Genomic DNA, 57,671 nt, shown 5'->3' on the forward strand with positions numbered 1-57,671 from the left:
GCAGATAAATGGTCCTGCCCCCGCCGAAAACGCCCCTGTTCATCGATTAATGCTGGCACATCCTGACTCACTGGCGAGCCGCAGTCAAGCACCAGATGAATCCCTACTCCAAGCCCGGGATTCTCTTTTGCCAGCCCGGCAGCATGAGTGAATCCGGGCATATTGACCATCATGGTTGCAGACGTGACGATTCCTTCCCGGTGTGCTTCGATAATCCCGAGGTTCACCCCCTTGGAATAGCCAAAATCGTCAGCATTGACAATCAGTTTCATAAAGAGCCCCATCTCCTACCCATTTTTACATCGGCACTGCTTTATCTGTGCCTACTGCTGAAGAGCTGGATTGCTCCTCGCTCAGCTTTTGTTTGTCCCATATACGGAAGAACGGATAGTAGATCAACAGGGACACGATTAGGTTTACGAGCTGAAGGATACTTCCTGAAATTTTCCCACCCGTCGCCAAATAACCACTAATAATTAACGGGGTGGTCCAAGGAACCGCGACCCCGCTCGGCTTTGCTACCCATCCAAATGACATCGCCAAATAACTGATGATGACCAGCACAACTGGCGCCAAAACAAACGGAATGATCAAAATCGGGTTCATGACAATCGGCATACCAAACGTCACTGGCTCGTTGATATTAAACAAACCAGGGCCAATCGAGAGTCTGCTGATGTTTTTCATTTGCTCACTGCGCGCCCGCAGCAGCATCAAGATGACGAGAGCAAGTGTAGCGCCTGAACCTCCTGCATAAATCCACAGGTCAAAAAACTGTGTGGTGACAACGTTTGGCAGCTCCGCATTCGGATTAGCCTGGAACGCAGCCCTGTTTTGGTCCATCAAGGTTAGCCAGATCGGACTCATGATGCCGCCAACAATAGCTGCTCCGTGGAGACCCAGCGACCAGAGCAATTGAACCAGCAGCACGCAAACAATCGCGCCAATCATACTGCTGCCAAGAGCATTTAGTGGTCCAACAAGCAAATCTGCAACAATATTGTGGATGCTTTCAAAGGTGGTGTTTTCAATCACAATGCGGAGAAGCCAAACAACTAATAGCACGATAGATGCAGGGATCAAAGCAACAAACGAGCGGGAAACAGCGGGGGGAACACCATCTGGCATGGTGATCACAATCTTCTTCTGGATGATTTTGCGGTATATCTCTGTCGACAATACAGCCAGCAGCATCGCGACAAAGAGGCCTTGGCTGCCCATCAGCGTGACTGGAATCACACCGCCTACCTCCACTGCTGTGCTGGCACCTTCGGGGGTAAACAGCGTTTTATAGGGAGTTGCCAGCAGGAAGGATGCAACGGAAATAGCGCCTGCTGATAACGGGTCTACCCTGTATTTTTCTGCGAGCCTGTAGGCGACGCCAAAGCTGACAATTAACGCCATGATGTCAAAGGTAGCATTCACTGGGTACAATAGCTTGGTTAACCATTGATCACCGAAAATCCCGCTCATGAATTCGCTATAACCAGGTATGGGTATGAAGCCAATGATGAGAAACAGAGAACCGATAATTAACAAAGGCATGGTTAAAATGATCCCGTCACGAATAGCCTGCAAGTGCTTCTGTTCAGCTATCCGCCCGGCTACTGGCATGACGCGGTTTTCCAGGAATGAAATAAATCCCCCCATACATACCCTCCTCTACTTTTTCAACCGCAGCGCAAATTCCAGTACATTTTTTCCATTCAGCGTTCCGTAATCAATCGTACTAATTACATCGACGGGAATCCCTCTCGCATCCCCTTCCTTTTTCATTTCCGCTAGCTTGTAACGAACCTGGGGACCTATTAGCAGCACATCAGCCTGTTCAATGTTCTTCTTTACTTCATCTGCGGAAACGGCCCAGATCCGTGCGGCAATTCCTTTTTCTTTTGCAGCCTGCTCCATCTTTTGGACCAGCAGACTAGTGGACATCCCTGCAGCGCAGCAAAGCAAAATATTCAATCCATCTCCCCCCCTTTCACACGCTTGATGCCATATAGATATAGCAAGCGACGTGCCAAAACACCCTTTTTGTATGCGCTTTCATAAGGAAGTGCGTAGCACCGCGTTTTTCCAATTTGGTGTACAAAAGCTCTGTTTTAGTGTTTCGCTGACAATCCGCTAGTGTATCGCAATCACTTCCACTTTTTCAAAAAACAAAACACTATTTACGCTAGTGTTTTATTGTGTAGGAAGAAATTCATGATAAAGCAAACATCATCGTCTGTGATGGAAATTGCATACTTCTCTTGCAGAGGATGAAGCTCATGGCGGATCAAGCTGTAAAGCAGGCGGTTTTCGGCAAGAAAAGGCTCCTTTTCCTGATACACAACGGCATGTGTATGTGCCCGCAAACGATCTACGAGGCAGCACATGTGAAGATACGTGCCAATTCTTGTATCAAATATGAGCGTTGTATGCAAGCGCTCCTCCATGCGACTCACACACATCCTGACATCGCGCAAAACCTCTTTTCCCTCCACCTGACTCAGGTGCTCCTTCAGCGTCTCCTCCATCTTCACATAAGCCTCTTCCAGATCGATTGTCTGCTGAATGTCATGCAAGGCTTCCCCGTTCAAAACGTCGTCCATGCCGTAACAGCGCAGGTCCTTGTCCAGCACGTAATTGCTCACCACACAAAGCACTTCCCGCTCTGCCTTCATGTTTTTCAACTGCTTGCGGGCCTGGGCCTTGTCAATGAGCTGCAAGGGAATAAACTCTAGCAGCTGTTCATCATAGCGCAGACGTGATTCAAGCAGCTTTTTCAAAAAGAGTGCACTTCCTTCTCCTGTCAGGCAAGCAGCAACGATGACCATTTTGGGTGTCTCGGCACATGCGCTTTCCTTTGGCGGCTCTTCTCGCTGCTGCTGAAAAAGCGTCAAACTCGCCACATCGCGATACACATCCTCCAAAGACGCCCCCAGCATCGCTTTGCGAGTCGCCTCAATCACGTGTGGCGTACTGACCATAGGAATGACTCTGACCGGGATGCCGAGCTCTTTTGCGATCATTTCGCCAAAGCCAAGCAGCGAGCCCATATCAACGAGCAGAAGCAGGCCAGCCGTTCCACTGATCTGACGCGCGACCTTGATCGCTTGCTCCAGCACTATCATCGAATCAACTTCCAGCGGCAAATCAATCGCTTTGGCATAATCTGTGACCAAAAGCCTGTTCGTCACATCGACCATCGCTGTCGCCCCGCCACTACCGTGAGTAATGACCAGGACGCCAATCGTTTCCCGTTCCTCCTGCATACTCTCGTCATCGAGTACAAAAAACATGGTGAGGTAACCCGCTTCCGCAATCGGTAAATCCATGAGGATCGCTTCCTCGATCATACGAACGCATTCGAGCGCTACTGCAAACTCCTTTTTGTATTTGAGCCGTACGCCGTTGATATGTGGATTTACGATCTGTTTCCCCTGTGCCAGCCTCTCCTTGGAGGTTTGTATGTGCAGAGCCAAGCCAAAGATCACTTTTTGGCTCAAAATCTTCCCCAATTTTGCTTCCGCATACTCCACGATTTCTTCTACCAGGTGAATGATAATCGGATCGATAATTCGCGCCATATCATCCTTGTTAATCCGTTGATGTACGCCTTTGATAAACGGAGTAAAGTAATTTTCGATATCAAACTCCAGTTCCTCTTCGCTGACTCCCTGATTTTGCAATTCGTATATTTTTTGCTCGATTTTTTCGTAGACGCTATTTGACGTTACCTCTGGCTCTCTTCCCACCATCAAGCTATCCTCGGTAGGCAGGACAACAAAGCACTCGTTGTTCGTTCCAATCAATTCGTCCAAAGCAGACTTTTGTTCTTTTGCCAACAGCAGTCCCTGCTTCACATGATGGGGCATATCCTGGACGGTTACATGAAGCTGTTTTTTCTTCATGGAAATGAACTCTGCATACGCACTGGCACACGTAAGCTGAATATCTGTTTTTAGCTGCCCGATGTTATTGGGGCAATGGTAGGACAAAAACGCTTGAATGGCACTCGCAGAAATCGTAATTTCCCTGCCCAAGCGAAACGCTTCTTCCCGAAACAGCTTTATGACGAGTCCGAATCTCTCTTCGATGCGCCATTCCCTGAGGGAGGGAAGCCTGATAATCATCGGAATCCGTCTAATAAATGTTTTGAGCAGGCTGGACTCAGGATTTTCTGTCGTCGCCGAAATGATCTGCACCTGAGCCGTTCTCTCTATTTCTGTCTCCCCAACCCGTCGAAAGGTCCCCTTGTCCATAAAGGTGAAAAAAATCTCCTGTCCCTCTGCAGGCAGCCGGTGCACCTCATCAAGAAACAGAATACCGCCATCCGCCTTTTCCACGAGCCCTTTTCGATCATTTTCCGCTCCGGTATAAGCTCCTTTTTTCACGCCAAACAGCTGACTGATCAAAAGCTGCGGATTATTCGCATAGTCGGCGCAATTAAACACAACGAATGGCGCATTCTTGTCCAAGCGTCCAATATCAACAGCGAATTCATGGATAAGAACGGCAAACCCCGACTTTCCCACCCCCGTCTCCCCTAGAATCAGGCAGTGCATCCCTCGGGGAGGATACAATACTGCTGCTTTTGCCTGCTCGACCGGTGTTAACAGGCTTTTGTTTGTTTTCGCCAGCCTGTCCAGACTCGTCTGCTCAAGCAACAAGGAGTTTGTGGCTTCCTTTGCGAAAAAAAGCGTTGGCCGCCCTTCAGTTTTTTCGACTTTGCCATCCTTCCATAGACGATTCAGATCGCTACTGACATTCGCACGACTGAGGTCCAGCATTTCCGCCAGCTCTCCCGCACTTACTTTTTTACCGGAACCAATCTCCACCAATTTTTGAAAAACAAGTTCCAAACGCTTCATCCTATCACCTGCCATTGATTAGATAGAAGATTGCCGCGTGATTTGTTAGTTCGTTTTCAATTCAACAGACATTTGGAAAAACCTTCCTAATGAATAATATGACGATGATTCATAGGCAATCACGAAAAAAAGCCAGTACTCTTTTATAAAGAGACTGGCTTTGGCACCCTAAACGTTTACCTGCTGAATTGCCTTCCGCATATCTATCGTATTGGCACTCAAAACAGCTGAGGCCTCGTGGACCTGCTTCATCATTTCCAGCTGTTTACTTGTCATGGTCCGTATTTGCTCTGTCTGCTCGGTAACTCCACTTGCTACCTGCGCGATACTACCGAACTGTGCGACGACCTCCTCAGAGCCTGCTGACAGCTGCTCAGTCGTAGCGGAAACCTCCATGATCTGCTCACTCACGAGACGAAACGCCTTTACAGCATGCAGGAACGATTGCTCTGCCTCCTGGGACAGCTCAACACCTTCCTGGATCTCTTCAGTAACGACCTCCATCTCCCCGCTGATTTTCCCCGATTCCGTCCCTATGCTCTCGAGCAAAGCCGTAATCTGTAGCACAGAGGATGCCGAGGCGTCCGCCAGCTTGCTTACTTCCTTGGCGACAACCGTAAAGCCGAGACCATGCTCACCTGCTCTGGCGGCTTCAATCGAAGCATTCAGTGCGAGAATTTTGGTCTGCTCCGTAAAGTTCCGAATAGATGCAAGTACATTTTCAATTTCATCTGAATACGCTCTCAGCTGCTTCGCCATGCTCAAGGTATTCGCCGCAGAGGAGGATATATCACGCATTTGTTTATTCATTCGCTTCATCGCAGCATCGCCTGATTGGGCGATGTCAACGGCCTGAACTGCAGCATCTGATACAGTAGCCGAAGAACCTGCAATTCGCGATATGCCTTGCGCGATTTCTTCCATCGCAGCCACGCTATCATCTGCACTCTTCTTTTGAGAATTGGCGCCCTCGTAAATGACTTTTACCGTATCATTAATGGTTTGCCCCATCATCAGCATATTGTTTGCATTTGTGGCGAACTCTTTTGAGGAGACAACCAGCTGGTCAGAGGTCTTGTCCATATTTACTACCAATCCACGTACACGCGTATGCAAATTCTCGGACATAGACAGCATCGCCTTGTACACGGTACCAATCTCATCCTGTGAGCGAACCGGATGTGCACGCAAAATAACTCCTGCCTCTGCCAAATCACCCTCAGCCAGCCTCTCTGCACTAGCTCTCACCGTATGCAACGGACGCAACGCACGCTGGACGAACCAAATAATGGCGCCAATCGCCACTAACGTGATCACGAGCAGCATAGCGTAAAAAGGGAGGCTCTTCTTGATAACGTTGGCTGCAAGCTGCTCAAATACAGCAGCATCCGTATCGATTCCAAGTGCGCCCATGACTGCGCCGCTCGCATCCTTTACAGGGACATACGCCGACAAATAGGTTCCATACTCTGGATTTTCTATAATAGGAGAGCTTGCCTTGTGTCCAGCCATCACGGATTGCACGGCAGCAGGGGGCATGTCCGTCACTTCATCAACGGGAGAAGCGTCAGGGTCCTTCGGCGGGCGTCCATCAATCATAATTCTCGGCTCTTGTTTATCATCAAACCGCACGAAATACACATAGCGAGCTCCAATTTGTGTGCGGAAAACGTCGAGCTCTTTTCGCAGCGACCAGTATAGCTCTGTTTCCTGTGGTTCTTTTAAAAATTGAGCGTACCGATCTGTCTGCATTCCTGCTGCATAGCTTTCGGCAATACGCATATTGTAGCTGTTGATTCCGTCCTCGACAGCTGACCGCGTCTGAATCACTTGTGTTGCGATGTTACCGACAGCGATCAACATCAAAACGGCAATAATCACACATAAAATCCGAACAATCAAATGCTTCCTCATGAATCCCTTCATTCACTCGCTTCTCCTTTACACCTGTCGCAAATCAAACGCAATGAAAAACCAAATATTTCTACATACCCGAATACAATCATAGGTGATTTTTGTCGAGGAGAATAGATATGACTATTCAGAATATACACTACAGACACTGGGTTTTTGCATTTCCATTCATTGCTTCTGTTTTGTAAAGAATTAACGTTTTTCCTTGGTAGATGATGAAATATCCGTTTCCAAGTGCATCTGTACGGTATAATAGATCTATAATGCCTGACAGGAGAATGTACAGCCATGATGGTCTTTACACTGTTTACCATATGGGCACTGGGTCTTTTGGTCTTGTTTACTGATCCCAAACGAACCTCGATCCGCTGGGCATGTGCAACTGCCTTTGTGGGAGGTGGCGGCTTTCTCTCTGGAGTCATTGATGAGACTCTCATTCCTTTGTGGAAAGACACCCTTGCCCTGTACCCAGGCTCTGACCAGTTTTTACTGTTTCTGAGCTACAGTGCATCATTTTTTTGCCAAACGGGACTGCCTTATACCTTTTTGATGTTTGCGGTTCATTCGTCGGAGTGGTTGTCGCGCAGGGTGAAACAAATCATACAGTATTCGACCTTGCTGTTTCCACTTTTGATGCTTGTGATCACACCGATCTATCCCGTTCTTTCTTTTAACTACTGGATCATGGTCGCCTGGGTCATACCCTTTTTTCTGGTTTCGTGCACCCTGCTCATCGTACAATATCGACGCGAAAAGGACCCGCTTGTTAAGAAAAACAGCTTTTTTACCAATGTTTTGATTATTATTCCGCTTTTTTTCGTGTTTATTTTCATTTACGTCATGCGCATTCAAAATGATTACGAAGCGTGGCGTTACAACATGCTCGTCGTCGCCATCCAGTTCATTCTGATTGTTGCCATTAGTTTGAAATACGGGTTTCTCGGCGTACGACTCCGCGTGGAAAAAAAGCGTCTCGATAGTACGCTGCGCGCGCTGACATCCGGAGCGCAAATCATCAATCACACGATCAAAAACGAAGCAGGTAAAATCTCTTTGTACGCAGATCGCATCGAATCCTTTGCCGAGGAAACGAATCAGCCTTCGTTAAAAGAAGATGCACGCGTCCTTTTGCAATCATCCCAGCACATGCTCGACATGATGAATCGTATTCAGGGACAGCTGCGCGAAGTTGAGCTGCGAGAGACGAATTGTTCACCAAGTCAGGTGATTCGGCAGGTCATCTCGACACTAGCCCCTTATACAGATAAAAACAGAGTAAGTGTAGAAAACGAGCTGGACGAGACGCTGCAGCTGCACTGCGATTCTGTACAGCTGCGGGAGATCATCACCAATTTGTGCATGAACGCTCTGGAGGCTATGAAAAACGGTGGGACGCTGCGCTTGCAATTATTTCGCTCCAACAAGCACCTTGTGATCGCTGTTGCAGATACAGGAACAGGTATATCTAAAGAGAATCTGCCACATGTACTTGATCCTTTCTTTTCTACCAAAAGAACTGGGCAAAACTTTGGATTAGGACTATCTTATTGCTACAATGTCATGCAAAAGCATCAAGGACAGCTGGAAATCTACAGTGAGCCCGGCAAAGGAACTACCGTATTTTTGTTCTTCCCGAAAAAGCGTGTAGTACAAACCTAAATCACGAATGAAAGAGGTGGCTACACTTATGGCCTCGATTACTGTTTTTCTCGTAGAAGACGACCCTGTATGGCGAAAAGGTCTCGTCGATTTTCTCAATAAGCAGCCGGATATTTCCGTAGTCGGTGAAGCTGGCACGAAGGAAGAGGCTATCGAACGTTTTGCTCCAGGCAACGCCGATGTCGTGCTCATGGATATCAATCTGACGGAGAACAATTTGGACGGCATCGAAACCGCTGTTGCTTTTATGGAGCTCCAAGCCGACTGTAAAATCATCATGCTCACGTCGCTGACTGCTGAGGACGTCATTGTGGAGTCTTTTTCTGCTGGAGCCGTCAATTACATCAGCAAAACCAGCTTCAAGGAAATACCAGACGCGATTCGAGCTGCCCATAACCGAGTCTCCGCGATCCATCCTACCGCTGCCGCTGCCCTGCGCAACGAATTTTTACGGATGAAAAAAGAAGAGGACCAGAAGCTGCTGTCCCCCGCTGAAAAGGACATTTTGCAGCTCATCCACCAAGGACAAACTCAGACGCAGATTGAGCAATCACTGCACATCACCAAGCGCACCATCAAGAACCACATCAATCGCATCCTGAAAAAAATGGGCGTCAAAACAAGCAAGGAAGCAGCCGCAAAAGCCAGCCAAAAAAAGCTATTCTAGGTCTTATTACCAGGTACCAATGAATGTTGGTACTTTTTTTACTTCCTGCACTCTTTACAATGAGAGCTATAGAGCAACGCCATTATCTTTTGTAAAGGTGTGGTACACATGGTACTCATTCATACCTTCCTGAAAATGATTCTGATGCTTTGGTTCCGTCCTCGCATCAACGGTCTGCACAAACTCGATCTTACGCAGCCATCGCTGATTATCCCCAATCACGTCTCGCTAATGGATGCTGTTCTCTTGTCCTTTTGCTTGCCAAAAGGTGCTACGTTCGTAGTCAATACGACAATCGCCAAGCGGTTTGCCTTTTTCCTCCGCTTCCGAAAGCACATCGCGATTGACCCGCTCAACCCGTATTCGATTCGCCACATGCTGCGTGTCATCAGAAGCGGCGAGACACTGGTGATTTTCCCAGAGGGACGCATCACCACCACTGGCAGCATGATGAAAATCTACAGCGGCGTCGGTTATTTGGCACTGCGAACAGGTGTAAACGTGTATCCGGTAGCCATCCAAGGCTTGGAGCGCTCCATCTTTTCGTACATGAAAGGAAAGCTCACCCTCTCCTGGTTTCCCGAAGTAACCATGACAATCGGTAATCCTTTTACAATGGAACGCGATCCAAACCTGTCGATGCGTGCTCAAAAGGCAACAGCCAATGATCAGATTCTGCAAACCTTGCAAAACGAGCTGTTCCAAAGCCGCATGAAGCAAAACGTCAATCTGTTCGATGAAGTACTGGAGGCTGCCCGTCTCAACGGCGCAAAGCTCGAAATCGCCAAGGATTTGACCAGCGCCATCAATTACCGGACGCTTTTGATTGGCAGCTACCTACTCGGTAACAAATTGCAGTCCAGCCTTTTAGGTAAGCCTGTCGTTGGCGTATTTCTGCCTAACTCAGTCGGTCATCTCGTGACGTTATTATCCTTGTTCCGCATCGGCAAAACGCCAGCGATTCTCAACTTCTCGCTCGGAATTCGTTCCCTGCTGGATTGCTGTGAGACTGCCCAGATCGATACGATTCTGACATCACGAGTATTTATCGAAAAAGGAAAGCTGGAGCATATTATCGCTGGTCTAGAACCACATCTGAAAATCATCTATTTGGAGGATTTGAAAGCCTCCGCTACTGGCTTCGACAAGCTCGCGGCACTCACTCGCTACCTGCTCAAGCAAAAGGCTTCGCCTGCAAGCGACAACGAACTGATTCTGTTTACATCAGGCAGTGAAAGCAAGCCAAAGGGTGTCGTTTTGACACATACGAATCTGTACGCAAATATTCAGCAGGTGACTACGGTCATCGATATCACGACTCGCGACAAGTTTTTCAACGCTCTGCCGATGTTTCACAGCTTCGGCCTGACAGCGGGTACGCTTTTACCAGTCGTAAAAGGTGTTCCTGTCTATCTCTACCCCAGCCCGCTGCACTACAAAGCGATTTCGGAGCTGGTATACGATCAAAACGCAACCATTCTTTTCGGTACCTCGACCTTCATGGCGGGCTACGGTCGGATGGCGCATCCCTACAATTTTTACTCCTTACGCTATGTTTTCGCGGGTGCCGAAAAGCTCAAGGACGATGTACGCAAGCTGTGGATGGAAAAGTTCGGGGTACGGATTTTTGAAGGCTACGGGGCTACTGAAACGGCTCCAATCCTGTCACTGAATACTCCACTCGCCAATAAGCCAGGAACAGTCGGACGCCTGATGCCAGGCATGTCCTACAAGCTCGATGCAGTAAGCGGCATCGAGGAGGGCGGCGAGCTGCTCGTCAAAGGACCGAACGTCATGAAGGGCTACCTCATTCACGGCAAAGGATTTATCCCTGCTGAAGAGTGGTACCACACAGGAGACCTCGTTACGACTGACAAGGACGGCTTTATCAGCATCCAGTCTCGCTTGAAGCGCTTTGCCAAAATCGGCGGGGAAATGGTTTCGCTCAACCTGATTGAGGAGCTGGCGATGCAATGCTTTGGACACTCCGGCTTTGCAGCGATCACGGTAAACGATCCGCGTAAAGGCGAGCGCGTCCTCCTGTTTACGACAGATGAGACAGTAGCACTTAGCCAGCTGCGAGCATACTTGACCGAAAAGCAATACTCACCGCTGCTCATTCCAGGCACGATGCAGGTCATCAAGACTCTGCCTCTCCTCGGTAGCGGAAAAACGGATTACGTCACCCTGAAACAACTTGCTGAAAGTGGAGGAAAATGACGTGAAGATACAACTTAAGCCACTACAAGCCCTATATTTCACTCAGTTTCTATCAGCCTTTGCCGACAATATGATTTTGTTTGTGATCGCCAATTTGCTGCGGGAGAACGGTTTTTCTCCCGCCATGCTCGCACTTGTATCGATTTCATTCTTTCTTCCTTATATTTTTCTCGCTCCTTTGGTCGGTCCTTTTGCCGACAAGCATCCAAAATCATTTGTACTGGTGATTGGCAACCTGATCAAAGCGCTCGGTGTCCTGCTGTTGTTCGTCATTGACCACTCCAGCATCCTGCTGCTGATGCTCAGCTATTTTACTGTGGGAGTCGGAGCCGTTGTTTACTCCCCTGCCAAATACGGGATTTTGCCAGAGCTCACGCGTAATGAAGATGAGCTGTTTCACGCCAATGCCCGGATTGAAGCCTATACGATTTTTGCCATCCTGACTGGGATCGGCATCGGAGGGGCTGTCGCCTCTGGGACATCTCCTGCGCTCTCATCTGCGATTTGCCTGATCATCTATTTGCTTTCGCTCGCTATGACCTTCTTCATCCCACGAATGAGAGGCAATCTGTCGATTCGATATGGTGCCGAGGCGCGACGCTTTTTTATCGACTTCCAGCAGCTGCTGAATCGTCCTGACACAAGCTTTGCCCTGATTGGTACAGGGGCTTTCTGGATGAGCTCTGCTGTCCTGCGTGTGGCTGTGCTCGCCTGGATCCCGATCGCACTGGACATTAACCCACAGAGCTTTTCTGTATCTCTCATCCTGGCTACGACCTCAATTGGGATTATCGCCGGGGCATTCCTGGCTCCCAAGCTGATTCCACTGGCGCATTTTACTCGCTCGCTAACCTTTGGTTTCGGAATGTTTCTAATCATCGTGCTGTTCCCGTGGATTCATGTCACATTCATCGCGATTTGCTTGCTGCTGCTGGTTGGTTTTATGGGAGGCGTATTCATTATCCCGATGAATACCGTCTTGCAGGAGGAAGGCAAGAAAATGGTTGGCTCAGGGAAGACGATTGCGATTCAGAACTTTATTGAAAACCTCTTGATGGCTATTGGATCAGGCATCTACTACCTGATCGTGTATGTAGGGGTGTCCATCTCGGGAGCGATTGTCGGCCAAGGTCTGCTGCTTCTGGTGTTCCTCTTGTATTTGGTGAAGTATCGAAAGCGAATTACCGGTTGAAAAAAAGCCGTGACTGCGAGAGTCACGGCTTTTTTGTGTTCACTATAGTATTTAGGATGCGATAAGCTTACGGTTTAGGTGTTGCAGCTGCCGCAGCTTTTCTCGCTTGGTTCAGCTGCTTGTAGAATTCGCCTTTTGTTTTTACATTCGCGAATTTCGCTACATCTACCTTCGCTTTTTCGGAGAGGGCTGCAATTTCTTCTTTGGTGATAGCATCTTTCACATTGATCGATGCAATATTGGTGTACTTGCCATCTTCTGTTTTTGGCACGCTCAGGATGCCTGCATTGATCAGCTCTACTACATCGTTACGTTCTGGAGCTGTCGTATCTACCCCAATAATTTTCCAGTTGTTCTGTACTTTCGGTTCGTATACGCCTTTTTTCACTTCTTTCAGGTAAGCAATCGCACGGTTGCGGATTGTACCTGCTGTTTCACCAAACGCAGTATTGTCTTTGGAGGACCACAGCTGTTCAAACTTGCGTCCTTCCAGCGCGCCACCTTTTGCTTGCAGGGCTTCCATACGGTATGCGTTCATACCGAGCTTCAGCGTATCTTCTGCTTTGATCAAGGTTCCATCAAGCTTGCGCAGGTTGGTGATACGGCTGCCGTATGGCTTGGACAAATCAATTTCGTATTTCACGTTGCCGAAGAAATCGTTGGTGCTGTATTTGGAAGCACGGCGTTTGCTATCAAAGCTCACGGTCACATCACCAGGACGTGACGTGTTGAAATAGCCTACTGCCCATTCCATATAATCCTTCAGGTCTTTTCCTGTTACTTTGTAAACAGTGATTTCGCCGCCCGCATATTGATAGTTGTAGGCGATATCCTTTTTCTTGATCGGACCTACGTCGAGCTTTGCCTTGTCGTTGTCGATCTGATGAGCAACGACGTCAGCCTTGCTATAGTAAAGCATCACTTCATGGAAGAAATCAGATAAAGGCGTCTCCTGAATTTGGACCTGTGGAATTCCCTCAATCTCGTTTTTCGGCACCAGGTTCATGCCCTTCAGCTCTGCTACCACGATGTTGGCATCTGCACGTGCAAACTCGTGGAATGGCGTCAGCTTGGTTTCCAGCTCAGGATCGGATACAGCTGGCGTGCCATCTGCACCTTTGACAGGGAGAGCAGTCGCTTCTTTGCTAGCCAGCACGACTTTGCCATTTTTCTTTTCAAATGTCAGGTCAATGCGGGAGAGATGGGTACCGTACTTGTCCGGCTCGGTGATCAGTACACCGTTGATCTCCTCTTTTTTCACCAGCTTGTGCATATGCCCAGCAAAAATTGCGGTCAATTCTGGTACAGCGTTTGCGATATCTGCTACGCCTGTGCCTGGAATTCCGTTTTCATTTTCGATGCCCATGTGCATAACACCGATCATGACGTCTACTTTGCCTTGCAGCTCTTTTACAGCTTTTTTGGTTTCTTCTACCGGATTTTTGATCACGAGGCCATCCAGATGATCCGTTCCTTTTTCAAAGTCGGTAATCATCGGTGTGTTCATCCCGATCAGACCGATTTTGACGCCAGCGCGTTCAACAATCGTATAGGCTGGGAAGTAACGCTCGCCGTTTTCTTTATAGATGTTACCTGCGAGTACAGGCCCTTTATATTGACTGCTGATTTTGTCGAGTGTATCAAGTCCAAAGTTGAACTCATGGTTACCAAACGCCCAAGCATCGTAGCCCATTTCGTTCATCGCAACCATCATCGGAGATTGTGGCTGGTCATTGAACAGCTCAGCGGAGTTGTCTTGAATCGAGTCTCCTGCATCCACCAGCACGGTGTTCGGGTTCTCTTTGCGAATCTCTTTGATCATCGTGAACAGCTGCGTCAAGCTTCCGCTTTGATTCGGACCGTCCAAAGCGTAGTCCCACGGCATGAAGCGTCCGTGAATGTCAGATGTGCCCAAGAGTGTAATCTTGGTTGGTGCTTCTGCTGCTTTTGTCGGTGCTGGCGCCCCCATGACGCCGCTACCGAGTACCAACGCTGATAACGCGATGCTTGCCAGCGTTTTCCCCATACGTCCTCGTAGTTTTTTCATGTTTTCCCCTCTACTTGTCTCATTGTCAGTACCTTACGATTTGTTGCTTTTTTCTTTCTCTTTTTGCTAGAAACAACCCTCTCTTTCTACCAATATTACTCAACTATACCAGTCAATTTATCTGATCACCATTGAAAATTGGTACATATAGCCCTTTTCGTTTGAAAAAAAGCCGTGACGAGGAATCATCACGGCTTTACGGCAGCATAGCTTTGCAAACACTCCAGGAAGAGCTGACCATATTTATCGAATTTGGACTCCCCAACTCCTTTGATCTGAAGCATCGCTTGCTTGTCTGTCGGGCACAAGCTGCTCATTTCCTTTAAGGTGCTATCGTGGAAAATAACATACGGCGGCAGACCCTCGCGCTGTGAGATTTCTTTGCGCAGCGTACGCAATCTCTCAAACAGCTCGTCATCCTCAGTCAGCTGTACCGGGCGAATCACGATCTTTTGCACGACTCGCTCCTCGCCTTTGAGAACAGGCAATGCCCGCTCTCCCAGCTTCAGAATCGGATACTGGCTTTCCGTTACTTGCAGATAGCCTTCCGCGATCAACAGCTGGATCAGGTCGACGATTTCTTTTTCCTTGTATTCCTTCATCAAGCCGTACGTCGGCAATTCGTCAAAACGGAACTGTGTCACCTTTTTGTTTTTGGAGCCCTTGAGCACCTGCGCGACCAAGGCAGCACCGAAACGCTCTCTCATCCGTTTGACGCAGGAAAAAATCTTCTGCGCCTCCAGCGTGATATCGGAGAGCTCTGTTTCATCTGTGCAGTTTCCACATTGTCCACACGCTTGCGCATCCGTTTCACCGAAGTATTGGACAATGTATTGCTGCAGACAACGCGGCGTCCGGCAATAGTCGATCATCGCGTACAGCTTTTTGTACTCGTGCTCCTTGCGTTCTTCCAGCAATTGATTTTGCTCAATGAAAAACGTCTGGGTCTGAATATCCTGCGGCTGGAACAGCAGGATGCATTCGCTTGGCTCCCCATCACGTCCTGCGCGCCCTGCTTCCTGATAGTACGCCTCCAAATTTTTCGGCATGTTATAGTGAATGACATAACGGACGTTGGACTTGTCGATTCCCATCCCGAACGCATTGGTCGCAATCATCGTACGCACATCATCGTACAAAAACGCCTCTTGGTTATGCGCACGCTCCTCTTCTGTAAGCCCGGCATGATATTTGGTCACTTCAAATCCGCGTTTTTGCAGATCAGCATGAAGCGCATCCACGTCTTTTCGCGTAGCGGCATAAATGATTCCGGCCTGCTGTGCATTCGCACGCAAATACTGCTGGATAAACTCTCGTCTGTTCTCTCCTTTTCGCACGGACAAAAGCAGGTTGTCCCGGCCAAATCCAGTGATGAAAAGACGCTCATCCACTAGCTCCAGCTGTCTGCGAATATCTTCTGTGACCTCGGGTGTTGCAGTCGCCGTCAAAGCTGCGACAATCGGGCGCTTCGGCAATGAGCGTAAAAAGCGTGCGATCTCCAGGTAGCTCGGGCGGAAATCGTGGCCCCACTGAGAGACGCAGTGTGCTTCATCAACTGCTACAAAGGAAATCGGAACATCCTGAATCAAGGCTTGGAAGGCTTCTGATTCGAGCCGTTCCGGGGCAATGTACAAAAGCTTGTACTCTCCGCGCGCTGCCATCCGCAAGCGATCGCGCACCTCGCCATAATCGAGTGAGCTGTTAATTTGTGTAGCTGGTATACCCATGCTGATGAGGACGTCTACCTGGTCCTTCATCAACGAAATGAGTGGGGAAATGACAATCGTCACGCCGTCGTATAGCATCGCCGGGACCTGATAGCAGATGGATTTCCCGCCACCGGTCGGCATGATGCCCACAGTATCGTGACCCGTCAAAAGACTCTCAATGATCTTCTTTTGACCCTCTCGAAACGATGGGTAGCCATAATACCTTTGCAAGACTTCTACAGCTTTATTCAACAAAGAGAATTCACCTTCTCTTTCGAAATGTTTTTTCAATGGTTCTACTAGTGTAACCATAGGTGTTGGGACAAAACAAGGGGTCGTTCGGGGTGTAGTGGAGGAGGAAAAAGGAGAAAACGCTGGAGATTCTTGAAACACTTCGCTGGAGCCTAGACTGTCCGGCGTAATGAAAAAAGAGAAACCGCGTCCAAAAGTAGCCCCACTGAAAGAATCTCAGAGGTGGACGCTTAAGGGCGTGTTTCTCTTTTTTCGTTCCACCTTGGTTGGTGTTTCAAAGATCTCCAGCTTTTTTCTCCTTTTTCCTTGGCCAGCTTTTGCTTTTCACTCCTGGCGTTTTGGAAGTAATTGCAGGGAGTAGGGAGGCAAAACAAAAAAGCACCAATGGGGTGCTTTTTATCATAAATAGCATTCAGTTAGTGCGCTTCACTCATAAGTGTCCTTGATTTTCTTGATTTTCTTGATTTTCTTGACTTCCACCAGAACATCAGCCGATAAGACATGTACATGCCGTAGCCAAGAGCGCCTCCGGTTGTGTTTAGTAAAATATCGTCTACGTCAAAGATTCCGCAATTGGTGACGAGCTGGGTCGTTTCCAAGCCGAGGCTGAATAAAAAGGAAAGCAGGACGACCTTGCCAAGTGATTGAAGCTTTTTGGAGAAAAGAAGAGGTACCATAAAGCCAAATGGCATAAAGGCGATCACATTTCCCAAAAGATTGATCAAGCTGTGGACACTGCCGCTTTCCCGAATAGCCACGAGGTATTGCTCTATCTCGTGGAAGGGCACCAAATTCCCGCGGTATTGCAGTCTTTCCCAGATGGAGCTCGGATTGCTCACACTTTGCTGCCATTGACCGTAGATTAGCTCCAGCTCCATACTTCCAAATTTCAAAAGCAAAATTTTGATCACGAGATACAAATAAAGTGCGAACACCGCATATTTCAGCAGGGCTACCATCACGGCTGACGTTGAATGGCTCCTCACGTTAGTCATTCTTAAACCCCATCTCCAACAGTTTTTTGGTTTCTGTAAAACGTGCCGCTTCATCTTTTGTTCCCATTACAACAGAAATCAAACGTTTATTTCCTCGCTGAGCTGTTCCTGTGAAGCAATAACCCGCTCCGTCAGTAAAGCCTGTTTTTAGTCCGTCCAATCCGGCTACCTGCATCGCCTCGTCATTTGCATGCAGCATGAGGTTGGTATTCGAAACACGTTCTTTGGTAGAGGACAATTTTACATTTGGCTCTGAAGTCACCCTTACGATGTCGGGAAAATCATTGATGAGACGATACGCCAGCATACCTACGTCTCTCGCTGTCATCTCGTTTTGCCCATAGTCATAGGCAAGACCCGTAGCATTTACAAACTGGGACGACCTTAGGTTTAGTTCTACTGCCTTTAGATTCATTTGCTCTGCAAAAGCAGATGTACTCCCCGCCAAGTATTCTCCAATCGCCACAGCTGCATTGTTTGCCGAGCCGACTGCCATCGCCTCATACAGGTCTTTGAGGGGATACCTTTCCCCTTCAACAAGATTTACTCGGGAGCCCTCCGTTGTTGCGGCATTTTTGGAGATAGGAATCATATCTGTCCAATCCGCTCTCTGCTCCTTGATTGCTTCGAGCAGCAAGTACTCCGTCATCATTTTTGACATGCTTGCTACTGGATATAGTGTATCTGCATTTTTGGTATAGAGCACTTCACCTGTACGACTATCGAGCAGAATAGCTGCCCGTGCATCGAGGTCTACGTGATTATTTTCAGTGATTTCTACTTGCGGTTCGTTCTCCAAGTCGGCCCATGCCGATATTTCGTTATGAAAAAAGGCATATCCAATGACGGCAAACATCAAGAGTAGCAGCAGTGTTCCTCTGTTCAAAAAAAGCCCCTCCTTACCTCCATGAACCACATCTTTCGTTCATGCTGATAAGGATAGGCTTTTGGAATAAAAAAAATCAAAATGAAAGGTAAAGAAAAAGTAAAGGATTTATGAACTCTAAGCGTTTTTGATCGGAAGCCACACGGTAAAGGTCGTCCACTCTTTCGTGCTGTCGGCTGTAATGCTGCCTTGGTGCAGATCGATAATGCTTTTGGCGATGGCGAGTCCCAAGCCCGAGCCCCCTGTTTCCTGTGATCGGGACCCTTCTACCCGATAAAAACGCTCGAACAGATTGGGCAAGGATTCAGCGGGAATCGGTCTGCCGTTGTTAGCAACGGAAAAGACTACTCCCTGTTCATGAAGAAAGACGCGAATAATGATTTCGGTCCCGTCGCGTCCGTATTTCAAGGCGTTGGAAATGAGATTTTCCAGAACGCGTACCAGCTTGTCTGTATCCCCGACCATCTCGATTTTGTGGTCAGGCGTTTCCACGCGCATTACTAAGTCAGCCTCGTGTGCAGCTACACGAAAGCCTACCGCAACTTGCTCCACCAGCTCGACCAGGTCGAATTTGATTTTGCTTACATGGGCTCCGCGATTACGCATTTTGGTGTACTCAAACAAGTCATTGACCAGCACATTCATTTGCTTTGCTTTTTCATAGGCGATATGCGTGTATTGCTTGATTTGCTCTTCGTCACGGTATTTCTTTTGTTCAATCAAGCCCAAATATCCGATGATCGAGGTCAAGGGTGTACGCAGATCATGCGAAACATTAGTGACCAGCTCATCCTTGGACTGCTCCAGACGGCGCTCTTCCTCCATCGCATCGAGCGTGCTTTGGACTAAGGCATGGATACTATCCACTACATCTCCCAGGCTGCCGTTTGGTCTGATTGATATTTTGTGATGAAAGTTCCCTTTGGCAATGTAATGAAGCTCGGAAATAATTTGCTCCATTTGCTTTTGTTCCATATATTTGCGAATCCGCACGATGATCCACGCGATAAACAAACCTGCCGCAAGCAAAATAATCGGTATTTTAAAGGAGTCCGTGCCAAAATTGCGCCGCATCAGCCAAACGTAGTTCCTGATTTCCGGGATGTTGTACAGATAGTTATTAGCGAGGAAAGAAGCTAATTGGAAAACTGCATAGAAAATCAGGAGACCTAGTAACAGATCGACCAACATGCGCAGAAAATCCTTTATGTTAAGCTTCAATTTTGTAGCCTACCCCCCAGACCGTTTGAATCACCTTTTCCCCACTGGTCGCCTTCTCCAGCTTTTCTCGAAGATTGCTGATGTGAACCATCACGGTCTTATAGGAGACGTAATTTTCCATTTTCCAGCAGCGATCAAAAATCTCTTCAGAGCTGAATACTCGGTTGGGATGGCTCGCCAATAAAAACAGGACAGAAAACTCAAGGGCAGTCAATTTAATCGGAGTGCCATCCTTGGTTTGGACGACATGACTCTGCTTGTCGATGATGAGTGGACCTGCCTCGATCACATCTTCCTGTTTGTTTTGCTGGCTGTAATTTGCTCGGCGCAAAAGCGATTTGACCCGTGCGATTACTTCCAGCGGGTTAAAGGGCTTTGCTACATAATCATCCGCACCTGTCATCAGCCCCATGATTTTATCCATGTCATTCGTTTTGGCACTTGCCATCAGGATGGGGATCTGCGAGTTTTTCCGTACCCGCTTGGTTACCTCGATGCCATCAAGGTTAGGCATCATCACGTCGAGTATGACGAGGTCAATCGACTTTTGGGCGAGCCTCTCCAGAGCTTCCACACCGTCAAAAGCTTTTTCGATTTCGTACCCTTCGTTGAGCAAATAAATCGCCAAGAGGTCCACAATTTCTTTGTCATCATCCACAATCAGAATCCTCATCTCATTCACCCCCAAAGCATGCTGGTTGATAGACCCACTATAACAAAAAAAACTAAAGAAAACGTAAAGAGGGGGGGCGAGAAACAAAAACATCTCTTTGGGGGAGTGGTTGTCCAGCTGCAGTGGTGGGGAGGAAAAAGGAGAAAACGCTGCAGATTCTTGGGTCACTAGCTGGGGGCGTTACTGAACGGCTGCATGGAAAAAGAGAAACCGCGTCCAAAGTAGCCCACACTGCCCCAAAGATCTGCCGCTTATTTCTCCTTTTTCCTCGATGCCAGCTTTGGTGAGAAACCCGCGCTGTTTTTGTAGGTAATTCTAGATGGACGAAAAGAAAAAAAGGTGCGGGTCATCCTTTGTAGGAAGTTAAGGAATGAAGGGATTGTTCTTGATTACAGGATAGACAAAACCGATGGCTGGGAGACCATCGGTTTGTGGGTGGCGGCTTTGATCGGAACGTCTGCCGCTATTTCTTATTCTTTTGGATGGATCATTTGTTCTGGGCGGACTACTTCATCGAATTGTTCTTCGGTGAGCAGGTTGCTCTTGATTGCTGCTTCTTTGAGGGTGATGCCCTCTTTGTGAGCGAGCTTGGCTACTGCTGCTGCATTTTCGTAGCCGATGTGCGGGTTGAGTGCCGTCACGAGCATGAGGGAGTTGTTCAGGTTCTCTTTGATGACAGACAGGTTTGGCTCGATTCCGATGGCGCAATGGTCATTGAATGATTTCATCGCATCCGCAAGCAGTCTTGCCGATTGCAGGAAGTTGTAGATGATGACTGGCTTGAATACATTTAGCTCAAAGTTTCCTTGGCTCGTCGCGAAGCCGATAGCTGCATCATTGCCCATGACTTGGCAGGCAACCATCGTGATCGCTTCACTTTGGGTCGGGTTTACTTTTCCTGGCATAATCGAGCTGCCTGGCTCGTTCGCTGGGATGACGATCTCACCAATTCCGCAGCGCGGGCCACTCGCCAGCCATCTGACGTCATTGGCAATTTTCATCAAGTCGGCTGCCAGCGCCTTCAAAGCCCCATGAACATGAACGAGCTCATCGTGGCTAGTCAACGCATGGAACTTGTTTTGTGCGGTCACGAATTTTGTATTCGTCTCGTTGCTGATTTCTTCTGCGACCATTTCTCCGAAGCGAGGATGTGCATTGATTCCTGTTCCAACAGCAGTTCCGCCAATCGCCAGCTCGCGCAGATACTCGCTGCTTTCCTTGATCATCTTTTCCGTTTTTTCAAGCATGCGAACCCAGCCGCTGATTTCCTGTCCGAGGGTCAACGGCGTTGCATCTTGCAGGTGCGTGCGTCCAATTTTGATAATGTCCATGTACGCATCGCTCTTTTGCTTCAAGGTTTGGGCAAGCACCTGCAAAGCGGGCAGCACCTGGTCCTCGATGGCGACAAGTCCAGCCATGTGCATAGCAGTTGGGAACGTGTCATTAGAGCTTTGCGATTTATTCACATCATCATTGGCATGGATACGAGCTGCGCTACCCTTTTGCTCTAGCAGCTGGTTCGCACGGTGGGAGATGACTTCGTTGACGTTCATGTTCGACTGCGTCCCGCTGCCAGTCTGCCAAACTACGAGTGGGAAATGTTCATCCCACTTCCCAGCGATTACTTCGTCTGCCGCCGCTACGATAGCCTCCGCCTTGTCGTTATCCAGCTTGCCCAGCTTTTGGTTTGCACGAGCCGCGCTTTTCTTCAAAATCGCAAACATGCGAATGACCATTAGCGGCATTTTTTCATCGCCGATCTCAAAGTTTTGGAAGCTGCGCTGTGTTTGCGCACCCCACAATTTATCTGCCGGGACCTTTATTTCCCCCAGGGTGTCCTTTTCTATGCGAAATTCCATGACTGCTCCTCCTTTTTCGTCGTGTAGCTGCCTCTCTTATTCTTATGTAACCAGCTACAGCCATTATCTAACTGTAAACTTCGTCGATTCTTCCTTTATCTTGTCCATTTATTTCTGGTCGAACGGAAAACGTTTGGAATTACTTGCTTACAAACTCGATGATAATGATTTTCATTGCTATTATCAAGCGCCAACATGCCTCAAAGTGCTAGCACATCTTGAGTCGCAGGTAACGTATACTCAATCGCAAAGCAAAAAGACCGAAACGCCTTTTTCCAGGGCTCGTCTCGGTCTCTTCCTTCTGCCATTTATCTGCTTTCCACTTCTACAGAAACGACGTGATCTACTTCCTTTAACAAGCTGTAAATCTCCGTCGTATACGTATCCTCGGAGGCGGTAATCATCATCTCCAGCTTTTGTTGGTCACTTTCTACGTCTTTTACCTTTACCCGCTTCACTTGCATATCGAGATGCTTAATCTGCTTGAACACATCATCAAGGTTTCCCTCACCCTGAACCACAATTTTGATCGACAAATCGCGTTGACGCAACGAACGTGGACCAACCCATCTCAAAATAAGCGGGAACAGATTAATCGCTAAAATGATCAGGATTGTAGCGGTGAGTGCTTCAAAATAAAAGCCCGCTCCTACCGCAATGCCTAGCCCGGATGCCGCCCAAACCATTGAAGCAGTCGTCAAGCCAGAGATCACATCGTTGCTTCGACGCAAAATCACACCTGCTCCGAGGAAACCGACCCCGCTGACGATTTGTGCTGCCAGGCGCAACGGGTCCATATTGGTATGTCCGGGCAAGGAGAAGCGATTCACCGATTCTATCGATACAATCGTGATTAGACAGCTGGCTACAGAGATAACCATGCTTGTCTTTACACCTAACGGCTTATGCTTCAGCTGTCTGTCCACACCGATCAGCAGGCCGAGAAACATAGCCACCCCCAGCTTCATCAAAAAAACATATGACAATGATTTCTCCTCCCTTCCGCCAACCAATGTCAGCTTTTCTTCCATCACCTTTATTGAAAGTATATACGCTCTCCTCGAAAAATAGGAGAGAAATTTTTACATAGAGGCAAAAAGATCATTTCTTCTCCGCTGCAACGGTATCTTCGCTTATTGTAAGCCCGGCATTCCCTCTTCATGCAAAAAGCGGAAAACCCCTCTAACAAGGGATTTCCCGCATAGCCTTGGCTCTTTGTATTATCCTTGCGAATGAGCCTTGATCATTCGCTTTTGCAAGGAAAGCAAGCGTCCAAACAAGAAGATCGCACCTGCCGCCAAGCCCGTAATCAATCCAATCCAGTAACCGAAAGCGCCAAAAGACGTGAATTTCGCCAGCAGATACCCCAGCGGCAGCCCAATAACCCAGTAGGAAACGAGTGCCACGATAAAGGTGACGGTAACGTCCTTATAGCCGCGCAGTACCCCTTGAATCGGTGCTGCCACGGCATCGGAGATCAGGAACAAAATCGAGTATATCAAGAAATGCTGGGCCAGCTCCAAAACCTCGATATCTGTCGTATAGAATCCCGCCACCTGCTTGTTAAAGAGCAGCAATCCGAGACCAAACAAAAGTGCTAGCACGACTGCAATTCCAATCCCCATGTAGCTGTATTGGCGTGCATCACGGAAGCGCTTGGCACCGACCTCGAAGCCTACCACAATCGTCAATGCCATCGAAATACTGAGCGGCACCATGTAGATGAAGGAGGCAAAGTTCATCGCCGCCTGGTGAGCTGCAATCGTGATCGTGCTGTACTCACTCATAAACAATGTTACCGCAGCAAAAATACTGACCTCGAAAAAGATAGAAAAGCCGATGGGCAGTCCAAGCTTGAGCAGCTCTTTCCAGGCTGCCAAAGAGATGCGATACAGCTTCGTAAACACACCGAATTCCGCAAACGGATGCACACGCTTTACTACAAACAGACTGATTAAAAATATGCACCAGTACGTAATCGCTGAAGCGTAGCCAGCTCCGACCCCGCCGAGACGAGGCAAGCCAAAATTCCCAAAAATCAAAGCGTAGTTAAGCAGTACATTAATCGGCAAGGAGAACAGAGTGATGATCATTGTTACCCGGGTCTGTCCCAAAGCATCGATAAAACAGCGAATGACCGTGTAGAGAAACAGTGGAATAATCCCGATTGCAATCGCGTGCAGAAAGCCAATCGCAATCTCTCGTACATCCGGTTCCAGCTGCATCATGTTCATTACCGGATTTAATGCCATGCCACCAAAGATGATAACGGCAATCGCAATCGCAATTGCTACATACAATGCCTGAATGATTGTAAAAGGGACCTGATCTCTGCAGCCTGCCCCCAGCATTTGGGCTACCATCGGCATAACCGCCATCAATATCCCTGTCAGTCCTGACTGCACAGGCACCCATAGGCTAGCCCCAATCGCTACACCCGCCAAATCTGTCGGGCTTGCGTGTCCGGACATGATCGTATCGAAAAAGGTCATGGAGAAAAGCGCCAGCTGCGATATTAGGATCGGCAATAGGACAACCAGGAACTGCCGCCACTTTTCTTTTAATGAATAGGTCTCTAGCATGATTGCTCTTCCTCATTTACATAAGAATATCGGTGAAACGATTTGAAAAAAATTGCCAAATGACTCTCTTAGGAACTGTAGCACAAAAACATAGTATAGCAAATTGCATATTGCAGAATAAAGACAATCAAAGTGTTTTTTTCTTCCAACTGCCACCTGAAAAAAATCCTTGTTAAAATTTTTTATATATATTGACAACAAAGTGAGTAAAGGCGTATATTTTTAAACTATAAAAACCGACTATTTAAATTGGAATTATAAGCTTTAATTCCGACTTAACAACAAAAGGAGCGTAGAAGGTCATGGCACAGGCCCCCAAACATTTGAAAATCGGCGTTTTTCTCGCCGGGACCGGTCATCATGTCGCATCCTGGCGTCACCCTCATGCGCAAACAGATGGCAGCATGAATCTCGCCTATTTTCAGCAGTTAGCCAAGACAGCCGAACGCGGAAAGCTGGATATGCTGTTTCTCGCGGACAGCCTATCCATTAGTCCCGATTCCCATCCAAACGTTCTTGCACGCTTTGAGCCGTTTACCCTGTTGACTGCTCTTGCCGCCGTCACATCAAAAATCGGCTTGGCTGCTACTGCTTCCACTACTTATAGCGAGCCTTTTCATATCGCACGCCAGTTCGCTTCGCTCGATCACCTCAGCAATGGCCGGGCAGCGTGGAATGTCGTCACTTCCTCCATCGAATCCACAGCCTTGAACTTCAGCGGGGAAAAGCATCCTGAGCACAGCCTCCGCTATCAGCGCGCCGAGGAATTTGTCGAGGTCGTGAAAGGACTCTGGGATTCCTGGGAGGATGATGCTCTCATACGCCATCAGGAATCAGGTGTTTTTTTCGATCCGGCAAAGCTGCATAAATTGCAGCATCGCGGCGAATTTTTCTCCGTTCGCGGACCGTTAAACGTAGCAAGACCCCCTCAGGGACATCCCGTGATCATTCAGGCAGGCTCCTCTGAGCCCGGCCAGCATCTGGCAGCCCGAACAGCTGAGGTCATTTTCACGGCACAAAACAATCTTCCTGATGCGCAAGCTTTTTACCAAAGCGTAATGACAAAGGTCGTCTCCTACGGCCGCTCTTCGGATGAGGTGAGCATCATGCCAGGAATTTTCCCTATCCTGGGTCACACCGAGGAAGCTGCGCAGACCAAATTTCAAGAGCTGCAGGAGTTGATCCTGCCTTCTGTCGGGCTGAAAATTCTCTCCAGCTATTTGGGCGGCTTCGATTTGACGCCGTATCCGCTTGACGGTCCGCTGCCAGATATCGACATTCCCGAGACCAACGCCGTGAAAAGCCGCTTTGAGCTCGTGCTGAATCTGGCGCGGCGGGAAAAGCTGACCATCCGCCAGCTATATCAGTACATCGCCGGTTCACGTGGTCACCACATCTTTGTCGGCACACCAGCGCAGCTTGCTGACAAAATGGAGGAATGGTTTTTGCAAAAAGGTTGTGACGGCTTCAATCTGATGCCTCCACTACTGCCTGAGGGCTTGGATGTGTTTGTTGACGAGGTCGTACCGCTCCTCCAAGAACGCGGGCTATTTCGCACCGAATACGTGGGCAATACCTTGCGCGAACATCTGGGATTACAACGCCCCGCTAATCGTTATTCGAGCCAGCAAAGCGAAGGACATGTATCCATATAAAACCCTGCAATCTGTTAGGGGGTGCCGAAAAGTGCACCCTCTAAACTTGATTGCAGCAAGAAGTGCGAGGGAGACAACATGACAAGAACATTCCGTCTGGCTACAGCAGACGATGCAGAGGAGCTGCTCGCGCTGACGCTGCGTGCTTATGCTCCCATACGCGAGCTGGGCATCCATTTTGCCGCAGCCACAGCCGATCTGGCACTCGTCCAGAAAAACATTCACAACCACGCCTGTTATGTCCTGGAGGAAGACGGCCAGATTCAGGCAACTGTCTCACTGCGCATGCCCTGGGGGCCTCAGCCTGGACCATTCGGCCTTCCACATATCTGGTGGTTTGCCGTCGATCCCGCTATCAGCAAAAAAGGCATCGGTTCCGCTTTGCTAACGTGGGTAGAAGAGGTCATCGTCCGAGATACGTTGAAAGCTCCTGCCGTTTCGCTCGGTACAGCCGAGGAGCATCCGTGGCTGTCAGCCATATATGAACGCAGAGGCTATGTGCGAGCCGGTGAAGCCAATCTGGGCCGCGGCCATACGACGATTTATTTCCGCAAAGAGCTGCAAACACCACTGCCGTAGCTCATGCGACACATCAGTACAAAACAAATTAACCAACTAGGAGAATCGCATATGAAAAAGCACAAAGGAATACTCGCTATTACACTTGGTCTCTCACTCCTCCTCACTGCATGCGGCAATGGCGGCGATCAGGCTGCCTCGGGAGCTTCGGAAGAAAAGGTTTTACGCGTAGGCGCAACAGGACAGAGCTACCCATTCGCCTACAAAGAAGGAGAAAAATTGCAGGGCTTTGACGTCGATGTGGCGGAAGCAATCGCAGCGAAGCTCGGCTATAAAATTGAGTGGCATCTGGCTGAGTTCAGCGGCGTAATGGGTCAGCTGGAAACAGGCCGGATCGACACGGTCGCCAATCAGGTCGCTATGACCAATGAGCGTAAGGAAAAATTCAACTTTTCCCAAACCTACGCCTATGCCGGAACACAAATCATCGTAAAAAATGACAACAACGATATTCATTCCGTCAAGGATTTGAAAGGAAAAACAGTCGGAGCGGTACTCGGCTCGAACCATACAAAAAACCTGCAGAAGCAGGACCCGAACAATGAAATCAACATCCGCACCTACGAGACACAGGAAGGGACCCTCAACGACGTCGCCTACGGACGCATTGATGCCTACATCAATGGACGGAGCGTCCTGCTCGCCCAGATTGAAAAAACAGGGCTGCCGTTGAAGCTGGCCGGAGATCCGATCACTTATGAGGAAGTAGCCTTCCCGTTCCAGAAAGACGAAAAGCACGATCAACTGCGCGCGGAGTTTGACAAAGTGCTGACAGAGCTGCGTGACAATGGCACCTTGAAGCAGCTTTCGGAAAAATACTTCAAGGCTGATGTTACAGCGCCAATTCAGAAATAGGCGGTGTGTACGCGATGAATTTTGATGGGCAATACATGCTTGAGGTCTTTCCTACCTTGCTCAAATACTTGCCACTTACTTTGGTGATGGCAGTCGTCGCGATGATATTTGCCATCGCCATTGGGCTGGTGCTCGCTCTCATCACAAAAAACCGGGTTCCTATACTGCATCAGCTCGCCAATGTGTACATTTCCTTTTTCCGGGCAACGCCTACGCTCGTGCAGCTGTTTTTGATCTACTACGGCTTGCCGCAGTTGTTCCCGTCGTTCAGCGCATTGAATGCCCTGACGGCAGCCATTATCGGCCTGAGCATCAAAAACTCGGCCTATTTGGCAGAGATTTTCCGCGCGGCACTGGGCTCTGTCGACAATGGACAGCTAGAGGCGTGTCTGGCTGTCGGTATGACCAAAGCGCAGGCGTACCGCCGCATCATTCTCCCGCAAGCGACACGCAACGCGATCCCTGCTTCGGGCAATACGTTTATTGGGCTTGTGAAGGAAACCTCGCTGGCCTTTACACTCGGGGTCGCTGAGCTGTTCGCCCAAGGGAAAATGATGGCGTCTGCGTCATTGAAGTTTTTTGAAATTTACCTTGCCGTCGCAATTGTGTACTGGGCATTGACCATCGTCTACAGCCTTTTGCAGCAATGGCTGGAAAAACGACTGAGCAAGCCATATAAAAACTAACGAGGGATCGCCATGATTAACGTAACGAATCTGCGCAAGCAGTTTAAGGATCTGGTCGTACTCGACGGGATTAATATCGAAGTGAAGCAAGGAGAGGTCGTGGCCATTATCGGCCCATCCGGCTCAGGAAAATCAACGCTGCTGCGCTGTCTCAACCTGTTGGAGAGCCCTGACGCAGGAAGAATCGAAATCGGGCAAGCTGCACTGGACGCACAGAAATACTCGCGCAAGGAAGCACACCAACTTCGTCAGCAGACCGCGATGGTTTTTCAAAACTACAACTTGTTTAAAAACAGGACAGCATTGCAAAATGTCACGGAATCATTGATCATCACAAAAAAGATGAAGCAGAGCGAGGCAGACAAAATCGGCCTGGCACTTCTAGAGCAGGTCGGTCTGGCTCACAAGGCAGACAGCTACCCTATCACCTTGTCTGGGGGACAGCAGCAGCGCGTTGCCATCGCTCGCGCTCTCGCTGTTGACCCACATGCTATTTTGCTCGATGAGCCAACCTCCGCTCTCGATCCGGAGCTGGTAGCAGAGGTGCTGCAGGTCATCAAGGCGATTGCCGAAAAACGAACAACCATGCTGATCGTCACACATGAGATGGCCTTCGCCCGCCAGGTTGCAGACCGAATCATTTTCATGGCTGATGGAAAAATCGTCGAGCAAGGAACGCCTGAGGAAATCTTTGACCGTCCGCAAAACCAGCGTACGCAGCGGTTTTTGCAGCAAATAACCGCTCCGGTCACCTTTATCTCTTAAGCTGGGAAAGGGAGTGGCACATCGTGACCAATACAAATACGCACGCAGCACGAGACAGACGGCTGACAGAGGAGCTGGCGAATCTCGTCGTTTCTTCTCATCCTGAAAATGACGATGCGGCCATGGCAGCGGCCCGTTTGGGAATCTTGGATTATTTGGCAGCCAGCTTTGCTGCACGAGAGGATTTGGGGACGGTAAAGCTGTGGAAACTCGTCGATGCAGAAGGCGGCCTTGCCGAAGTGCCAGTAATCGGGCAACGGCGCAAGGCCAGCTTTCTTCAGGCCGCCTTGCTGAACGGCTACATCGGGCACGCTCTTGATTTTGATGATGTGCATTCCGATGTCCGGGGTCATCCCAGTACGGTGCTTTTGCCCGCGCTAATTTCCGTTGCCTCCACCTACCAGCTAAGCGGCCAGCGATTTCTCTCTGCCTATATCATAGGCGTCGAGGTCATGGCTCGGCTGGGACGTGCGATTGGGGACGCTCATTACATCAAGGGCTGGCACAATACCTCCACTCTGGGGGTCATCGCCGCAGCGGTTGCGGCAGGCTATGCAAAAGGCTTTTCCAGCGAACAACTCCAAAAAGCGATCGGCTTTGCCGCCACCCAGGCTAGCGGCCTTCGAACGCAATTCGGCACTGAAGCCAAGCCCCTGCATGCCGGACTCGCTGCCCAGTCCGCTTTGCTGGCAGTCAAGCTCGCGGAAGCAGACTTCGGAGGCAGCTTGCATGCATTGGATGGCGAATATGGCTTTTTGGCGGTCTACGGAGACTTGTCGCTGGCCACATCTGTTTTGCTCAAAGATTGGGGCGCTTCCTGGAGAATTGCTACTCCAGGGCTATGGTTTAAAATCTATCCGTTTTGCTCTGCTGCCCATCACGCGGCGGATGCAGCTGTCCGCTTGGCGGAACGTCACTCCATTGCTCCTGCAGAGGTGGAATCAGTCCGAATCGTGTTTCCTCCGGGAGGCGATGCAGCCCTCGTCGAAAGGCAGCCGCGCACAGGCGAACAGGGTCGCTTCAGCGTCGAGTACGTGGTCAGCCTCGCCCTGCACAGACGATCACTGTCTTTGGACAGCTTTACAGCAGCACCGATTCAGGAGGACATTCTCGCCTTTTTGCCGCGTACTCGGCGCGCCTACGACAGCCAAATCGCTCCTGCCCCGGAAGCAGTGCCAAAAGGTCGCTTTACAATTGTGGAAATCACTACAAAAAACGGACAGGTGTATCGCGAGCGGGTAGATCGCCCACGTGGTGCACCAGGAAATGCCCTCTCGGCAGCAGACGTGCAGCAAAAGCTTACCACTGTGCTGATAGACACTCCTGCGTTTGCCGAGCAGCTTGTGGATACGACCGCGTCTCTCGCAACAGAGGCAGATTTGACTCGCCTCCTGTCGCTATTGTCATAAATAGAATCATGAAAAAACCCGGGAACAGCAAATGTGCTCCCGGGTTTTGCTCTATCATCATTATGCTTCTACATCAAAAGCAGCGGCACGACTTTCCCCTCATTCACATCAATCAAACCCAAATCCGTCAGCTTCAATGCCGGGCTGACCGGCAACGAATGCGTGCTGATCGACATGATCGGATTGTAGTGATTGTAACCAAGGGATTCCATGGCTCTGCGCAGTTGTTCTACTTCTTTTGCCGTTTTTTCCAGCGGCTCCTCGGTCAGAATACCACCTACTGGCAAGTGCAGGCTGGCGATTACTTTTCCGTCGCAGACAACGTAGAAGCCGCCTTGGTTACGGATGACCTCGTTAGCTGCGATCATCATGTCGTGTGGATTGTGACCAACAACGAGCAGATTGTGGTTGTCATGCGAATAGCTGGTTGCAACTGCACCGCGCTTGATTGTATCTCCACTGATCAGTCCATAGCCGCGATTGCCGTTTTTTCCATAGCGCTCGATGACTGCAATGAGTCCATACGGGCTTTCTTCCCAGCACAGCTGTCCGTCCCGCACCTCGACAATGCCTCGGTGATCCTCGGTGAATGTGGAGCCGTTCTGCACCAGCATTACACGGCAAGGATAGCGATTGTCAGGAGCATCAGCAGCTACTTGGAAATCGGCTTCCGTGAGTGGCGACAACTGAATGCTTTGATAAAAATGCGCTGGGAACTGCTTCGGCTTCACCGCTTGGCTGTAATCCTCGCTGGCATCAAAAGCTTTCTTCCCGTTTTTGTACACCTGCTCAATTGTCAGCTCACGCAGCTCGGATACCAGCATGAAATCCGCAATTTTACCCGGGGCAATCGCTCCGCGGTCTGTCATTTGCATCCGTCTTGCAGGTGTAAATGTTCCGGCATAGATGGCGCGCTCCGGCGTCATACCCATTTGGATCGCCTTTTTCACGATATGGTTGAGATGACCGCGGTGGTAAAGAGAATCTGTCATGACGTCATCTGTCACAAAGCAAAAATGCTCAGAAACATCCTCGTTGATCAAATAGTTCATGACTTCCTCGGTCATCGACTTCTCTTGTATCTCCAGGAACATGCCTGCAGCAAATCTCGCTTCCATCCCTTCCAGCGTTTGATGGGTATGGTCAGAATCCACGCCTGCATAAATTACGCGATGCAAATCAAGATCGAGCAGCTTCGGAACATGCCCCTCAATGACAAGCTTTGGATACTCTTTGCGAATATGCTCCAGGATTTGATTTGTTTTACAGTCAGGGTCCTTGATGATATCGACATAGTTCATGATCTCGCCCAGACAGACGATCTCTTCCGAACGCAAAAGCTCGTCCATATCAGCAATCTCCACAGAACCCCCAGTTGTTTCCATCGAGGTCGCTGGCACAGAGCTAGGGATCGCATATTTCATATCCACAACACAATCCTGACTGGCGCGAATCATCTCTTTGATCCCTTCGATGCCAAATACATTCGCCATCTCGTGGGGCTCCGGCACAATGGTCGTCACCCCATTTTGGATCAAACCATAGGAAAAGGTCTCTGGCGTCACCATCGTGCTCTCGATGTGCAGATGGATGTCGACTAGACCGGGAATCATGTAGCGACCGCGACCAGCGAGAACCTCGCCCGCTTCAAAGGTCTCCGTATCACGCTCTCCAATATATAGGAATCTTCCGTCCAGCACAGCTACGTTTCCCTTGATGAACTTTTTAAAATAGCTGTTGTATACCTGAACGTCTTGAATCAGCAAATCGACTTTCACGAAAAACCCTCCTGTCTTTAGTCCACCAGTACCACTTTGTCTTTTGGAAATAGCAGATTGACCTTTTGGCCGCTCTTGTAGGGGGTCTCCATTTCCTGATTAACGGTGAAATCGCCAAGCTCGGTTTCTACTACGTATTGATAGCTGCGTCCGAGGAACGTGCTGACCTTTACGCTGCCCTTGAGCTTGTTCATGTTTTGATCGACAACCTCTTCCGTCGTTACCAGCAGATCGTCTGGACGCATCGCGCATTTTTTCCCTGCCGGATTCGCCGTTCCCGGATTTTTGGCCGCAACAAAGTGATGATCACCGACACGCAATCCGATCTCACCGTTTTGCTCTGTCCGCTCAGCAAAGTCGATGAAATTCGTGAAGCCGATAAAGCGCGCGATGAATTCCGTTTTCGGATATTTAAAAATTGTTGCAGGATCATCGAGCTGTTCAATGATGCCTTTGTTCATGATGGCTACTTGATCAGAGATAGAGAAGCACTCCTCCTGATCGTGGGATACGTAAACCGTCGTAATGCCCAGCTCCTGCTGAATACGGCGAATTTCCACGCGCATGTTGATTCGCAGGTTGGCGTCCAGATTACTCAGTGGCTCGTCGAACAACAAGAGGTCAGGCTGAATGACCAAAGCACGGGCAATCGCCACACGCTGTCTTTGTCCACCGGAGAGCTCCTTTGGAAATCTCTTTTCGAAGCCGCCCAGGCTCACGACATCCAAGATATGCTGTACGCGCTTCTTTACCTCTGTCTCGTCTACCTTGCGCAGGCGTAGACCAAACGCAACGTTGTCAAACACAGAAAGATGCGGAAACAGTGCATAGCTTTGGAATACAAATCCAAAGTTCCGTTTATTGACGGGCACGCGCGTATAATCCTTGCCGTCAAATAGGAAGCGTCCGTCCTTTGCTTCCAGAAAGCCAGCGATCAGGCGCAGTGTTGTCGTTTTCCCGCAACCACTTGGTCCGAGCAGGGAAATAAGCTGGCCTTTTTCGATATTTAAATTGAAGTTTTTCAAAATGTACTGATTGTCATAGGCAACCGATACGTTATCCAGCGTGAGCAATGCCATGGTTTGATGCCTCCGTTATCGTTTAGTAAAGTAGGAAAGCCCCATCAGACGTTCAATGATGAACATGAGTATTGCTGTGATGATCATGAGCAACACCGAAAGAGCAGCGATTGTAGGATCGAAGTTGTTTTCCACATACGTCAGCATCTGGATCGGCAGCGTACTAACCCCCGGTCCAGTCATGAATACGGAGATGTCTACGTTATTGAACGACTCCAGAAAAGCAATCAAAATAGCCGCGATAATGCCGGATCGAATGTTTGGCAATACCACCTTGAAAAACGTTGCGAAGCGCCCGGCACCCAGGCTGAGGGCCGCTTCTTCAATAGCGAAGTCAAAGTTGGACAAGCTCGATGCCACAACCCGAATAATAAATGGAAGCATCAAAACGGTATGTCCGACCAACAGACCTGCGTAAATCGGCAAATGATACACAATGATGACGTACTTGAGCATCGCAAAGCCCATAACGATTCCCGGGATCAATACCGGTGAAATGAACACAGCGTTTAGCGCTGCCTTGCCCTTGAAGGAAAATCTGCTCAATGCATAAGCAGCAGGGATACCCAGTGCAAGCGCCAGTAGATTGCCAAGCAACGACACGAACATGGAGGTTTTAAATGTCGTTAAAAACATCTCGACTTTGAAAATATTTTCATACCACCGCCACGAAAAGCCTTCCGGAGGGAATTTCAGAACCGTACCTGGCTCGAACGATGTAAACGATATAATAATGAGTGGCCCTAACAAAAACAGAAACACGAGAAGCGTAAACAGGGCCAACCCGCGATTTTTCTCCTGCATAGCTTCTACCCCTTCGGATTTAATTTCGTAGCCAATTTGTTCATTACATAGATCACGACAAAGGTAATGACAATCATGATCGTCGCGATGACGGATGCCATGTACCAGTCATTGAGTGTGATCGCATTTTGATAGAGGAATGTAGAGATCACTCGTTGTTTTCCTCCCAAAAGGGCAGGAGTCGTATAAGCAGTCAAGCTCCCCACGAATACGAGAATACTACCGATGATCAAGCCCGGAACACTCAGCGGCACAATCACCTTGCGAAACGCAGTAAATTTGGAGGCGCCCAAGCTCTCGGCTGCCTTAATCAAATCTGGGTCAATGTTTTCCATCACGCCAACCAGCGTAATAATAATTAACGGCAGGAACAAATGGATCAAACCGATCATCATCGCGGTCGGGGTGTACAATATTTCCAAAGGCTTATCAATCAATCCCATAGAGAGCAGGGAGCTGTTTAAAAGCCCTTTTTTTCCGAGAATAATCATCCAACTGAAAGAACGCACAACAGAGCTGGTCAACAGTGGAAAGATGGCGAGTGCAAGCAGGATGCCTTTTTTACGAGGCCCGAGCTTCGAAATATAATAAGCTGCGGGAAAACCTAACAGGATGCAAGCGATGGTCGTTACGATACTCACCTGCAGAGTCGTCAGCAAAATCTTCATAAAGTATTTGTCAGTCAGAAACTGGAGATATCCTTGCAGGGTAAAGCTTCCTTCTTGGTAAAAGGTAGACGCAATGGTGAGCACGATCGGAATGACCATGAACAGCGTCAAAAACAACACGCCAGGCAACAGCAATAAATAAAGACCCTTTTTTTTCATTCCATTAACTCCTGTTCACGGTATCGTCAGGCTTTCAGCGCGCGGATAAAACGTACAAAGAATGCATCGGCATCCACGTCCAGACAGACATTCATGTTTGGCTCTTTTTTCAAGCGGTTTTGGAAATCACACACAGTCTGCCCGTCACACAATTCGCTTCTCGTCTCGATATCGACATACAGCTTTTTCGTCGTCACCAAATCCTTGGACAAAGCGACCCCAACAGCCAATGGATCATGCATCGCACATGCCCGTACACCATTTCGTTCAAAATAGCTCTGTAAATAGTCGGAAGTGGTTTGCTTCACATAACGCCCAATCGGCGTGTCACCTAGCTCGCGAATATGCTCCTCGTTCAGCAGTACTTTTCTCGTCACGTCGAGTCCTACCAACGTCAGCTCAGGAAAGCCCGCATGAAAAACGACTTTGGCTGCCTCAGGGTCCACATACATGTTGTACTCGGCGACAGGAGTCACATTGCCATGTTCCTTGACTACCCCGCCCATAAAGATCACTTCTTTAACAAGCTCCACCAGCTCGGGACATTTTTTCACAGCCAACGCTAGATTGGTCAGCGGCCCAGTCATGACCAGCGTCACTTCACCCGGCTGCTTTTTCACCTGCTCAATGATGAAATCCGGTCCGAAGCCCTCTGATGGCTGCTTCGTGACGGCAACACCTCGCAGTGCGCCTCCCAGTCCGTCCTCGCCATGAACACTGTGCTCGAAAAATACAGGACGCATCAACGGCTGGGACGCACCCTTCACAACCGGGATCTGCTCCCCTACTTGCAGCAAGTCGAGGATTTTGCATGTATTTTCAGTAGCTTTCCCCAGAGAGACATTACCGTTAACAGTCGTAATTCCGACGAGCTCAAACTCGCCACTCTTTACTGCAAGCATGATCCCGAGAGCATCATCGATACCTGTATCGACATCAAGAATGATTTTTCGATTCATGGGTGGGCCTCCTCTCGCATCTGTTTTGAAAAAACAAGGGTATAAGCACATGGTTTATACCCTCGTTCATTTTTACTTTATTGAGTGATTTCACGGTTCCAACGGTCAATCCAAGCCTTGGAATTTTCGTTTACGAATTTCATATCCAGCTTTTGCAGCTTGTTGATTGTTTCTTCGCCATAGGTTACGCCTTTTGCTTCTTCATCTGTAAGCTTAACAGCCGTGTTAACTGGCGAATCTACTTTTGCTTTCGCTGCTTTTTCTTGTACGTCCTTGCTCAGTTGATAGTTGATGAAGTCTTCAGCCAGCTCTTTGTTTTTGCTGCCTTTTACGATGTTTACCGTATTCATTACTGCGTATCCACCGCTAGTTGGTGCTACAAACTTCGCTTCTGGAACTGCTGCCTGAATATCCTTGAAGTACATTTCCATGATCGGTCCAACTGCAATCTCTTCTTGGCTGAACATGTTTACGTACTCAGATGTTTTGTCGTAATACTTCACTACACCTTTGTTTACTTCTTTCATTTTGGCAAACGCTTGGTCTTCGTTAAATTCTTTGCTTCCAGCCACCTTCGAAGCGCTGTCGAGGATCATTGGGCCAGTTGTGGAGGTGATGCTTGGCAGTGTCAGCTTGCCTGCCAGCTCTGGGTTCCACAGGTCTTTCCAATCCTTGATTTCGGTTTTTACGATGTTTGGATTGTAGGCAATCCCGAATTGTCCAATCGTGTAGGCAGGGCCGTAGTCTTCACCCAGTGGAGCTTTGGCAATATCATAAATTTCGTTCAGGTTAGGGATGCGTGTACGATCGATTTTCTCGAATGCACCACTATCGATACCTTGTTGTGCATAATAGTCGGAAAGATAAATCAGATCGACATCAGAGCTGCCTTGACGGACTTTGTTGAGACGCTCTGCATTGTTCCCGATTTCCAGAACGATTTTGACGTTATGCTCTTTTTCGAACGGCTCATATACTTCTTTGCGGAAAAAGTCCTCGGAGAAACCCCATGTAGAAATAACCAGCTTGGTTGGCTCACCCTTTGCTGCTCCACCAGCAGCGCCTTGTTGTGGTTGTTCACTGCTGCCGCAGCCAGCCAGTGCCAGCGAGAGTGCAGAAAAGGATAGGATTCCTGTCAATAATTTTTTCATTTTAACTTCCTCCATTTCAGGTATCGCCTGAGTCTTATTCTTCCATTGGCTTAGGATTCAACGTTTCTCTGTTTTTATACAACCTTCAACCGTTGATAAACCCCCTACTGTTCCACCGTTCGCGTTTATCTATGCATCAACCACACCCTTATAAAGGTAATATTTGTTAAAAAGAAAAAAGAAAAGTACCCTTGATTAGAACATTTCATTCTAAACAAGAGCACTTTTCCTCGTAAACAAAGAGAAGCGACACCCGTTTTCGCCAAAGCTTATGGTCTTCTCTTAAGATAGATCAAAAGAGAAAATCCAAATCACTCTGTCAGGTATTCAGTTCTGGTTCTGTAAGAATAACATTCGTAATCGCCAGCTGTGTAGCAGCGTCGTAGTCTCGTAGTACAGCCTCTATGTTCAGACCCATTTCCTCTTCCAATCGCTCCCGCAGTCTTTTCTTATATAGAAGAGACATTCGGAAATCGACTTCGAGCTTCAGTGATGGGGCCTCACCCTCCAGCGCAGCAGAGCGGGGAGAACGGCGATGTTTGGCATAGAAGGTAATCATTTGGTTCTCAATCGTTACTCTCAGTAGAGTCGTTCCAAATCCGAACAACTCTTTTGCTATCTCATTATATATAGCAGATAGCTTTTTTCTGATTTCATTCGTATCCAATAGTGTCATAGCCATCACCTGCGGGAACATATATCAGGTATGTTTTTTTCTCATTATACATATGTTCTCGTCCTCTAGCAAGTAATCATTCGTATTTTGGCGAATTTAATCCCTTCACTTCGTTTTTCTTTGGGCAACTTCCGTCAAAATCGTATTGAAAATACTCGAATATAATTCTTTTAGATTTTCCTCTGTTTGCTCATCATTTTTAAAGCCATATTCAATTATTTTGTACTGCCCATTTTCGTTGATAAATCCAGTTGCATACATTCCTGAATTCGTTGATGGCGCTTTAGAATACGTTAATGTTTCCTCTATGAATGGATAATATGACTTCGTTGATCCAATGAAAAATACAGGGTATTTCAAGTTTTTATAAAGACCTGCAAATCTGGCGCTAGATGCTTCTTCGAGTGACTCTGGCATAATAAATAAAGCGTGAAATTCTGCATCAGAAGTACTACTCACCGCTCCAAGCTCTAGCTCAATGAATTCTATGTTTTTTTCATTAACCATAGGAGGATGCCCGACAACGCCAATTTTTATTGTTTGCTCATTTGGGTTAAGGACGGATTCATCAATGCTTGCACAGCCTGAAGTCAAAAAACAACATGATAAAAGTAGAGTAAAAAGATATTTGCACACCGATATCAGCCCTATATCTTTTTACATATAATACCATATTCTTCCCCTTTCCCTAAACATAGTAACATCTACTAAGTTTGATTAAATAATTGACATAGTGATTTCTCAGAAGTAAATAATTTTTTAAAAACATTTGACAGGTGTGAACAAGCAAGCTATAATCCAACTAACCGAATCAGATTTTATTGTTTTAATTGAATAAAACGTTCTCTTATGAAGAGAGGTGGAGGGACTGGCCCTATGATACCTCGGCAACCTATCTCGATAGATATGGTGCCAATTCCAGCGGAAAACATTCCGGAAGATAAGAGAGGTGTTCTACGACTGTTTCCCGATGACAGTTTCTAACCTCTTCTATTTTCTGAAGAGGTTTTTTTGCGCACTTGCGCAATACCAAGTTCTCTACCCTCTTTTCGGCTTTACTTTTCAAAATATATAAAAAACAAGGATTGGGGAGAAATTCATATGAAAAAGACAGGTCTGTTACTCACATCACTGCTACTCGCGGCATCACTCGTAACTGCTTGCGGGGGCAAACAAGAAGCTGCTCCTGCACCTGCAAATAGCGCTGCTGAGCAAACGAGCGTTAAGGTTGGTGTAACCGGGGGACCACACGAAGAAATCATGAACAAAGTAAAAGAAGTGGCAAAAACAAAAGGATTGGATGTAGAAGTTGTTGTCTTCAACGATTATGTACAGCCGAACCAAGCACTCGATAAAGGAAACCTGGACATCAACAGCTTTCAAACGATTCCTTTCCTCGATAAATTCAATCAAGACCATAAAACAAAGCTGACCATCATCGGTAAAACCGTGACATATCCAATGGGTCTCTACTCCACCAAGCATAAAAAAGTGGAAGACATCCCAGACGGCGGTGTTGTCGGCATCCAAAACGATCCTTCAAACCGCGCTCGTGCCTTGCAGCTTTATCAAGCGGCTGGTCTGATCAAATTGAAGGATGGCGTAGGCGACAATGCAACTCCTCTGGACATCGTAGAAAATCCGAAAAACCTGAAATTCAAAGAGCTCGAAGCAGCATTCCTTGCACGTTCCCTAAACAATGTTGAGCTCGCTTCGATCAACACCAACTTTGCGATGGAAGCAGGCTATTCCCCTAAAAAGGATGCAATCTTTGCCGAAACATCTGATTCGCCGTATGTAAATGTTCTCGTTGCCGATGACAAAAACAAAGACAATCCAGCTTACCAAAAGCTTGTTGATAGCTATCGTTCCGAAGAAGTAAAGAAATTCATCGAAGAACGATTTGAAGGTTCCGTGCTTCCTTCCTGGTAAAAATTAAGTAAGCAGCAAGGAGACGTTAAGAAATGATACAGCTAACCGACATTCATAAGTCATACAAAGTAGGCAATAAGCAGGTCGAGGCTTTGAAGGGCGTCTCATTGAACGTGGAAAAAGGGCAAATCTATGGTGTCATCGGCTTTAGCGGAGCGGGGAAAAGTACCCTGCTCCGTACCATTAATTTGCTGGAAAAGCCAACGAGCGGTTCTGTCATCGTAAATGGTCAAGATATGCTTTCTCTGAAAGAAAAAGAGCTGCGTCAGGCACGCAAAAAAATCGGCATTATTTTTCAGCATTTTAATTTGCTGTCATCTTACAACGTTTTCGACAATGTAGCTGAGATTTTACGTATGAACCGCGTTCCAAAGGATGTCATCAAGCAAAAGGTCGAGGATCTGCTCCGACTGGTGGGACTTGCGGACAAGGCGAACGCTTACCCTTCGCAGCTGTCAGGTGGACAAAAACAGCGTGTCGGCATCGCCCGCGCCCTGGCTACCGATCCGGAAATCTTGCTCTGTGACGAAGCGACATCGGCGCTCGATCCACAAACAACCGAATCAATTCTTGAGCTTCTGCTGGATATTAACAAGAAATTCAGCCTGACCATTGTCCTGATCACACACGAAATGCAGGTCATCAAAAAAATCTGCGATCATGTTGCCATCATGGAAAACGGTCACGTCATTGAACAAGGCTCGGTGCTCGATGTTTTTAGTAACCCACAGCAACCGACCACACGAAACTTTATCAAAACGATTTTTGATGATGAAGTCCCTGCGGAAATACTGTCCAAGATCAAGCAGACTGGACCTTCTGCCAACATCCTTCGCGTCGCTTTTCGTGGAGATGCGGCGCTTGATCCCGTTCTTGGAACGCTGTCTGCACGTTTCCCGGTAAGCACCAATTTATTGTACGGCTCGATAACTTCTATCAAAGGAACTGCCCTCGGCATTCTGCTTTTGCACATATCCGGTGAGCAGAAAGCTGTACAGGACGGCATCGCTTTCTTGCGTGAGTCCGTCTACAACGTAGAGATCGTGACACGAGAGGAGGTAACCCGGTAATGGATCGTTTGACAGAGATGATTCCTGTATTTGGTCAATCACTGCAAGAGACTGTCATCATGGTGGGCATCTCCTTGTTTATCGCTACGATCATCGGGATTCCACTCGGGATTCTGATTGTCATTACACAAGGCAATCATTTGTATCCCAACAAGTTTATTTATCACATGTTGAATACTCTGATCAATATCGTTCGTTCCTTGCCCTTCATCATCCTGATGGTCGCCATCATTCCTTTTACCGAGCTGGTTGTCGGTACCTCGATCGGAATCGAAGGAGCAATCGTCCCTCTCATCGTCTATACAGCGCCATACATCGCCCGCTTGATGGAAACGGCACTGCTCGATGTCGATCGTGGTGTGATTGAGGCGTATCGTGCGATGGGTGCATCTCGCTTACAAATCATCTCACGCATCATGCTTCGTGAAGCAAGACCTGGCATTGTCCTGTGTCTGACAATTGCCACGATCGGCTTGATCGGAGCCACCGCGATGGCAGGTGCAGTAGGGGCTGGTGGACTTGGAGACCTGGCACTGCGCTATGGCTACCAGCAGTGGGATATTGAAGTCATGATCATCACCGTCATTATTCTTGTTGTTCTGGTGCAAGTCATCCAATCGCTTGGCAACTGGGCAGCCCGCAAATTGAAAAAAAGTGCGTAACGGATAAAAACCTCTAACCATTCGTCGTGTTAGAGGTTTGTTCCTATTATTATAGAAGAAACACGACTGGACAGGAGGATCTCCCCATGACTACTATCCCCTCTTCGTTGCTTGAAGACTTGAGAGGTTTAACTGCTGAAGATCGTGCGACCGTGAATGAAACGACGCTGAAGCAGCACAGCAAAGACGAATCTCATCATGCACCTGTATTACCTGACATTGTTGTCTATCCTTCCTCTACACATGAGGTTGTCGCCATCATGAAATATGCTTACGAACACCTTATTCCAGTCGTTCCGTTTGGAGTGGGGTCTAGCCTGGAGGGACATTGCATACCGTTAAAAGGAGGCATCTCCCTAGACTTTTCACAAATGAACCAGATTATCGAAATCCGTCCTCAGGATTTTCTCGTGCGTGTCCAGCCTGGTGTGACTCGAAATCAGCTGAATCAGGCATTAAAAAAGCACGGCCTGTTCTTCCCTGTTGATCCCGGTGCAGACGCCACGATCGGCGGAATGACGGCAACAAATGCTAGTGGAACAACGAGTGTGCGCTATGGAATCATGCGTAGTCAGGTCCGTGATTTGGAGGTAGTTTTGGCTGACGGAACTGTTATTCATGCGGGTGGACTCTCTGCCAAGTCTTCTTCTGGCTATCATCTCACAGGACTGTTTGTTGGCTCAGAAGGCACGTTGGGGAGCTTTACGGAAATTACGTTGCGGGTATATGGAATCCCGGAGACGATTATTGCTGGTCGCGCTGTGTTCCCTACTGTGAAAGCTGCCGTAGATGGAGCTGTGTCCTTGCTTTCCGCAGGGCTCGCTATCGCGCGTGTCGAGCTGGTTGACAGTGCATCGATCAAACAAGTGAACCTGCACAGCGAAACCGACTATCCCGAGCAGCCGACCCTGTTCTTCGAATTCCATGGTAATGAAGCAGCTTTAGCGCAGGATGTTGCTTTTGCCCAGGAATTGCTGGAGGAGAATAAATGTGCGAGCTTCTTAGTCGAAACCGATTCCAAAAAACGGGCCAAGCTCTGGGAAGCACGGCACAATTTAGCGTATGCCTTCAAGCACGGCTTTCCAGGCAAAGACATGATGCTGACCGACGTATGCCTTCCTCTTTCTGAGCTGAGTGACGCTGTGGTTTATGCGCGAGAAACCATTGATAACAGCGGACTTGCAGGAGGAGTTTTGGGACATGTCGGTGACGGAAACTTCCACACCACTCTCATGTACAACAAGCAAGATCAGCGCGAAGTACGACTAGCGGAGGAAGTAAATGGACAGATTGTAGAATATGCCCTGCAAAAAGGTGGGACCTGCACAGGCGAGCACGGAATTGGCATTGGGAAAAAGAAGTATCTCCAGATGGAACACCCAGATACCCTGCCTTTCATGAAAGCGATCAAACAGCAGTTTGATCCAAAGGGAATTCTAAATCCAGGAAAATTGTTTGATTAATTTTTCCAGAAAACTTCCATTATAGCATTGTTCACGGAATGTTTGGTGGCAAAACAATTAATATTCGTGTACACTTATATCTAAGGACGAAAACAAGAGAGGGGCTACTCATTTAACATGAAAAAATTACTCATGCTGTTGGTTGCCGTAATGCTCGTACTTGCTCCAAGCGGATTTGCTGACCATGCCGATGCAAAAGGCTATAAATCCGGAAAAAAATCTTTTAACTCAAACACTGCTCCTACAAATACGCAAACACCTACCAAAGGCGATTCGAATGTAAATGCTTCTACAAATAAAGGTACTACCTCTACTCCTGCAACTACTGCTCCAACTAAAAGCGGTGGCTTCATGAGCGGCGGTTTCATGAAAGGTCTTTTGGTTGGTGGTTTGGCAGGTATGCTGTTCGGCGGACTGTTTGGTGACATGGGCGCCCTGGGTGCAATCTTTGGCTTCTTGATCAACATGCTGGCGATTGTCGCTGTGATCGTTTTGATCCGCAAAATCTTCGTGTACTTCAAAACCCAACGTGAGAAGAAACAGGAACTGAACACATGGAAAAGATAACAATCTCTGAACAAGTATTAATCAATGCGATCTGCTTGCATGTTGCGAGCAAAAAACAAATTCAGCCACAGGATGTTTCCGTAGAGCTCATGTGGGATGAGGAGTTTGGATTCTCCGCTGAAGTATACGCGATGGATCGCAAGCAAGTTTTTATCGAGATTAATTTGATCGAGGCGATTCGCTTCTATCTGGAAACACAGATGCAGCGCAACCCTTATTCGGCCGGAATTGAGCTGGTTCTGGATGACGAAGAAGGCATCCTCGCTTATGTAACGTACCAAAGCTAGTAGGATCTGTACACCAATAGCCAATGTGCTTACTTGATGAGCATGTTGGCTATTTTTTACCTATTCTGTGTGACGTAGCCAACGACTTTTTTTCAACAGAAGCAACTTGGGCACAATACAAATAACCAAAAACAAAAAGAGTACTTGTTGGTACCCTTGTTGTTCAACTCTTCATTTTAGCCTATCTTTAACTGGCCTGATTCACAACATTACCGAGTAGCTGGTAAAGTTTACTGATCTCAGGTATTTCAGACATGGAAACGATTCTCCACTCTGGACTGATTAACACGCCTGTTGGCAATGCGTTCACTCGATACGCTTGAAACAAATCGCCTGCTTTTAAAAAAGGATAGTTCTTGACCAAATCTTCTTTTGGTCCCAGTGATGCTGTAGATACAACAAATAACCGCAAATTTTTTTCAGCGAAATCGATTTGCGGCAGTTGTCTTAGAATCTTTTCACAGATTCCGCACGTTTCGCTAATAAACAAGAGCAACGTGTACTTATTGTCATTTTTCTCCAAGCTTTGCATGACACCATACTGATCTTTTTCCCAAAACATCGGAGCTTTATCCCCCGCTTGAAGTGCTGCTGATTCAAATTTGCCCTCCGCTTTTGCCCGAAAGCCATTCAAAAATTGCACAACCAATTTTGCAAAGACAACAAACAGGGCTAGCTGTAATAGAATCACAATCCACAGCAACAGATTTGAAATGAGCAAAGCTTTTTCCATATGGCTACCTCCTATTCAATTAGTGTGTAGTAGATTCTTTATCTGTTTCCGTAATTGAACCATCTCGTTTACAAAGATCAGTACCAGGAGAATCGCATAACAACTGATTACTTTCCAGATTGCATAGACGCTAAAAGTCTTTTCTACTGTTTGGGAAGTGAAATACACCTCCAAACTAAATTGCGCGGCTCCGTACGACGCAGCATATAGGGCACCACAAAGTAAAAAAAGATTCCGCGCAACCAACCACCAAGATAACATATGGTCTCCAGCCATTCCGCCGCAACCGCATGAAATATGATTTCGTCCACGTAGTAGATTGACAGTGATGGCGATCGAGTACATGAGCAGCAAGATTCCTGCACCGAAAGCTGCATACGTAAGCCCGAATAACAACCCTATCCCGACGAGAATTTCTAACCAAACCTCCGCCCTTGCAAAAAACGGGACAAGTCTCTTAGGAAGGATCCGGTATTGTTCTACTGTTAGTTGATGATGAAACATCTTGTTCCACTTGGAAAATCCTGCACTCAAAAAAAGAGTCGACAAACCAATCCGGATAAATAGACCTAGCTCTTCCATGCTACCACCTCTTTGCTCTCCTCCGAAAACCACCTGGCTTGTGATTGATACATGCTAAAATACTCTTTCCCTAGAGCCATCAGCTCCTGATGGGTACCCACTTCGACGATTTCTCCCTCTTTCACTACAATGATCCGGTCAGCCATTTTGGCTGCCGCCATTCTGTGAGAGATGTAAATCGCTGTCTTGCCTTTCGTCAACGATTCGAAGTTTTGAAATACCTCTAATTCAGTTTTTGGGTCAAGGGCAGCTGTTGGCTCATCCAAAACAATGACCTCCCCTTTGCGGAAAAGCCCTCGTGCCAACGCTATCTTTTGCCACTGTCCTCCCGACAGATCTTCTCCGTCATACAGCATTTTCCCTAAAAACGTGTTGTATCCATCCGGAAGTTTTTCTGCGAATAGAGCGACGCCACTTTCTTTCGCTGCCTGCTCCATGCGCGTCCAATTTTCGACTTCGGAAATATCTCCAAAAACAATGTTATCTTTCAGCGTAAACTGATATCGCATAAAATCCTGGAAAATGACGGTAAAATCCTTTTTCAACACTTCCTGATCGATCTCAGAAATATCGTTACCGTTGTAATAGATCTGACCTTGATCTGGCTTGTACAGTCCCAGCAGACATTTGACAATCGTTGTTTTTCCAGAGCCGTTTTCTCCTACGATCGCCACCTTTTCATGAGGCAGGATATGAAAAGAAACGTTCTCAAGCGCCTTTTTATGGCTTTTGGGATACGAGAAAGAAACGTTGGCAAAGACAATCCCTTGATGTGGAATTAGCTGCATAGATTGTTCTTGAGCCGAAACTTTTGTTTTGTCTCGTTCTTCCTCCAATTCGATAAAACGGTAAAAATCACGTAAAAACAGACGCTTTTCAAAGAAATTGGATACTTCCTGTGAAACCTGTTGGATCGCAACTTGAACTCCCTGCACAGCCTGACTGAGAGAAACAAAATCTCCAATTTGGAGCTTGGACGACACAGCTAACCAGATCATAATCATTGCCGAAAATATATAAAATAACGCGGACAGCGCTTCTATACACGCTTCCAAGATGCTTCTTTTTTTGAGGAGTGCAAGGGATGCCTTTGAATTCTTCAGAAACTGTGTCGACCACCTGTTTAGCAAAACATCGTTTAGCCCAAACAAACGGATCTCTTTTCCCGATTGCTTATCAGTTAACAAACCAGATATGTAACTCGTCTCTCTTGCCGTAGGGGCCAGACGATAATGTACATGAAATGATTCGGCTCCCAATTTGACTTGCAGCCGAAAAAGAGAAAGTGTGGGCAATAAGGCAACAACAACCAGACTCCAGTGAAACGAAAACAAAAACCCCATATAAGAAAGCGAATGTAGTACGGATCGTCCTATGCCCATTGCATTACGAATCGGGGCAAGAAAGCTGCTACTAGATGACCCCATAATGCGTTGAAGGTGATTATGTATTTCCGGGTCTTCCATGAAATGGTATGAGAGACCTGAACTCTTGGCCAATATTTGCTTTTGTAAATGATGGTCGAGAGTAATCTCAAATTTTTTGTTGATATAACTGTTCACCTTTGTGGCGAAGCTGTAAAAAACAACCAGTAGAAACTGGAGCAACAAAAGGACCATTGCTGTACCATATTTCCCGTCAGCAGATGAGATGAGTCTGGTAATCTCGTTGATTAGTTCCATGGTGAGCCATAATATAAATAGCGGTTGAACTCCACTTATGATGGTAAAGAAGCCGGTGTAGAACAACCAGGGCTTCCCTTTCTGCCAGACTACTTTTAAAGCTAGCAACAAGTACCGCTTTTCCATCCTGTACCTCCTAATCATATGCAAGGAAAAACTTGTCTGGCGGTTGTGACTACATCATTTACGATAGGGTAAAATCATTGCTTACGATGAAGGAAAGGGAGGCCATATTGGACCTCCCATTGCTTAAAGGTTTGCTCTTTATGTGCAGCAACCATATTCGTAAGAAATACATTCTACGCCATTCTTATATTCATGGCGAACATTCTCATATTTGTATTTTGTACCAGTATCGTAGCAAGTAGCTTGTACGCAATAGTCTTTGTGAGAATTACCACAAACATAGCCGGCAGCATTGACTCCAAAAAATTTACCCAACGTGTTTAGCATCTTTTTCACCTCCTTTCAAGAACGCTTCCATTCTCCAGATATGTATCGTAGCTTCATCGATGTTGCCATGATCGTCAACTCGGAGTATACACGGAAGTATTTTAATCTCCAGTTCATCGATTATAGACGGATCGATGACTTCAATATCAAATGACGAGGCATAACGTTTGAGAAAATAATCGATGTGTTCTTCTGATTCATTCAAAAGCAGACATTTCAGATATTCTGGCTTAGCCCCGTGCGTAAGTTTCTGTGTGATTTCCTCCATCGTTTCATAACAACTCCCACAAGAAGGAGTTACCAGAAGCAAGAACCGTATGGGGGGCTGAAGAAAAATCGTGGGAAGATATGAGCCAATGTTTTGCCCGACTAGATGATCGAGAGGATATAGATTCGGCCTATTTAAACTTTCGAGGTTGTTCAATGATATTTTCAGAGTTCCCAATCTTTTCAGAACCACAACGAGAAGGATTGCAGCAATCACAGTGAATGAAATCGAGTAGGACAGAGTAATGACCATTTCAGCACGCACCCATCTTCTTTTATGGATAAACCGGCGGAAAAGAAAGTCACTTACATTTGATGGAATAAAAACCATTTTCTGATGGATTAAATATAGTCTATAACGAGGGCTAGGTATATGAAATTGACACGAAATGTGTAATTTCTTGCTTGAAAGAACTCCAAAGAGAATGAATGAACAGAACATTTGGCAAAATTAGACAGTTACCTTTATATTTCGTATAATGTATTTCGTAATCCAATAATGGAAAAAAAATCAATATGCGAGGGACTGCCTATGTACATCTACTCATTGGTTTTCTTACCTGAGGCTATTGTCAATTGGTATCTTTTCCTGACAATAGTTGGATTGAAATGGAGATCACATGGTACAAGAAATCTGTTTATATGTCTTTTGATCAGCCTACCAGCCTATGCAACGTTTACCTTCATATCCTCTTTTCCTTTACAAATGTTTGTAAATATTATCATTTCATTTTTCATTATCAAAACTCTCGGTCCGTTTTCCTGGAGAGGCAGTATGATCGTTACCTTATTCTATTCCGTACTTATCTTGGCAAAAGAAGAGTTCCTTTTATGCTTTCTAGACTTTATTTCTATCATGTCTATCGAGAACCTAATGGATCAATTACATAACCTAGAGAAAATCGTTACTATCCATACTCTATTGAATGCTTTTACCTATTTTCTAGGATTATTTCTTTCTAATACGCCTCTCTTTTTGTCACAGTGGATATATCATCAACATCAAGAGTATAAAAGCTTGTCAGAGAAGTTTTGTATTTTGTTCTTAGTTCTATTTTTAATCTTTTTGTGTGCCAACATACAATTTCTTCAAATGGATCCGGGATTGTATAGAGCCGTAAGCTTCACTTTCTTTTTGATTTTGCTTATCGGAATCGCCCTACTTCTCTTCTTTACAAAAAGGATGGAGAAACAAAACGTTACATTGGTGGAAGATGTCTATGTGGAGAAAATGAACAATCTGATCAATCTTATCCGTTCTCAAAGACATGATCATATTAATCAAATCTATGTTCTCTCCCATCTCTTGCAAGCCAAAAGGTTTGAGGAAGCCGTTGAATACCTTGGAGAATATTGTTCAGAAATTCGCCTTACGCAAAATCTATTAAATATAAATCATCTTCCATTGGCCTGTCTTCTTCAATCGAAAGCTGAAATTGCGATTCAAAGTCGTATCCAAATTGAATTCGATGTTCATACGATGATTCCCAAGATAAGTATGAAGTCTTATGAATTGATTCAGGTCATCGGAAACTTACTGGATAATGCGATCGAGGAAGAAAAAAAGGAGCTGGAAGCGAAGAGATATATCAAGTTTTCAGTGGAGCGTATGTTACATACCATGTTGGTTTTTAAAGTACAAAACGCGAATTCGTATATTCCTGAAGAGATAAAAGATACGATTTTTCATGAGGGATGTTCCTCAAAAGAAAATCATACAGGAATTGGCTTATCGATTGTAAAGAGACTAATTTCAAAATATAAAGGTCACATTGAAGTGGAAAGTGCAGAAAATGAAGGAACAACCTTTTATTTATTTTTGCCAGTAGCCATGTAATGGAGGATACCTATGTCTCTAAAAGTCGTAGTAGCAGATGATGATCGAAAAATTCGCAGGGAATTAGTTGCTTTTTTGAATGACAATTTGATGAATGTAGTAGCAGAAGCACCAACAGGCAAGCTCGCGAAAGAATGTGTTCAAAGGCTTAGACCGGATGTACTGTTTATTGATATCGACATGCCTGACGGTGATGGCTTTACCATTGCCAAACAGTTGCGCCATCTGTTCCCCCATCTTTGCATCGTGTTCATTACCGTTTATACAGACTTTGGTTCACAATCGTATGATGTAGAAGCGACAGACTATCTGATCAAACCATTCGATGAGGACCGCCTGTATAAATGTCTTAAGAAAATAGAAAAGAGCCTATTGAAAGATTCCGTAAATCAAGCAGATACTCATCGGTTAGGGATCAAGACAAACAAGGGCGTCGAGTTGATCGATCAAAGCCAGATAGGATTCATTTCGGCGGATTCCAAGAAGTCTACAATATATTTGAGAAGTAGTCAGAAAAAGGTCATACAAGCACATGAACAACTAAAGACGCTAGAAGAACGTGTGAGTAGCTCGCATTTTTTCCGATCCCACAGAAGCTTTTTGATCAATATCAACCATGTCAAGTCAATCTATCCGTCTGGTCAAACGTATATTGTTACCTTTGAGGGCTTGCAGGAGGTTGCTTATGTTAGTCGTAATTTGATTACGCAATTATACAAGCGAATCAATTTTCATATATAAGTAGGAATTAGGATTTTGCTCAAATGTACTAGGGTTCACCTGAAATTAAGCTAGAAAGTTTTTTAGAAAAAGCATGGATTATGTTCCATGCTATTTTAATTACTCAGTAAGCACTACACGGCTCGTTCTCCTGTTAATTGGATGATATGTGTACGCCAAAAAATTTAACTCTATACCCTTGCGAGTCTTGAATAAATTACCCTTTTCGTTATATACTTAATTGAAAATGATTATCATTTTCTAACGATACTTTTTCACCATACATACCTTCCTATAAAGGAGTTGACCTGTTGTGGAACGCTTATATACGCAAAAGCTGGATATTGGTTACGGCGAGCTTTCCATCGTAAAGGATTTGAACATCAGTATTCCATCTGGAAAGATTACAGCACTCGTCGGTGCGAACGGCTCTGGGAAGTCGACGATCCTCAAAACACTGGCTCGCATCATGAAGCCTACTGGCGGGCAAGTATTCTTGGACGGAAAATCGATTCATCAGCAATCGACAAAAGACGTTGCCAAGCAGCTGGCAATTCTCCCGCAAAACCCTACTGCGCCCGATGGACTAACCGTATCTGAGCTGGTAACGTATGGCCGCTTTCCGCATCAAAAAGGCTTCGGCTCTTTGACCAAGGAAGATAAAGAGATCGTACAATGGGCGATTGCCATGACTGGGATGGTCGATTTCTATGATCGCCCTGTCGATCAATTGTCTGGTGGTCAGCGTCAGCGCGCATGGATTGCGATGGCACTCGCCCAAGGCACTGATATTTTATTTTTGGATGAACCGACTACGTTCCTCGATATGGCACATCAGCTCGAGGTTCTGAAATTGCTGCAAAAGCTGAATGAAGAAGAGAAGCGTACCATCGTCATGGTCGTTCATGACCTGAATCATGCGACCCGCTATGCCCAGCACATGGTCGCCATCTCTCGTGGTACTGTCGTAGCGGAAGGAAGTCCTACCGAGGTCATGACTCCTGATATGCTGCGCAAAGTGTTCAATATTGAAGCAGACATTTTGCATGACCCGCGTACAGGTGTACCGCTTTGCCTCCCGTTTGAATTGACAAGCGCCATTGAGCAAGAGCAGCCAAGCACGAGCCCTGTCAGCGCTCCTGCTGAAGCCGTACAAGTAGAAGAACGTAGATTGGTCGGCACTCGCTAATCTGCGTTTTGCTCGAACCTCACCGGAACAGAAAAAACCATTCCCAAGCAAGCAGTGAAGGGAATGGTTTTTCGTGCTTGTAAAAACAAACAGCCCAGGCAAATGCTTCGCCCTGAGCTGCTCTATACTACCTATATCTCTTTTGCTTGACCTCTTACCACTTGATGTCTTTCAATACTTCGTCTGCCATGTTCGCAGTAGAAACCAATCCGCCGCCAGACAGGTACCAGTAGTTTGAATCGAGGTAAATGATGTTGCCGTTTTTGAATGCTTTTGTGTTTTTCACCAGGTCGTTTTCAATCACTTTTTTAGCAGGAGAAACGGCATCTTTATTTGTAGCAACTGCTCCATCACGGTCTACCACAAAGAGGTAATCCGGATCTTTTTCTGCTACGTATTCGAACGATACGCTTTGACCATGAGTGGATACTTCGATGTTTTTATCTACAGGGGTGAAACCAAACACGTCATGCAGAATACCAAAACGGGAGCCTGCACCGTAAGCACTGATTTTACCCTCGTTTGCCAGGACAATCAAAGCATTTTTACCGCTTGCTGTCGCTTTTTCGTTCAGCTGCTTGATGGAGTCATTGATTTTAGCCAATTCTTCATCCACTTGTGCTTCTTTTCCGAAGATGGTGCCAAGCGTTTTCATGTTTTCAGTGAAGGATTCCATATACTTGGAAGTATCTACACCCAAGAAGATCGTTGGAGCGATTTTGTTCAGCTCTTCATAAGCATCTTGCTGTCTGCCAGAAATGAAGATAACATCTGGTTTCATCGCATTGATTTTTTCAAAGTCTGGCTCTTTCAGGCCACCAATGTTTTTATATTTTGCATCCTTGAATTTCGCGAGGTAAGGAGGAACGCTTGCTTGTGCAACACCTGTTACTTCAATACCCAATTTATCCAAGGAATCCAGAACGCCGTAGTCAAAAGCTACAACTGTTTGTGGGTTCTTTTTCAATTTTGCTTCGCCCAATTTATGCTTAATTGTAATTTCTTCTGATTCCTTCGCCGCTTCCGGTGCTTTTGTAGCATCTGTGGAAGCTCCAGCTCCTGAAGTTTGAGTAGCGGGTGCCGCACTATTTGATCCGCAAGCTGCAGTGAATACCGCCAGCAGCACTGCCATGAACAGCATGATAAATTTCTTGTTCACTTCTATCACCTCTATATATATTTTTAAATATCTAAAATTATTGATAGCTCGCTTGTAGATGATTTCCCCCTGCTTGCCATCAAAATAATTTTAACGAAAGGAAGTTGGTGCTTACGCGTAGTACACGCATATTTTATTTTCATCAATGTCTTCAATCTGGATGTCCATATCGTAGACGTCTTTGAGAATCGAGGAGTTAATAATTTCCTCTGTAGGACCTTCCTTCACGACCTTGCCGTCCTTTAGCGCTACGATAAAATCCGAGTAGCAGGAAGCAAAGTTGATATCGTGGATAACGATCACCACTGTCTTGCCCATTTCATCTACCAGTCTTCTCAGCACCTTCATGATCTGAACAGAATGCTTCATATCGAGGTTATTGAGCGGCTCATCCAACAGGACGTACTCGGTGTTTTGAGCGACAACCATCGCGATGTAGGCACGTTGTCTCTGCCCACCACTCAGCTGATCTAAATACTTGTGCTGAATGTCCTCCAGCTCCAAATAGCGGATTGCCTCGTCAACGTACTGCCAATCCTCTTTTGACAGGTTCCCTTGCGAATACGGGAAGCGACCAAAGCTGACCAGCTCACGAATCGTCAACCGAACCGTAATATGGTTGGATTGCTTGAGGATCGAGATTTTTTTAGCCAGCTCGTTGCTCTTGCACTGACTAATCTCCTGTCCCTCAAGAAAAATCTCTCCCTGATCCTTCGTCAAAAGGCGACTGATCATGGACAGCAGGGTACTCTTCCCGGCCCCATTGGGTCCGATGAAGGACGTGATTTTTCCCTTGGTGATTTTCACAGAGACATTTTCCACGACGTATTTGCTACCATACTGTTTTGAGACATTCCGGACTTCTACCACGATTTATTCTCCTTTAACAGAAGATAGATGAAGTAAACTCCACCGATAAAGTTGACGATGACACTGAGTGTAGTGGAGAACGTGAACACACGCTCTACAACCAACAGACCACCTACCAAAGCCACAATACTGATTAAGGATGACCCTGCCAGCAAGTATTTATGCTGATACGTCTTCATAAACTGATGAGCCAGGTTGGCGACGAGGAGTCCCAGGAACGTAATCGGTCCTACCAATGCAGTCGCAATCGATACGAGCAAAGCGATGACGATCAGGAAACGCTTGACGACGAAATCGTAATCGATCCCAAGGTTGACGGCTTGATCACGCCCGAGCGCCAGTACATCCAGGTATTTCATATAGCGCCAGAAGTAAATCGTGATTGCAATCACCAGGATAAAGCTGATGACTAACAGGTCGGTGTTCACATTGTTAAAGCTGGCGAACATTTTATCTTGAACGACCTGGAATTCATTCGGATCAATCAACACCTGCATAAACGTAGCGAGACTGTTAAACAGCGTGCCAAAAATGATCCCGATTAAAAGCAGAAAGTATATATTTTGTCCTTCTCTCTTGAACAGGAACTTGTATAGCAACATGGCAAACAGCACCATCACGCCCGCAGAGATCAGGAAGTTGATATTTTTGTTCAACAGCGTAATGTGGGTGGAACCAAATGCGAATATGACGAAGGTTTGGATGAACATGTACAAGGAATCCAAGCCTATGATGCTGGGCGTCAAAATCCGGTTGTTGGTAATCGTCTGGAATACCATCGTTGAGAAAGCGATGATCGTCCCAGTCAAAACAATGGCGAGAATTTTCTTCAAACGCCGAGGCAATACATAATCCCAGTTGCCACCGGCATCAATCAGCATAAATATGGCTATTAGAGCAATGGCGACAATCGCCAGGACACCAAGCTTAGCTTTCATCGTTCATATGCCTTTCTTCTCATGAGTAAGAACACGAATATTCCGCTACCGACTACCCCTACCATCAAGCCAATCGAGATTTCATACGGGAAGATGATGAGGCGTCCCAGAATATCACAGCACAGTACAAACACAGCACCCAGCAAAGCAGTATGAGACAAGCTCTTCTTCAGGTTATCCCCCAAATACAAGGTTACGATATTAGGAATGATCAAGCCGAGAAACGGAATCGTCCCGACCGTCAAAATCACGACGGAAGAAACCATAGCGACGATGACCAAGCCTATATTGACGACCTGCTTGTAGTTCAACCCCAGATTGATGGCGAACTCCTCACCCATCCCTGCAATCGTAAACTTGTTGGCAAACAAATACGCGATAATCACCAGCGGGATGCTTATGTACAAAAGCTCATAGCTGCCTTTCATAATGGAGGAAAAATCACCGTGAAGCCAAGCAGACATGTTCTGGATGAGGTCGTATTTATAGGCAAAAAACGTAGTAATCGAGCCTACGATATTACCAAACATCAAACCTACTAGCGGAATGAAAATGGAATCCTTGAATTTAATCCTGTCGAGGATCTTCATAAAAATGAAGGTTCCAAGTAGTGCGAATACAAAAGCCACAAGCAGCTTCACCAGTGGACTGGCATCGTAGAATACCATCAGTGAAACCAGAATCCCGAATCGGACGGAGTCCTCTGTACCTGCCGTGGTAGGTGAAACGAATTTATTCCGTGTCAGCTGCTGCATGATCAGACCTACGACACTCATGCTGATCCCAGCAATGATGATACTGATCAAACGAGGAATCCTGCTGATCCACATCACCTGTACCTTGTCGTCTGACAGATTGAACAGCTCCCAAGGCGAGATGTCCTTCACACCGATAAACAATGACGCTATTGATAGCAAAATAAGTGCTATGACCAAATATCTCTTTTTCATCGCTTCCCTACTCTTCCTTTGATCCGGAGGAATACTGTCTTGGTTTATTCTTATTAGTAATAAGGAGATTCATTCTCAGTAATAAAGAGATTCATTCTCAATTACGCTTACAGATGTTATATTAGCACTTCTTTATTGGAGATTAAAGACTTTTTTATTAGTCGGCTAAATTTCTTTCGATTGCAAAAAGTAAGACAGCATATTGACAGCAATACGATATATCGTTTACATTGAATTCGATATATCGTATTGAGAGGTGGAATGTTATGCGTAATCATTTTCGGTCTCCATTTTCAGATGAGTATCGGCGCTCCTATGACCCGTATCACCCCGGCCAATCGCATGAAAAAGACGACAGCTACTATCGTCATGGCGGGCGAGGCGGACGCGGGAAACGTTTTTTTGGCAGAGGCGATGTGAAGTATGCGTTATTGGAGCTGCTAGCTACCGAGCCTATGCATGGCTATCAGATGATGAAGGGGCTAGAGGAAAAAACCGGCGGGCTGTATTCTCCAAGTCCAGGGTCGATTTACCCGACTCTGCAAATGTTAGAGGATCGTGAGCTCGTCAGCTCAGAAGTAGTCAGTGGCAAGAAGACGTATACCATTACTAGAGCTGGCCTTGTCTTTTTGCAGGAAAGACAAGCAGAAGAAAAACACGAAGTCACTCAGGAACAGATGCCTGCTGATCTTAGCGCAAGCAATCTCGAGCTCCAACAAGAGCTGAACGAATTGGTAGAAACCATGAAGGATTTGCAAAAGAAAGCAGAGAATGATCCGGTGCAGCTCTCACGACTGATCTTTTTTGTGAAAAAGGTTCGCCATAAGCTGGAAGGCCACTTCGGAGAGGATGCTCAGCGATGAGAAGCTATAAGCCGCCTGGATCGAACCGTATTTTAACAGATGAGCGCGCTTCAGCCCGTTCCGTCTGGAGCATGTACCAGCGATTGTTTACTCATGCACGTGAGCAATGGCAAAAGATGCTCCTAGCACTCGTCGCGATTATCGTCATTTCGCTGCTGGAATTCGCGATTCCCCAGCTGACAGCTTATACGATAGATCACGCCATTCCCGATAAACGCTACGGTGAGCTGCTGTGGATTGGAGCGGGTATTTTAGGAGCCGCACTTTTTCTTGGTCTGTTTACCTACCTAAGCAGCTATTTGCTCTCCTACATCGGTCAGCATACGATCAATCGGCTGCGCAACGAGCTGTACCAGCATCTTCAAAAGCAGGACATGGCGTTTTTTGATAAAAACCGGACAGGTGATTTGATGTCCCGCATCACAGGCGATGTCAGCATCCTGCAACAGCTCGTCTCCTCTGGCATGCTGCAAATGGTCACGGAGCTGGTTACGTTTTTCGCCATCGCCATCTATATGCTGTACGTGAATCCGCAATTGACGCTTTTGATGCTATGTACGTTCCCCCTCCTGTTTTTCTTCACCCGCAAGGTCGGCAAGCGAATGCGCTCTTCCTTTCGCGCCGTACAGGAATCATCAGCGGATGTGAACAATCATCTGGTCGAAAACTTGTCCAGTGTACGGCTCATGAAGGCATACGCTACAGAGCCATACGAAGCCCAGCAGTTCCAGCAGCGCAGTATACGAAATATGCAGGCGAGTCTGACTGCTACTCGTATCAGCGCTATGTTCAGTCCCGCGATTGATTTGTTAAATTACATCGGGATGGCTGTCGTACTTCTATTTGGTGCCTGGCAGGCCATGTCGGGTGCTCTGTCGATTGGAGCTATCGTTGCTTTTCTCTCTTATTTGCGACTGCTGCAAACCCCTGTGCGTCAGCTTAGTCGGATGATTAACATGATTCAGCAGTCAGCGGCAGCTTATGATCGCATATCCGAAATACTGGACACCAAGCCAAGCATCACGGAAAAAGAAGATGCGATCACACTTCCTCCCTTGCGTGGTCAAATTGAATTTTCTCACGTAACCTTTGGCTATCAGCCTGAACTACCTGTCCTGAACGATTTTACACTGCGGATTGCCCCAGGTTCCGTGACCGCACTCGTTGGTTCATCAGGTGCCGGGAAGTCAACTGTCGCCCATTTAATCTCCCGTTTTTACGATGTACAGGATGGGCAAGTTCAAGTGGACGGCTTTGATGTAAAGGATCTCAAAATCGCATCCCTGCGCAGTCAGTTCGGCATCGTATCGCAGGATATCATTTTGCTTACCGGGACGATTCGTGACAATATCGCCTACGGCAGACCTGACGCGACTGATCAGGAAATCGAGGCTGCAGCCCGCGCCGCAAACGCTCACGACTTTATCATCGCTTTTCCGGACGGATATCAATCAGCAGTAGGAGAACGTGGCGTAAAGCTGTCAGGTGGACA

The 57,671-nt window shown here is 47.0% G+C and carries 51 protein-coding genes and 1 riboswitch (2 of these 52 running past the window's edge); of the genes, 21 read left to right on the forward strand and 30 right to left on the reverse strand.

Annotated elements, in window-relative coordinates; all coding sequences use genetic code 11:
- From chbG to C3B52_RS03965, 5 genes are all read right to left on the reverse strand, one after another.
- Window positions 1-272, reverse strand: partial view of a chitin disaccharide deacetylase gene (chbG, locus tag C3B52_RS03945; protein ID WP_103104799.1) — the 5' end (the start) only. The gene continues 481 nt to the left of window position 1, outside the view; the window shows 272 of its 753 coding nt (coding positions 1-272); it begins with the start codon at window positions 270-272; the stop codon falls past the left edge of the window.
- Window positions 273-297: 25 nt separating this feature from the next.
- Window positions 298-1,650, reverse strand: a complete 1,353-nt coding sequence (celB, locus tag C3B52_RS03950; RefSeq protein WP_103104800.1) for a PTS cellobiose transporter subunit IIC — start codon at window positions 1,648-1,650, stop codon at window positions 298-300.
- A 12-nt stretch (window positions 1,651-1,662) separates the two neighbouring features.
- Window positions 1,663-1,965: a PTS sugar transporter subunit IIB gene (locus C3B52_RS03955; protein ID WP_103104801.1), complete on the reverse strand. Its 303-nt coding sequence runs from the start codon at window positions 1,963-1,965 to the stop codon at window positions 1,663-1,665.
- A 206-nt stretch (window positions 1,966-2,171) separates the two neighbouring features.
- Window positions 2,172-4,856 (reverse strand): sigma-54-dependent transcriptional regulator, encoded by a 2,685-nt coding sequence (locus C3B52_RS03960; RefSeq protein ID WP_103104802.1) that lies wholly within the window; start codon window positions 4,854-4,856, stop codon window positions 2,172-2,174.
- 168 nt (window positions 4,857-5,024) lie between these two features.
- Window positions 5,025-6,782 (reverse strand): methyl-accepting chemotaxis protein, encoded by a 1,758-nt coding sequence (locus C3B52_RS03965; RefSeq protein ID WP_103104803.1) that lies wholly within the window; start codon window positions 6,780-6,782, stop codon window positions 5,025-5,027.
- 276 nt (window positions 6,783-7,058) lie between these two features.
- Here C3B52_RS03965 and C3B52_RS03970 point away from each other — a divergent pair, with 276 nt between their 5' ends.
- From C3B52_RS03970 to lplT, 4 genes are all read left to right on the forward strand, one after another.
- On the forward strand, window positions 7,059-8,429 hold the full coding sequence (locus C3B52_RS03970) for a sensor histidine kinase (RefSeq protein WP_103104804.1): 1,371 nt from the start codon (window positions 7,059-7,061) through the stop codon (window positions 8,427-8,429).
- Window positions 8,430-8,457: 28 nt separating this feature from the next.
- Complete coding sequence (locus tag C3B52_RS03975; protein ID WP_103104805.1) at window positions 8,458-9,096, forward strand: response regulator; 639 nt, start codon at window positions 8,458-8,460, stop codon at window positions 9,094-9,096.
- 108 nt (window positions 9,097-9,204) lie between these two features.
- Window positions 9,205-11,316 (forward strand): AMP-binding protein, encoded by a 2,112-nt coding sequence (locus tag C3B52_RS03980; RefSeq protein WP_103104806.1) that lies wholly within the window; start codon window positions 9,205-9,207, stop codon window positions 11,314-11,316.
- Between the two features lies 1 nt (window position 11,317).
- Window positions 11,318-12,508 carry a lysophospholipid transporter LplT gene (gene lplT, locus C3B52_RS03985; RefSeq protein WP_103104807.1) on the forward strand — a complete coding sequence of 397 codons (1,191 nt, stop codon included), beginning with the start codon at window positions 11,318-11,320 and terminating at the stop codon, window positions 12,506-12,508.
- A 67-nt stretch (window positions 12,509-12,575) separates the two neighbouring features.
- Here the strand turns inward: lplT and C3B52_RS03990 are convergent, their stop codons facing one another.
- From C3B52_RS03990 to C3B52_RS04030, 9 genes are all read right to left on the reverse strand, one after another.
- Window positions 12,576-14,555 carry a bifunctional metallophosphatase/5'-nucleotidase gene (locus C3B52_RS03990; RefSeq protein WP_103104808.1) on the reverse strand — a complete coding sequence of 660 codons (1,980 nt, stop codon included), beginning with the start codon at window positions 14,553-14,555 and terminating at the stop codon, window positions 12,576-12,578.
- Between the two features lie 188 nt (window positions 14,556-14,743).
- Window positions 14,744-16,519, reverse strand: coding sequence for a DNA helicase RecQ (gene recQ, locus C3B52_RS03995; protein ID WP_103104809.1), 1,776 nt, complete (start codon window positions 16,517-16,519; stop codon window positions 14,744-14,746).
- Between the two features lie 413 nt (window positions 16,520-16,932).
- Entirely contained in the window at window positions 16,933-17,511 is a 579-nt protein-coding gene (locus C3B52_RS04000; protein ID WP_103104810.1) for a VanZ family protein, read from the reverse strand.
- The gene (locus C3B52_RS04005) at window positions 17,504-18,397 is read right to left on the reverse strand and encodes a D-alanyl-D-alanine carboxypeptidase family protein (protein WP_235615595.1); all 894 of its coding nucleotides are present in this window, start codon (window positions 18,395-18,397) and stop codon (window positions 17,504-17,506) included. The genes C3B52_RS04000 and C3B52_RS04005 overlap by 8 nt, the downstream gene beginning before the upstream one ends.
- A 117-nt stretch (window positions 18,398-18,514) precedes the next feature.
- Window positions 18,515-19,618 carry a sensor histidine kinase gene (locus C3B52_RS04010; protein ID WP_103104811.1) on the reverse strand — a complete coding sequence of 368 codons (1,104 nt, stop codon included), beginning with the start codon at window positions 19,616-19,618 and terminating at the stop codon, window positions 18,515-18,517.
- The gene (locus tag C3B52_RS04015; protein WP_373419710.1) at window positions 19,608-20,300 is read right to left on the reverse strand and encodes a response regulator transcription factor; all 693 of its coding nucleotides are present in this window, start codon (window positions 20,298-20,300) and stop codon (window positions 19,608-19,610) included. The genes C3B52_RS04010 and C3B52_RS04015 overlap by 11 nt, the downstream gene beginning before the upstream one ends.
- A gap of 461 nt (window positions 20,301-20,761) precedes the next feature.
- A complete protein-coding gene (fumC, locus tag C3B52_RS04020; protein WP_103104813.1) occupies window positions 20,762-22,150 on the reverse strand; it encodes a class II fumarate hydratase in 1,389 nt (462 codons plus the stop codon).
- Window positions 22,151-22,458: 308 nt separating this feature from the next.
- Window positions 22,459-23,136: an MgtC/SapB family protein gene (locus tag C3B52_RS04025; RefSeq protein ID WP_103105062.1), complete on the reverse strand. Its 678-nt coding sequence runs from the start codon at window positions 23,134-23,136 to the stop codon at window positions 22,459-22,461.
- Window positions 23,137-23,370: 234 nt separating this feature from the next.
- A complete protein-coding gene (locus C3B52_RS04030) occupies window positions 23,371-24,732 on the reverse strand; it encodes an MATE family efflux transporter (protein ID WP_103104814.1) in 1,362 nt (453 codons plus the stop codon).
- A gap of 302 nt (window positions 24,733-25,034) precedes the next feature.
- Between C3B52_RS04030 and C3B52_RS04035 the strand changes: the two genes are divergently transcribed.
- From C3B52_RS04035 to C3B52_RS04060, 6 genes are all read left to right on the forward strand, one after another.
- Entirely contained in the window at window positions 25,035-26,387 is a 1,353-nt protein-coding gene (locus tag C3B52_RS04035; RefSeq protein WP_103104815.1) for an LLM class flavin-dependent oxidoreductase, read from the forward strand.
- Window positions 26,388-26,465: 78 nt separating this feature from the next.
- Window positions 26,466-26,966: a GNAT family N-acetyltransferase gene (locus C3B52_RS04040; RefSeq protein ID WP_103104816.1), complete on the forward strand. Its 501-nt coding sequence runs from the start codon at window positions 26,466-26,468 to the stop codon at window positions 26,964-26,966.
- Between the two features lie 51 nt (window positions 26,967-27,017).
- On the forward strand, window positions 27,018-27,821 hold the full coding sequence (locus tag C3B52_RS04045) for an amino acid ABC transporter substrate-binding protein (protein WP_103104817.1): 804 nt from the start codon (window positions 27,018-27,020) through the stop codon (window positions 27,819-27,821).
- Window positions 27,822-27,835: 14 nt separating this feature from the next.
- Window positions 27,836-28,507, forward strand: a complete 672-nt coding sequence (locus tag C3B52_RS04050; protein ID WP_103104818.1) for an amino acid ABC transporter permease — start codon at window positions 27,836-27,838, stop codon at window positions 28,505-28,507.
- Window positions 28,508-28,519: 12 nt separating this feature from the next.
- Complete coding sequence (locus tag C3B52_RS04055) at window positions 28,520-29,272, forward strand: amino acid ABC transporter ATP-binding protein (RefSeq protein WP_103104819.1); 753 nt, start codon at window positions 28,520-28,522, stop codon at window positions 29,270-29,272.
- A 23-nt stretch (window positions 29,273-29,295) separates the two neighbouring features.
- Window positions 29,296-30,681: an MmgE/PrpD family protein gene (locus C3B52_RS04060; protein ID WP_103104820.1), complete on the forward strand. Its 1,386-nt coding sequence runs from the start codon at window positions 29,296-29,298 to the stop codon at window positions 30,679-30,681.
- Window positions 30,682-30,749: 68 nt separating this feature from the next.
- On the opposite strand, the gene C3B52_RS04065 is transcribed toward C3B52_RS04060, so the two are convergent.
- From C3B52_RS04065 to C3B52_RS04100, 8 genes are all read right to left on the reverse strand, one after another.
- Window positions 30,750-32,459, reverse strand: coding sequence for an adenine deaminase C-terminal domain-containing protein (locus tag C3B52_RS04065; protein ID WP_103104821.1), 1,710 nt, complete (start codon window positions 32,457-32,459; stop codon window positions 30,750-30,752).
- A 17-nt stretch (window positions 32,460-32,476) separates the two neighbouring features.
- Window positions 32,477-33,538, reverse strand: coding sequence for an ABC transporter ATP-binding protein (locus tag C3B52_RS04070; protein ID WP_103104822.1), 1,062 nt, complete (start codon window positions 33,536-33,538; stop codon window positions 32,477-32,479).
- Between the two features lie 15 nt (window positions 33,539-33,553).
- A complete protein-coding gene (locus C3B52_RS04075) occupies window positions 33,554-34,342 on the reverse strand; it encodes an ABC transporter permease (protein ID WP_103104823.1) in 789 nt (262 codons plus the stop codon).
- A gap of 5 nt (window positions 34,343-34,347) precedes the next feature.
- Window positions 34,348-35,169 (reverse strand): ABC transporter permease, encoded by an 822-nt coding sequence (locus C3B52_RS04080; protein WP_103104824.1) that lies wholly within the window; start codon window positions 35,167-35,169, stop codon window positions 34,348-34,350.
- A gap of 26 nt (window positions 35,170-35,195) precedes the next feature.
- Window positions 35,196-36,128, reverse strand: a complete 933-nt coding sequence (locus C3B52_RS04085; protein WP_103104825.1) for a nucleoside hydrolase — start codon at window positions 36,126-36,128, stop codon at window positions 35,196-35,198.
- Window positions 36,129-36,205: 77 nt separating this feature from the next.
- A complete protein-coding gene (locus C3B52_RS04090) occupies window positions 36,206-37,279 on the reverse strand; it encodes an ABC transporter substrate-binding protein (RefSeq protein ID WP_103104826.1) in 1,074 nt (357 codons plus the stop codon).
- Between the two features lie 319 nt (window positions 37,280-37,598).
- The gene (locus C3B52_RS04095) at window positions 37,599-37,955 is read right to left on the reverse strand and encodes a Na-translocating system protein MpsC family protein (protein ID WP_103104827.1); all 357 of its coding nucleotides are present in this window, start codon (window positions 37,953-37,955) and stop codon (window positions 37,599-37,601) included.
- A 105-nt stretch (window positions 37,956-38,060) separates the two neighbouring features.
- Window positions 38,061-38,549, reverse strand: coding sequence for a hypothetical protein (locus tag C3B52_RS04100; protein ID WP_235615596.1), 489 nt, complete (start codon window positions 38,547-38,549; stop codon window positions 38,061-38,063).
- A 250-nt stretch (window positions 38,550-38,799) separates the two neighbouring features.
- Window positions 38,800-38,902, forward strand: a riboswitch (SAM riboswitch).
- A gap of 154 nt (window positions 38,903-39,056) precedes the next feature.
- On the opposite strand from C3B52_RS04100, the gene C3B52_RS04105 reads away from it, so the two are divergent.
- From C3B52_RS04105 to C3B52_RS04130, 6 genes are all read left to right on the forward strand, one after another.
- The gene (locus C3B52_RS04105; protein ID WP_103104829.1) at window positions 39,057-39,887 is read left to right on the forward strand and encodes a MetQ/NlpA family ABC transporter substrate-binding protein; all 831 of its coding nucleotides are present in this window, start codon (window positions 39,057-39,059) and stop codon (window positions 39,885-39,887) included.
- A gap of 32 nt (window positions 39,888-39,919) precedes the next feature.
- A complete protein-coding gene (locus C3B52_RS04110) occupies window positions 39,920-40,957 on the forward strand; it encodes a methionine ABC transporter ATP-binding protein (protein WP_103104830.1) in 1,038 nt (345 codons plus the stop codon).
- Window positions 40,957-41,619 carry a methionine ABC transporter permease gene (locus C3B52_RS04115; RefSeq protein ID WP_103104831.1) on the forward strand — a complete coding sequence of 221 codons (663 nt, stop codon included), beginning with the start codon at window positions 40,957-40,959 and terminating at the stop codon, window positions 41,617-41,619. Before C3B52_RS04110 ends, C3B52_RS04115 begins: the two co-directional genes overlap by 1 nt.
- A gap of 86 nt (window positions 41,620-41,705) precedes the next feature.
- Window positions 41,706-43,082: an FAD-binding oxidoreductase gene (locus C3B52_RS04120; RefSeq protein ID WP_103104832.1), complete on the forward strand. Its 1,377-nt coding sequence runs from the start codon at window positions 41,706-41,708 to the stop codon at window positions 43,080-43,082.
- Window positions 43,083-43,199: 117 nt separating this feature from the next.
- Window positions 43,200-43,649: a hypothetical protein gene (locus C3B52_RS04125; protein WP_103104833.1), complete on the forward strand. Its 450-nt coding sequence runs from the start codon at window positions 43,200-43,202 to the stop codon at window positions 43,647-43,649.
- The gene (locus C3B52_RS04130) at window positions 43,637-43,936 is read left to right on the forward strand and encodes a YxcD family protein (protein WP_103104834.1); all 300 of its coding nucleotides are present in this window, start codon (window positions 43,637-43,639) and stop codon (window positions 43,934-43,936) included. Before C3B52_RS04125 ends, C3B52_RS04130 begins: the two co-directional genes overlap by 13 nt.
- 187 nt (window positions 43,937-44,123) lie before the next feature.
- Here the strand turns inward: C3B52_RS04130 and C3B52_RS04135 are convergent, their stop codons facing one another.
- The 4 genes from C3B52_RS04135 to C3B52_RS04150 all read right to left on the reverse strand — a co-directional run bounded on the left by C3B52_RS04135 (window position 44,124) and on the right by C3B52_RS04150 (window position 47,918).
- Window positions 44,124-44,669: a redoxin domain-containing protein gene (locus C3B52_RS04135; RefSeq protein WP_103104835.1), complete on the reverse strand. Its 546-nt coding sequence runs from the start codon at window positions 44,667-44,669 to the stop codon at window positions 44,124-44,126.
- A gap of 15 nt (window positions 44,670-44,684) precedes the next feature.
- Entirely contained in the window at window positions 44,685-45,251 is a 567-nt protein-coding gene (locus C3B52_RS04140; RefSeq protein ID WP_103104836.1) for a MauE/DoxX family redox-associated membrane protein, read from the reverse strand.
- Entirely contained in the window at window positions 45,239-47,059 is a 1,821-nt protein-coding gene (locus tag C3B52_RS04145) for an ABC transporter ATP-binding protein (RefSeq protein WP_164684692.1), read from the reverse strand. The genes C3B52_RS04140 and C3B52_RS04145 overlap by 13 nt, the downstream gene beginning before the upstream one ends.
- A 307-nt stretch (window positions 47,060-47,366) precedes the next feature.
- Window positions 47,367-47,918, reverse strand: coding sequence for a hypothetical protein (locus C3B52_RS04150; protein WP_164684693.1), 552 nt, complete (start codon window positions 47,916-47,918; stop codon window positions 47,367-47,369).
- Window positions 47,919-48,509: 591 nt separating this feature from the next.
- Between C3B52_RS04150 and C3B52_RS04155 the strand changes: the two genes are divergently transcribed.
- The 3 genes from C3B52_RS04155 to C3B52_RS04165 all read left to right on the forward strand — a co-directional run bounded on the left by C3B52_RS04155 (window position 48,510) and on the right by C3B52_RS04165 (window position 51,399).
- Entirely contained in the window at window positions 48,510-49,490 is a 981-nt protein-coding gene (locus C3B52_RS04155) for a sensor histidine kinase (protein ID WP_164684694.1), read from the forward strand.
- A gap of 12 nt (window positions 49,491-49,502) precedes the next feature.
- Complete coding sequence (locus C3B52_RS04160) at window positions 49,503-50,231, forward strand: LytR/AlgR family response regulator transcription factor (RefSeq protein WP_103104840.1); 729 nt, start codon at window positions 49,503-49,505, stop codon at window positions 50,229-50,231.
- Window positions 50,232-50,523: 292 nt separating this feature from the next.
- Complete coding sequence (locus tag C3B52_RS04165) at window positions 50,524-51,399, forward strand: ABC transporter ATP-binding protein (RefSeq protein ID WP_103104841.1); 876 nt, start codon at window positions 50,524-50,526, stop codon at window positions 51,397-51,399.
- A gap of 154 nt (window positions 51,400-51,553) precedes the next feature.
- Here C3B52_RS04165 and C3B52_RS04170 read toward each other — a convergent pair whose 3' ends face one another.
- From C3B52_RS04170 to C3B52_RS04185, 4 genes are all read right to left on the reverse strand, one after another.
- A complete protein-coding gene (locus C3B52_RS04170) occupies window positions 51,554-52,558 on the reverse strand; it encodes a siderophore ABC transporter substrate-binding protein (protein WP_103104842.1) in 1,005 nt (334 codons plus the stop codon).
- A gap of 111 nt (window positions 52,559-52,669) precedes the next feature.
- On the reverse strand, window positions 52,670-53,428 hold the full coding sequence (locus tag C3B52_RS04175) for an iron ABC transporter ATP-binding protein (protein WP_103104843.1): 759 nt from the start codon (window positions 53,426-53,428) through the stop codon (window positions 52,670-52,672).
- Window positions 53,422-54,366 (reverse strand): iron chelate uptake ABC transporter family permease subunit, encoded by a 945-nt coding sequence (locus tag C3B52_RS04180; RefSeq protein WP_103104844.1) that lies wholly within the window; start codon window positions 54,364-54,366, stop codon window positions 53,422-53,424. Before C3B52_RS04180 ends, C3B52_RS04175 begins: the two co-directional genes overlap by 7 nt.
- A complete protein-coding gene (locus tag C3B52_RS04185) occupies window positions 54,363-55,316 on the reverse strand; it encodes an ABC transporter permease (protein WP_103104845.1) in 954 nt (317 codons plus the stop codon). Before C3B52_RS04185 ends, C3B52_RS04180 begins: the two co-directional genes overlap by 4 nt.
- A gap of 266 nt (window positions 55,317-55,582) precedes the next feature.
- Here C3B52_RS04185 and C3B52_RS04190 point away from each other — a divergent pair, with 266 nt between their 5' ends.
- Both C3B52_RS04190 and C3B52_RS04195 read left to right on the forward strand, forming a co-directional pair.
- A complete protein-coding gene (locus C3B52_RS04190) occupies window positions 55,583-56,179 on the forward strand; it encodes a PadR family transcriptional regulator (RefSeq protein WP_201264841.1) in 597 nt (198 codons plus the stop codon).
- Window positions 56,176-57,671 carry the 5' portion of an ABC transporter ATP-binding protein gene (locus tag C3B52_RS04195; protein ID WP_103104846.1) on the forward strand. The gene runs 319 nt beyond the window's last position, so 1,496 of the gene's 1,815 nt are visible here — the first part of the coding sequence; it begins with the start codon at window positions 56,176-56,178; the stop codon falls past the right edge of the window. The genes C3B52_RS04190 and C3B52_RS04195 overlap by 4 nt, the downstream gene beginning before the upstream one ends.

Source organism: Brevibacillus reuszeri (assembly GCF_002897295.1).
GTDB lineage: Bacteria > Bacillota > Bacilli > Brevibacillales > Brevibacillaceae > Brevibacillus > Brevibacillus reuszeri_A.

Excerpts from the sequence above, each read along its gene's own strand:
- celB (WP_103104800.1), bottom strand. The coding sequence starts at position 1,650 with ATGGGGGGATTTATTTCATTCCTGGAAAACCGCGTCATGCCAGTAGCC.
- C3B52_RS03960 (WP_103104802.1), bottom strand. The coding sequence starts at position 4,856 with ATGAAGCGTTTGGAACTTGTTTTTCAAAAATTGGTGGAGATTGGTTCC.
- C3B52_RS03965 (WP_103104803.1), bottom strand. The coding sequence starts at position 6,782 with ATGAAGGGATTCATGAGGAAGCATTTGATTGTTCGGATTTTATGTGTG.
- C3B52_RS03970 (WP_103104804.1), top strand. The coding sequence starts at position 7,059 with ATGATGGTCTTTACACTGTTTACCATATGGGCACTGGGTCTTTTGGTC.
- C3B52_RS03975 (WP_103104805.1), top strand. The coding sequence starts at position 8,458 with ATGGCCTCGATTACTGTTTTTCTCGTAGAAGACGACCCTGTATGGCGA.
- C3B52_RS03980 (WP_103104806.1), top strand. The coding sequence starts at position 9,205 with ATGGTACTCATTCATACCTTCCTGAAAATGATTCTGATGCTTTGGTTC.
- C3B52_RS03990 (WP_103104808.1), bottom strand. The coding sequence starts at position 14,555 with ATGAAAAAACTACGAGGACGTATGGGGAAAACGCTGGCAAGCATCGCG.
- C3B52_RS04000 (WP_103104810.1), bottom strand. The coding sequence starts at position 17,511 with ATGACTAACGTGAGGAGCCATTCAACGTCAGCCGTGATGGTAGCCCTG.
- fumC (WP_103104813.1), bottom strand. The coding sequence starts at position 22,150 with ATGGAATTTCGCATAGAAAAGGACACCCTGGGGGAAATAAAGGTCCCG.
- C3B52_RS04030 (WP_103104814.1), bottom strand. The coding sequence starts at position 24,732 with ATGCTAGAGACCTATTCATTAAAAGAAAAGTGGCGGCAGTTCCTGGTT.
- C3B52_RS04035 (WP_103104815.1), top strand. The coding sequence starts at position 25,035 with ATGGCACAGGCCCCCAAACATTTGAAAATCGGCGTTTTTCTCGCCGGG.
- C3B52_RS04040 (WP_103104816.1), top strand. The coding sequence starts at position 26,466 with ATGACAAGAACATTCCGTCTGGCTACAGCAGACGATGCAGAGGAGCTG.
- C3B52_RS04045 (WP_103104817.1), top strand. The coding sequence starts at position 27,018 with ATGAAAAAGCACAAAGGAATACTCGCTATTACACTTGGTCTCTCACTC.
- C3B52_RS04050 (WP_103104818.1), top strand. The coding sequence starts at position 27,836 with ATGAATTTTGATGGGCAATACATGCTTGAGGTCTTTCCTACCTTGCTC.
- C3B52_RS04055 (WP_103104819.1), top strand. The coding sequence starts at position 28,520 with ATGATTAACGTAACGAATCTGCGCAAGCAGTTTAAGGATCTGGTCGTA.
- C3B52_RS04070 (WP_103104822.1), bottom strand. The coding sequence starts at position 33,538 with ATGGCATTGCTCACGCTGGATAACGTATCGGTTGCCTATGACAATCAG.
- C3B52_RS04075 (WP_103104823.1), bottom strand. The coding sequence starts at position 34,342 with ATGCAGGAGAAAAATCGCGGGTTGGCCCTGTTTACGCTTCTCGTGTTT.
- C3B52_RS04080 (WP_103104824.1), bottom strand. The coding sequence starts at position 35,169 with ATGAAAAAAAAGGGTCTTTATTTATTGCTGTTGCCTGGCGTGTTGTTT.
- C3B52_RS04085 (WP_103104825.1), bottom strand. The coding sequence starts at position 36,128 with ATGAATCGAAAAATCATTCTTGATGTCGATACAGGTATCGATGATGCT.
- C3B52_RS04090 (WP_103104826.1), bottom strand. The coding sequence starts at position 37,279 with ATGAAAAAATTATTGACAGGAATCCTATCCTTTTCTGCACTCTCGCTG.
- C3B52_RS04095 (WP_103104827.1), bottom strand. The coding sequence starts at position 37,955 with ATGACACTATTGGATACGAATGAAATCAGAAAAAAGCTATCTGCTATA.
- C3B52_RS04105 (WP_103104829.1), top strand. The coding sequence starts at position 39,057 with ATGAAAAAGACAGGTCTGTTACTCACATCACTGCTACTCGCGGCATCA.
- C3B52_RS04110 (WP_103104830.1), top strand. The coding sequence starts at position 39,920 with ATGATACAGCTAACCGACATTCATAAGTCATACAAAGTAGGCAATAAG.
- C3B52_RS04115 (WP_103104831.1), top strand. The coding sequence starts at position 40,957 with ATGGATCGTTTGACAGAGATGATTCCTGTATTTGGTCAATCACTGCAA.
- C3B52_RS04120 (WP_103104832.1), top strand. The coding sequence starts at position 41,706 with ATGACTACTATCCCCTCTTCGTTGCTTGAAGACTTGAGAGGTTTAACT.
- C3B52_RS04125 (WP_103104833.1), top strand. The coding sequence starts at position 43,200 with ATGAAAAAATTACTCATGCTGTTGGTTGCCGTAATGCTCGTACTTGCT.
- C3B52_RS04130 (WP_103104834.1), top strand. The coding sequence starts at position 43,637 with ATGGAAAAGATAACAATCTCTGAACAAGTATTAATCAATGCGATCTGC.
- C3B52_RS04135 (WP_103104835.1), bottom strand. The coding sequence starts at position 44,669 with ATGGAAAAAGCTTTGCTCATTTCAAATCTGTTGCTGTGGATTGTGATT.
- C3B52_RS04140 (WP_103104836.1), bottom strand. The coding sequence starts at position 45,251 with ATGGAAGAGCTAGGTCTATTTATCCGGATTGGTTTGTCGACTCTTTTT.
- C3B52_RS04145 (WP_164684692.1), bottom strand. The coding sequence starts at position 47,059 with ATGGAAAAGCGGTACTTGTTGCTAGCTTTAAAAGTAGTCTGGCAGAAA.
- C3B52_RS04155 (WP_164684694.1), top strand. The coding sequence starts at position 48,510 with ATGTCTATCGAGAACCTAATGGATCAATTACATAACCTAGAGAAAATC.
- C3B52_RS04160 (WP_103104840.1), top strand. The coding sequence starts at position 49,503 with ATGTCTCTAAAAGTCGTAGTAGCAGATGATGATCGAAAAATTCGCAGG.
- C3B52_RS04180 (WP_103104844.1), bottom strand. The coding sequence starts at position 54,366 with ATGAAAGCTAAGCTTGGTGTCCTGGCGATTGTCGCCATTGCTCTAATA.
- C3B52_RS04185 (WP_103104845.1), bottom strand. The coding sequence starts at position 55,316 with ATGAAAAAGAGATATTTGGTCATAGCACTTATTTTGCTATCAATAGCG.
- C3B52_RS04190 (WP_201264841.1), top strand. The coding sequence starts at position 55,583 with ATGCGTAATCATTTTCGGTCTCCATTTTCAGATGAGTATCGGCGCTCC.